This window comes from Mesorhizobium sp. M0189, from assembly GCF_040322135.1.
In the GTDB taxonomy this organism is placed as follows: domain Bacteria; phylum Pseudomonadota; class Alphaproteobacteria; order Rhizobiales; family Rhizobiaceae; genus Mesorhizobium.
The window spans coordinates 511,409-566,241 of the sequence record NZ_JAMYSW010000001.1 but is presented as its reverse complement, the minus strand read 5'-3'; the positions used below and the strand labels follow the sequence as shown (position 1 = coordinate 566,241).

General features: G+C 62.9%; 55 protein-coding genes and 2 pseudogenes (2 of these 57 running past the window's edge). 26 read left to right on the top strand and 31 right to left on the bottom strand.

Features of this window, described 5'->3' with window-relative positions; genetic code table 11:
- A protein-coding gene (locus tag NKJ09_RS02705) for a L,D-transpeptidase family protein (RefSeq protein WP_352494646.1) crosses the window boundary here: on the bottom strand, positions 1-188 show its beginning. It extends 1,714 nt beyond the left edge of the window; only the first 188 of its 1,902 coding nucleotides appear in the window; its start codon is at positions 186-188; the stop codon falls past the left edge of the window.
- Positions 189-409: 221 nt separating this feature from the next.
- Positions 410-1,156 carry a 3-oxoacyl-ACP reductase family protein gene (locus NKJ09_RS02700; RefSeq protein WP_352494645.1) on the bottom strand — a complete coding sequence of 249 codons (747 nt, stop codon included), beginning with the start codon at positions 1,154-1,156 and terminating at the stop codon, positions 410-412.
- 98 nt (positions 1,157-1,254) lie between these two features.
- On the opposite strand from NKJ09_RS02700, the gene NKJ09_RS02695 reads away from it, so the two are divergent.
- Positions 1,255-1,869: a TetR/AcrR family transcriptional regulator gene (locus tag NKJ09_RS02695; protein ID WP_352494644.1), complete on the top strand. Its 615-nt coding sequence runs from the start codon at positions 1,255-1,257 to the stop codon at positions 1,867-1,869.
- A 35-nt stretch (positions 1,870-1,904) separates the two neighbouring features.
- On the opposite strand, the gene NKJ09_RS02690 is transcribed toward NKJ09_RS02695, so the two are convergent.
- Positions 1,905-2,813, bottom strand: coding sequence for an alpha/beta hydrolase (locus NKJ09_RS02690; protein WP_352494643.1), 909 nt, complete (start codon positions 2,811-2,813; stop codon positions 1,905-1,907).
- A 47-nt stretch (positions 2,814-2,860) separates the two neighbouring features.
- On the opposite strand from NKJ09_RS02690, the gene NKJ09_RS02685 reads away from it, so the two are divergent.
- A complete protein-coding gene (locus tag NKJ09_RS02685; RefSeq protein ID WP_352494642.1) occupies positions 2,861-3,313 on the top strand; it encodes a MarR family winged helix-turn-helix transcriptional regulator in 453 nt (150 codons plus the stop codon).
- A gap of 44 nt (positions 3,314-3,357) precedes the next feature.
- Here NKJ09_RS02685 and NKJ09_RS02680 read toward each other — a convergent pair whose 3' ends face one another.
- On the bottom strand, positions 3,358-3,969 hold the full coding sequence (locus tag NKJ09_RS02680) for a pyridoxamine 5'-phosphate oxidase family protein (protein ID WP_352494641.1): 612 nt from the start codon (positions 3,967-3,969) through the stop codon (positions 3,358-3,360).
- Positions 3,970-4,118: 149 nt separating this feature from the next.
- Here NKJ09_RS02680 and NKJ09_RS02675 point away from each other — a divergent pair, with 149 nt between their 5' ends.
- Entirely contained in the window at positions 4,119-4,547 is a 429-nt protein-coding gene (locus NKJ09_RS02675; RefSeq protein WP_352494640.1) for a nuclear transport factor 2 family protein, read from the top strand.
- Positions 4,548-4,569: 22 nt separating this feature from the next.
- On the opposite strand, the gene NKJ09_RS02670 is transcribed toward NKJ09_RS02675, so the two are convergent.
- Positions 4,570-4,923, bottom strand: coding sequence for a gamma-butyrobetaine hydroxylase family protein (locus NKJ09_RS02670; protein ID WP_023717628.1), 354 nt, complete (start codon positions 4,921-4,923; stop codon positions 4,570-4,572).
- Positions 4,924-5,121: 198 nt separating this feature from the next.
- Between NKJ09_RS02670 and moaA the strand changes: the two genes are divergently transcribed.
- Positions 5,122-6,117, top strand: a complete 996-nt coding sequence (gene moaA / locus NKJ09_RS02665; protein ID WP_352494639.1) for a GTP 3',8-cyclase MoaA — start codon at positions 5,122-5,124, stop codon at positions 6,115-6,117.
- 58 nt (positions 6,118-6,175) lie between these two features.
- Positions 6,176-6,649 (top strand): hypothetical protein, encoded by a 474-nt coding sequence (locus NKJ09_RS02660; protein WP_352494638.1) that lies wholly within the window; start codon positions 6,176-6,178, stop codon positions 6,647-6,649.
- A gap of 51 nt (positions 6,650-6,700) precedes the next feature.
- On the opposite strand, the gene NKJ09_RS02655 is transcribed toward NKJ09_RS02660, so the two are convergent.
- Positions 6,701-7,363 (bottom strand): DUF1579 family protein, encoded by a 663-nt coding sequence (locus NKJ09_RS02655; RefSeq protein ID WP_352494637.1) that lies wholly within the window; start codon positions 7,361-7,363, stop codon positions 6,701-6,703.
- A gap of 260 nt (positions 7,364-7,623) precedes the next feature.
- Between NKJ09_RS02655 and NKJ09_RS02650 the strand changes: the two genes are divergently transcribed.
- The 11 genes from NKJ09_RS02650 (at position 7,624) to NKJ09_RS02600 (ending at position 15,697) form a co-directional block, all read left to right on the top strand.
- Positions 7,624-7,980: a hypothetical protein gene (locus NKJ09_RS02650; RefSeq protein WP_352494636.1), complete on the top strand. Its 357-nt coding sequence runs from the start codon at positions 7,624-7,626 to the stop codon at positions 7,978-7,980.
- 121 nt (positions 7,981-8,101) lie between these two features.
- Positions 8,102-9,022 (top strand): DMT family transporter, encoded by a 921-nt coding sequence (locus NKJ09_RS02645; RefSeq protein ID WP_023717634.1) that lies wholly within the window; start codon positions 8,102-8,104, stop codon positions 9,020-9,022.
- A 65-nt stretch (positions 9,023-9,087) separates the two neighbouring features.
- Positions 9,088-9,717 (top strand): molybdenum cofactor guanylyltransferase MobA, encoded by a 630-nt coding sequence (gene mobA, locus NKJ09_RS02640; RefSeq protein WP_352482600.1) that lies wholly within the window; start codon positions 9,088-9,090, stop codon positions 9,715-9,717.
- Positions 9,714-10,223: a molybdopterin-guanine dinucleotide biosynthesis protein B gene (gene mobB, locus NKJ09_RS02635; protein ID WP_023717636.1), complete on the top strand. Its 510-nt coding sequence runs from the start codon at positions 9,714-9,716 to the stop codon at positions 10,221-10,223. The genes mobA and mobB overlap by 4 nt, the downstream gene beginning before the upstream one ends.
- A gap of 212 nt (positions 10,224-10,435) precedes the next feature.
- A complete protein-coding gene (locus NKJ09_RS02630; protein WP_023717637.1) occupies positions 10,436-11,218 on the top strand; it encodes an ABC transporter substrate-binding protein in 783 nt (260 codons plus the stop codon).
- 118 nt (positions 11,219-11,336) lie between these two features.
- A complete protein-coding gene (locus tag NKJ09_RS02625) occupies positions 11,337-12,050 on the top strand; it encodes an ABC transporter permease (RefSeq protein WP_023717638.1) in 714 nt (237 codons plus the stop codon).
- Positions 12,047-12,874, top strand: coding sequence for an ABC transporter permease (locus NKJ09_RS02620; RefSeq protein ID WP_023717639.1), 828 nt, complete (start codon positions 12,047-12,049; stop codon positions 12,872-12,874). Before NKJ09_RS02625 ends, NKJ09_RS02620 begins: the two co-directional genes overlap by 4 nt.
- Before the next feature lie 64 nt (positions 12,875-12,938).
- Positions 12,939-13,808, top strand: a complete 870-nt coding sequence (locus tag NKJ09_RS02615; protein ID WP_023717640.1) for an NAD(P)-dependent oxidoreductase — start codon at positions 12,939-12,941, stop codon at positions 13,806-13,808.
- A 9-nt stretch (positions 13,809-13,817) separates the two neighbouring features.
- Complete coding sequence (locus NKJ09_RS02610; RefSeq protein ID WP_352494635.1) at positions 13,818-14,522, top strand: DNA alkylation repair protein; 705 nt, start codon at positions 13,818-13,820, stop codon at positions 14,520-14,522.
- Complete coding sequence (locus tag NKJ09_RS02605) at positions 14,482-15,063, top strand: GNAT family N-acetyltransferase (protein WP_352494634.1); 582 nt, start codon at positions 14,482-14,484, stop codon at positions 15,061-15,063. Before NKJ09_RS02610 ends, NKJ09_RS02605 begins: the two co-directional genes overlap by 41 nt.
- Before the next feature lie 61 nt (positions 15,064-15,124).
- Positions 15,125-15,697: a DUF3299 domain-containing protein gene (locus tag NKJ09_RS02600; RefSeq protein ID WP_023717643.1), complete on the top strand. Its 573-nt coding sequence runs from the start codon at positions 15,125-15,127 to the stop codon at positions 15,695-15,697.
- A gap of 11 nt (positions 15,698-15,708) precedes the next feature.
- Here the strand turns inward: NKJ09_RS02600 and NKJ09_RS02595 are convergent, their stop codons facing one another.
- The 4 genes and pseudogenes from NKJ09_RS02595 to NKJ09_RS02580 form a co-directional block, all read right to left on the bottom strand.
- On the bottom strand, positions 15,709-16,200 hold the full coding sequence (locus NKJ09_RS02595) for an Lrp/AsnC family transcriptional regulator (RefSeq protein ID WP_006333679.1): 492 nt from the start codon (positions 16,198-16,200) through the stop codon (positions 15,709-15,711).
- Between the two features lie 203 nt (positions 16,201-16,403).
- Positions 16,404-17,095, bottom strand: a pseudogene (locus tag NKJ09_RS02590) (uracil-DNA glycosylase family protein).
- A complete protein-coding gene (locus NKJ09_RS02585) occupies positions 17,035-17,646 on the bottom strand; it encodes a glutathione S-transferase (protein ID WP_352494633.1) in 612 nt (203 codons plus the stop codon). Before NKJ09_RS02585 ends, NKJ09_RS02590 begins: the two are co-directional and overlap by 61 nt.
- Before the next feature lie 40 nt (positions 17,647-17,686).
- Positions 17,687-18,310: a thermonuclease family protein gene (locus tag NKJ09_RS02580; protein WP_352494632.1), complete on the bottom strand. Its 624-nt coding sequence runs from the start codon at positions 18,308-18,310 to the stop codon at positions 17,687-17,689.
- 75 nt (positions 18,311-18,385) lie between these two features.
- Between NKJ09_RS02580 and NKJ09_RS02575 the strand changes: the two genes are divergently transcribed.
- Positions 18,386-19,900 carry a sensor histidine kinase gene (locus NKJ09_RS02575; protein WP_023717647.1) on the top strand — a complete coding sequence of 505 codons (1,515 nt, stop codon included), beginning with the start codon at positions 18,386-18,388 and terminating at the stop codon, positions 19,898-19,900.
- Positions 19,901-19,904: 4 nt separating this feature from the next.
- Here NKJ09_RS02575 and NKJ09_RS02570 read toward each other — a convergent pair whose 3' ends face one another.
- Positions 19,905-20,903 carry a nicotinate-nucleotide--dimethylbenzimidazole phosphoribosyltransferase gene (locus tag NKJ09_RS02570; protein ID WP_352494671.1) on the bottom strand — a complete coding sequence of 333 codons (999 nt, stop codon included), beginning with the start codon at positions 20,901-20,903 and terminating at the stop codon, positions 19,905-19,907.
- Positions 20,904-21,077: 174 nt separating this feature from the next.
- Between NKJ09_RS02570 and NKJ09_RS02565 the strand changes: the two genes are divergently transcribed.
- Both NKJ09_RS02565 and NKJ09_RS02560 read left to right on the top strand, forming a co-directional pair.
- Complete coding sequence (locus tag NKJ09_RS02565) at positions 21,078-21,311, top strand: DUF1289 domain-containing protein (protein WP_031193575.1); 234 nt, start codon at positions 21,078-21,080, stop codon at positions 21,309-21,311.
- A 13-nt stretch (positions 21,312-21,324) separates the two neighbouring features.
- Complete coding sequence (locus tag NKJ09_RS02560) at positions 21,325-22,029, top strand: TIGR02281 family clan AA aspartic protease (protein ID WP_352482604.1); 705 nt, start codon at positions 21,325-21,327, stop codon at positions 22,027-22,029.
- A gap of 9 nt (positions 22,030-22,038) precedes the next feature.
- Here the strand turns inward: NKJ09_RS02560 and dusA are convergent, their stop codons facing one another.
- From dusA to NKJ09_RS02525, 7 genes are all read right to left on the bottom strand, one after another.
- Positions 22,039-23,025, bottom strand: coding sequence for a tRNA dihydrouridine(20/20a) synthase DusA (dusA, locus tag NKJ09_RS02555; protein ID WP_352494631.1), 987 nt, complete (start codon positions 23,023-23,025; stop codon positions 22,039-22,041).
- Between the two features lie 378 nt (positions 23,026-23,403).
- Positions 23,404-23,994, bottom strand: coding sequence for an FMN reductase (gene msuE / locus NKJ09_RS02550; RefSeq protein WP_031193577.1), 591 nt, complete (start codon positions 23,992-23,994; stop codon positions 23,404-23,406).
- A gap of 72 nt (positions 23,995-24,066) precedes the next feature.
- Entirely contained in the window at positions 24,067-25,122 is a 1,056-nt protein-coding gene (locus NKJ09_RS02545; RefSeq protein WP_023717652.1) for an aldo/keto reductase, read from the bottom strand.
- Between the two features lie 20 nt (positions 25,123-25,142).
- Positions 25,143-26,090, bottom strand: a complete 948-nt coding sequence (locus NKJ09_RS02540; RefSeq protein ID WP_352482606.1) for an ABC transporter ATP-binding protein — start codon at positions 26,088-26,090, stop codon at positions 25,143-25,145.
- Entirely contained in the window at positions 26,068-27,066 is a 999-nt protein-coding gene (locus tag NKJ09_RS02535) for an ABC transporter ATP-binding protein (RefSeq protein WP_352482607.1), read from the bottom strand. Before NKJ09_RS02535 ends, NKJ09_RS02540 begins: the two co-directional genes overlap by 23 nt.
- Positions 27,067-27,068: 2 nt before the next feature.
- Positions 27,069-28,067: an ABC transporter permease gene (locus NKJ09_RS02530; RefSeq protein ID WP_352482608.1), complete on the bottom strand. Its 999-nt coding sequence runs from the start codon at positions 28,065-28,067 to the stop codon at positions 27,069-27,071.
- Entirely contained in the window at positions 28,067-29,053 is a 987-nt protein-coding gene (locus NKJ09_RS02525) for an ABC transporter permease (protein WP_023717656.1), read from the bottom strand. Before NKJ09_RS02525 ends, NKJ09_RS02530 begins: the two co-directional genes overlap by 1 nt.
- Before the next feature lie 314 nt (positions 29,054-29,367).
- Between NKJ09_RS02525 and NKJ09_RS02520 the strand changes: the two genes are divergently transcribed.
- The 5 genes from NKJ09_RS02520 (at position 29,368) to NKJ09_RS02500 (ending at position 35,781) form a co-directional block, all read left to right on the top strand.
- Positions 29,368-30,978 (top strand): ABC transporter substrate-binding protein, encoded by a 1,611-nt coding sequence (locus NKJ09_RS02520; protein ID WP_352494629.1) that lies wholly within the window; start codon positions 29,368-29,370, stop codon positions 30,976-30,978.
- A 65-nt stretch (positions 30,979-31,043) separates the two neighbouring features.
- Entirely contained in the window at positions 31,044-32,228 is a 1,185-nt protein-coding gene (locus NKJ09_RS02515; protein ID WP_023717658.1) for an LLM class flavin-dependent oxidoreductase, read from the top strand.
- A gap of 9 nt (positions 32,229-32,237) precedes the next feature.
- Entirely contained in the window at positions 32,238-33,275 is a 1,038-nt protein-coding gene (locus NKJ09_RS02510) for an ABC transporter substrate-binding protein (protein WP_352482609.1), read from the top strand.
- A gap of 14 nt (positions 33,276-33,289) precedes the next feature.
- On the top strand, positions 33,290-34,510 hold the full coding sequence (locus tag NKJ09_RS02505; RefSeq protein ID WP_352482611.1) for an acyl-CoA dehydrogenase family protein: 1,221 nt from the start codon (positions 33,290-33,292) through the stop codon (positions 34,508-34,510).
- Positions 34,511-34,518: 8 nt separating this feature from the next.
- On the top strand, positions 34,519-35,781 hold the full coding sequence (locus tag NKJ09_RS02500; RefSeq protein WP_352482681.1) for an FAD-dependent oxidoreductase: 1,263 nt from the start codon (positions 34,519-34,521) through the stop codon (positions 35,779-35,781).
- Positions 35,782-35,813: 32 nt separating this feature from the next.
- Here NKJ09_RS02500 and NKJ09_RS02495 read toward each other — a convergent pair.
- Positions 35,814-36,904, bottom strand: a pseudogene (locus NKJ09_RS02495) (rhodanese-like domain-containing protein).
- The gene (locus tag NKJ09_RS02490; protein WP_023717662.1) at positions 36,901-38,259 is read right to left on the bottom strand and encodes an LLM class flavin-dependent oxidoreductase; all 1,359 of its coding nucleotides are present in this window, start codon (positions 38,257-38,259) and stop codon (positions 36,901-36,903) included. The pseudogene NKJ09_RS02495 and the gene NKJ09_RS02490 overlap by 4 nt, the downstream one beginning before the upstream one ends.
- A gap of 198 nt (positions 38,260-38,457) precedes the next feature.
- Here NKJ09_RS02490 and NKJ09_RS02485 point away from each other — a divergent pair, with 198 nt between their 5' ends.
- Entirely contained in the window at positions 38,458-39,894 is a 1,437-nt protein-coding gene (locus NKJ09_RS02485; protein ID WP_051409613.1) for an FAD/NAD(P)-binding protein, read from the top strand.
- Positions 39,895-39,973: 79 nt separating this feature from the next.
- On the opposite strand, the gene NKJ09_RS02480 is transcribed toward NKJ09_RS02485, so the two are convergent.
- Entirely contained in the window at positions 39,974-41,569 is a 1,596-nt protein-coding gene (locus tag NKJ09_RS02480; RefSeq protein WP_352494628.1) for an ABC transporter substrate-binding protein, read from the bottom strand.
- Positions 41,570-41,664: 95 nt separating this feature from the next.
- Entirely contained in the window at positions 41,665-43,260 is a 1,596-nt protein-coding gene (locus NKJ09_RS02475) for an ABC transporter substrate-binding protein (RefSeq protein WP_352494627.1), read from the bottom strand.
- Between the two features lie 348 nt (positions 43,261-43,608).
- On the opposite strand from NKJ09_RS02475, the gene gcvA reads away from it, so the two are divergent.
- Complete coding sequence (gene gcvA / locus NKJ09_RS02470; protein ID WP_352494626.1) at positions 43,609-44,619, top strand: transcriptional regulator GcvA; 1,011 nt, start codon at positions 43,609-43,611, stop codon at positions 44,617-44,619.
- A 33-nt stretch (positions 44,620-44,652) separates the two neighbouring features.
- On the opposite strand, the gene NKJ09_RS02465 is transcribed toward gcvA, so the two are convergent.
- The 9 genes from NKJ09_RS02465 to NKJ09_RS02425 all read right to left on the bottom strand — a co-directional run.
- Entirely contained in the window at positions 44,653-45,513 is an 861-nt protein-coding gene (locus NKJ09_RS02465; RefSeq protein ID WP_352494625.1) for an NADPH-dependent oxidoreductase, read from the bottom strand.
- An 8-nt stretch (positions 45,514-45,521) separates the two neighbouring features.
- A complete protein-coding gene (locus tag NKJ09_RS02460) occupies positions 45,522-46,616 on the bottom strand; it encodes an LLM class flavin-dependent oxidoreductase (RefSeq protein WP_352494670.1) in 1,095 nt (364 codons plus the stop codon).
- Positions 46,617-46,690: 74 nt separating this feature from the next.
- Positions 46,691-48,046 (bottom strand): LLM class flavin-dependent oxidoreductase, encoded by a 1,356-nt coding sequence (locus NKJ09_RS02455; protein ID WP_023717669.1) that lies wholly within the window; start codon positions 48,044-48,046, stop codon positions 46,691-46,693.
- Entirely contained in the window at positions 48,043-49,224 is a 1,182-nt protein-coding gene (locus tag NKJ09_RS02450) for an acyl-CoA dehydrogenase family protein (RefSeq protein WP_352494624.1), read from the bottom strand. The genes NKJ09_RS02455 and NKJ09_RS02450 overlap by 4 nt, the downstream gene beginning before the upstream one ends.
- A gap of 4 nt (positions 49,225-49,228) precedes the next feature.
- Positions 49,229-49,570, bottom strand: coding sequence for a DUF3088 domain-containing protein (locus NKJ09_RS02445; protein ID WP_023717671.1), 342 nt, complete (start codon positions 49,568-49,570; stop codon positions 49,229-49,231).
- Between the two features lie 7 nt (positions 49,571-49,577).
- Entirely contained in the window at positions 49,578-50,933 is a 1,356-nt protein-coding gene (locus NKJ09_RS02440; protein WP_352762254.1) for an LLM class flavin-dependent oxidoreductase, read from the bottom strand.
- 13 nt (positions 50,934-50,946) lie between these two features.
- Positions 50,947-52,122, bottom strand: coding sequence for an acyl-CoA dehydrogenase family protein (locus tag NKJ09_RS02435; protein WP_023717672.1), 1,176 nt, complete (start codon positions 52,120-52,122; stop codon positions 50,947-50,949).
- A 24-nt stretch (positions 52,123-52,146) separates the two neighbouring features.
- The gene (locus tag NKJ09_RS02430; protein WP_023717673.1) at positions 52,147-53,586 is read right to left on the bottom strand and encodes an NAD(P)-binding domain-containing protein; all 1,440 of its coding nucleotides are present in this window, start codon (positions 53,584-53,586) and stop codon (positions 52,147-52,149) included.
- A gap of 755 nt (positions 53,587-54,341) precedes the next feature.
- Positions 54,342-54,833 carry the end of a LacI family DNA-binding transcriptional regulator gene (locus NKJ09_RS02425; protein WP_031193584.1) on the bottom strand. The gene runs 510 nt beyond the window's last position, so the window shows 492 of its 1,002 coding nt (coding positions 511-1,002); its start codon lies beyond the right edge, outside the window; its stop codon occupies positions 54,342-54,344.

The following is a 54,833-nucleotide window of genomic DNA, read 5'->3' as shown; positions in this document are numbered from 1 at the left end:
GCCTTGGGCCTCGGCTTGTATTTTGACGGTGGCGGGGGAAAGTTACCTTTCGGCGGTGCGTGTTTGACGCCGCCGCCGAAAAGCATGTCGAAGAACCCTTGTGCTTCAGCCTGCGGCGCGCCGAAGGCCAGCATTGCCGCGGCCACCGCAAACGGCAGCACGGTGGCTTTGTTTTCAAGGAGTTTCATGGATCACCCGCTCCGGTTGAACCCGGATCCCGTTCCGCACCGCTTTCACGGTCTCGCCCACCGCATGGCGGATGTAAGGCGTGACTATACTGATTCATACTGATTTCGTTAAGCTTCGATAAATTTCGGAACGTCTGTTGCAGAACGGTTTCACAACATCGTGACGGGTCAAGCCAATCCGCCTTCGCCCCCGACCAATGGTAGTGCCCGCGAGCCAAGCCTCAAGCGTTGGCGCCGCCGTCGATGGTCAATGCCGCGCCTGTCACGAAGCGCCCTTCGGGGCCGGCAAGCCAGGCGACCATGCCGGCGATCTCGTCGGCCGTGCCGAAGCGAGGCGTCGCCATCTTCTGGCGCTGATGCTCGGCGTGCGGGCCGCCTGCTGGATTCATGTCGGTATCCGTCGACCCCGGATGGACGACATTGGCGGTGATGCCGCGCGGACCGAGATCGCGTGCAAAGGCCTTGGTCAGGCCAACCAAGGCAGCCTTGCTGGCCGAATAGGCGCTCAGGCCGGCATCGGTGGCACGCTCGGCCAGGTTGCTGCCGATCGAGATGATCCGGCCACCCTCGCCCATATGCGCTGCTGCCGCCTTGGCGGCGACGAACGGGGCTCTGAGGTTGACCTCCATTGTCTCATCGAAGTCGGCAAGCGACAGGGCATGGATCGGCGCAGCGCGCCAGATGCCGGCACTGTTGACGAGGATGTCGAGCCGTCCGAAGGCTTCTACCGCCTCATCGACTGCCGCCTCGATCGCGGCAGCATCGCGATTGTCGGCCTTGATGGCGAAGGCCCGACCGCCGGCCGCCTCGATTGCCCCGACCACCGAACGCGCCCGTTCCTCGCCATTCACATAGGTGATCGCCACGCCCGCGCCGTCGGCCGCGAGCCTTCGTGCGATCGCCGCACCGATGCCGCGGCTGCCGCCGGTGACGAGGGCGGCCTTGCCGTGCAAGCTCCTGGATGACATTTGCTTCTCCATTTTGTAGTGATTGATACATAAATATCTGCCAGCCTTGCTGAACCGCGTCAACTGAATTATGTATCGATCAACACAGAAAGCGCACCATGCCGGAACGAGGCCGCCCCCGCACCTTCGATCGAACCGCCGCCTTGCGGCGGGCAATGGAGGTGTTTTGGGCCAAGGGTTATGAGGGCGCGTCGATAAGCGACCTGACCGCTGCAATGGGGATCAACTCACCCAGCCTCTACGCAGCCTTTGGCAGCAAGGAAGCGCTGTTCCTCGAGGCGACCGAGCTTTACACGCAGGTGGAAGGCACCGAGATCTGGTCTGCGCTGGAAAAGGCGCCGACCGCTCGCCAGGCGGTCGAGCGGTTCCTGCGGCAGACGGCCAGGGCCTATTCGCAGACCGGCCGTCCACAAGGCTGCCTTATCGCGCTCGGCGCATTGCACCAGGACTCGAGCCGCGGCGCCATCTGCGATGATCTGCGCCGTCGCCGTGCCGAAAACCGCGAAGCCTTGCTGAGACGCCTCGAGCGTGGCGTGGCCGAGGGGGAGTTGCCGGCCGATTTCGACTGCGGTACGGCCGCGACCTTCTATGCGACCGTACAGCACGGCATGTCGATCCAGGCGCGCGACGGCGCGTCGCGCTCGGCTCTTCTGGAGACGGTGGCCGGAGCAATGGCGGCTTGGATAGCGATGGCCAGCACCGGGGCGGCGTGACGGTCGAACCCGGCAGACAAGAACAGACATTCAGGTCACTGCAGAGACGGCTCCAGCCTGCCGGCAACAAAACCAACGGCACGCTCCACCACACCCTTGTCCGCGAGAATGCGGCGGTGGCCGAGCCCGTCGGCCCAGTACAGCCGCACATGGTCGCCGGCACGCGCGTAGAGCCTTGCATGATCGGCGGACACTTCGCGGTCGTCCGGCGCGTGGATCACCAGCGTCGGCAGCGGCGTGCTTGCCAGTTGGCGGTCACCGGTGAATTCGTGCAGCGGCCGGCCGGCGATGCGCTCGACCCGGTCGGCCATGGCGACCTGCGAGCGCGAGCCGACATTCAGCATGCGGCTGAAGTCGGCAAAGATCGCAGGAAGCGAGCTCGGCGCAGCGATTAGCACCAGCCGCCCGGCCGTCAACGGCGGGATATTTCTGATTGAACCGGCGACGGCATTGGCGGCGACGGCACCACCAAAGGAATGGCCGGCGATGGCGGCAAATGGGCCGAACCATTCGCCGGCAACCCGTGCTGCATCGACCGCACTGACAAGGGTCAGCCGGCGGCCCTGCGACTGGCCGTGGCCCGGCAAATCGAGCGAGACCACCTTGTAGCCGGCATCGCGATAGGCTTCGATCAATGTGCGCATGTATTCGGTACGCGAACGCCAGCCATGGATGACGAGCACGGTGCCTGCAGCCGCCCTGCCCGGCTCGGGCCGGAATTCATGCACCATGACGCAGCCGGTTCTGGTCTTTAGCCGGTGATGGCGCGCTTCGGTCATGAAATCGGCGGCGCGATCGATTGCGCGGCGCTCACCATGGCTCAAGCTCTTTTCGTGCGGCGTGCGGCAGAACAGCTCGAATGCAGCGCGCCCGGTGAGTCGCGGCGCCACATGCTCGGCCACGCCGAACGTGCCGCGGATGACCTTCAGTCCAAATGATGCCATAGTGGCGATCCATCCATTGGTTCAAGCATGAACATAATAGTTCAAACATGAACATTAAGCAAGACCTGCCCTGGGACAACCCGCGTTTTCGCAACTGGGTTGCGGTGGCGCGCGCCTGCCACGTGGTGGAACGCACCTTGGCGGTGAAGCTGGCGCCGCTCGACCTGAAGCCGGCGCAGCTGGACGTGCTGATGAACCTCTACCGCCATCCCGGCATGTCGCAGCACGACCTCGCTCGCCGCCTGCTGGTCGGCCGCTCCAACATCACCATGCTTTTGCCGCAGTTGGAGACCCGCGGCCTACTGCGCCGCGAGAGCGACGAGAAGGACAAGCGCGTGCTGCGGCTGACGTTGACTGAGGCAGGCGAAGCACTGCTGATGCAGGCCCTGAAGGTCCACATGACGCTGATCGAAAAGGCGATGAGCCAGTCGACGCCGGAACAATGCGACATGATCGGCGAACAGATGCGCAAGATTGCCGAGGTGTTGAAGACCGCCTGACGGCCCAGTGCTTCACCACCAAATTCCCTCACCACCAAATTTCTTCACCACATCGATTTTTTCGCGCGCTCCGGCCATTCCCTGTCGTAGACCTCGCCGTCGATGTTCTTGCGGCTGGTGATTTCCAGGATTTGGCCGGCGGTCGGCAACGATCTTGGGTCGACATGCCTTGCCGGATTCCACAGTTCCGATCGGTGAATGGCGCGGGCGCACTGGAAATAGACCGCATCGACCTCGACGACCGTCACCGAGCGCGCCGGCTTGCCCTCGACTGCGAACGAGGCGCAGAGCGCGGGATCGGTGGTGATGCGGGCGCGGCCATTGACGCGCAGCGTCGTGCCGGAGCCCGGCACCAGAAACAGAAGCGCGACGCGCGGATCGCGAAGGATGTTCCTCAGCGAATCGGCACGGTTGTTGCCGCGCCGGTCCGGCATCATCAGCGTTTTCGGATCGTGGATGCGGACGAAGCCGGCGAGATCGCCGCGCGGCGAGCAGTCCAGCCCTTCAGGCCCGCAGGTTGCGAGCGCAGCAAACGGCGAAGGTTCGATGAAGGCTTCGTATTCGGGAATCAGCTGGTCGAGCTCCTTGACCACCGACGCCTCGCGAGGCAGGCCATAGAGCGCTTCGAGTTGTTCGATGCTGGTGATCACGGACATGTTTTCGTCTCCAAACCTTTGCCGGCGCTACTCCAGACGCATGACATTTTCACGACACGATGCCCGTTTGTCGGTTATCAGGAAACGGGTGTCGAGGGACCGCGAACAAGCGCAAACCGCTTTCGTGCCGACATAAACGGAGGTCAAAAATGGAGAAACCGCTCGGCCGGCGACGCACCGCCATGGAACTTATTGAAAACATGTTCAATGTTGAAATGCGTTTCCTGCAATCAGGGTCGGAGAGCCTCGATATGCTTGCAAGCGCATTTCATGTCGAGATTGTCGTGCATGAGCCTCGCTCCCTGCCCTATGCCGGTGACTGGAACGGCCTCGACGGCGTTGGCGCCCTTTTCCGCAAGATGCGGGAAATCTGGAGCGACGTGGCGGTGGAGGACCTCCAGGTCGCCCAAAACGATGACATGGTGTTCATGAGCTGCACGCTTTCGCTGACATCGCGGGCCAATGGTGCAACCATCAAGCAGCCGTTTGCCGAAGTCTTGCGCTTCAAGGATGACCGGCTGATCGAAGGCACGCCGTTTTATCACGACACCAGCGAGATACTGGCGATGCTGCGTTGACCGGAGCGTCCCGCGAAATCAGTCAGCGGTCGCGGCTCAGCCCCTTCTCTTCCAGCTCGGCGAGATAGGCGGCCCAGCGTGCATCCTTCTCATGACCCAGCGTATGCAGGTAATTCCAGGTGAAGATGCCGGTGTCGTGGAAATCGTCGAAGGTGATGCGCACGGCATAGTTGCCGACCGGCTCGATCTTAAGGATCGCTACATTGCGCTTGCCGGGAACGGTGACGCGCTGTTCGGGCGAATGGCCCTGCACCTCGGCCGACGGCGAGGCAACACGCAGCAGCTCGGCTGGCAATTCGAACGGCTGATGGCCCGGAAAGGTGACGGAAAGCAGCTTGCGGTCCTTCGAGACCCTGAGTTCCTTTGGCGCTGTCATGCTGGTGGATCCTGCGGAAGACAGCCTTCCCTACGCCGCTTCGCGTTGAGGGAAAAGGCCGCATGGAAAGTTCCGACATGATCTGTCGGCGTCGGGGTGTTACCGCAGATCGCGAGCTTCTATCTTGAATGGCAAGTTGGCTCGCATCACATAGCCATATATAACGAAGCCGTTCACGGCCACGGGAAGCGCATAAGCATGGATATGATCGATCCTTTCGGTCGCACGATCACCTACCTGCGCGTGTCGGTCACCGACCGCTGCGATTTCCGCTGCACCTATTGCATGGCCGAGGACATGACGTTCCTGCCCAAGAAGGACCTGCTGTCGCTGGAAGAGCTCGACCGGCTTTGCACGGTCTTCATCGAAAAGGGCGTGCGCAAGCTCCGCCTCACCGGCGGTGAGCCGCTGGTGCGCAAGAACATCATGCATCTGGTGCGCCAGCTTTCGCGGCATCTCGAGAGCGGTGCGCTGGAAGAGCTGACGCTGACCACCAACGGATCGCAGCTTTCACGCTTTGCCGCCGAGCTCGCCGACTGCGGCGTCAAACGCATCAACGTCTCGCTCGACACCCTCGATGCCGACAAATTCCGCCAGATCACCCGCTGGGGCAATCTGGATAAGGTCATGGACGGCATCGACGCGGCGCAGGCGGCGGGGCTGAAGGTAAAACTCAATGCGGTGGCCTTGAAGGACTTCAATGACGCCGAATTGCCGGAAATGCTGCGCTGGGCGCATGGCCGCGGCATGGATCTGACGGTCATCGAAACAATGCCGATGGGCGAGATCGACGCCGACCGCACCGACCAGTATTTGCCGCTGTCGCTGCTGCGCGCAGCACTCGAGCGCCAGTTCTCGCTGAGCGATATTCCCTATAAGACCGGTGGCCCGGCCCGCTATGTCCACGTCGCCGAGACCGGCGGGCGGCTCGGCTTCATCACGCCGATGACGCATAATTTCTGCGAAAGCTGCAACCGGGTCCGGCTGACCTGCACCGGCACGCTTTACATGTGCCTCGGCCAGGAAGATGCAGCCGACCTGCGCGTACCACTGCGTGCGTCCGAAGGCAACGAGCTGGTCGCCGACGCCATCGACGAAGCAATCGGCCGCAAGCCGAAAGGCCACGACTTCATCATTGATCGCCGCACCAACCGCCCATCGGTGTCGCGGCATATGAGCGTCACCGGCGGCTGATTTGTCACCGATTTCGTGCAAGAATAATCGCCTTGGCATCGGCTTCGAGGCAAGGCTCATGCAGCGGCTTTTTGCAATCCCGACGTTTTTCGGAGTGATGGCGGGGACCATGGCAGTTGCCGCGCCACTCACCTATACGAGCGAGCGCTTCGGTACCGTCTGCACCTTTCCGGATGAGATCTTCACTCTTCGCCAGCCTGAGCCGGACAATGGCGATGGACAACAATGGCTCACGGCTGATGGCGCCAGCCTGATCTGTTCAGGCATCCTCAATATCGATGATGAAACTCCGACAGCCTTCGTCTCCGCCCAGAGGGGCAGCAAGGAACCTGGCTACAAGATTACCTACAGCAAGACCGGCAAGGACTGGGCGGTGCTGTCGGGCATCAAAGGCGAGAACATCTTCTACGAACGCCGCCTGTTCGGAAAAGACGGTGTCATCCGTACGGTCTGGATCGACTATCCGCCAGCCTTGAAATCGAAATACGACCCGCTTATCGGAGCGATCGCCGGCAGCCTCAGGGGACCGTGAGCATCCGGCGACCTCGGAACATATTCGCAACCCGTTGTTTTTGCTAACGAGTCACGGTTGACGCGTGTAGTCGTATCGTACGGCAAGCCATTTCTTGCCGCTGCCATTGGCCTGAAGGAAATGCTGCTCGGCCACTTCGTGATTGTCGCCGTCCCTGGAAATGACGAAATCGGAGGCAGCGAACCGCCCTTCGACCTCGGGCCCGAAGCCGACGAAACCAAGCGGCTCGAAAAGCAGCGAAATCTTGCCGTCCTCCTCGCCACCAAAACTCCAGGCGGGCATGATCCCTGCCGGGAAACGGGTATCCATCGAGACATACTTCCAGCGGCCCTCCACCCGGTCATAGCTCAAATAGGCTATCCGCTGGAAGTCTGGGATTTTCGACCCGGGCGCCGGTCGCATCACCTCCTGCATGAAGGGGCCGATCATCGTACGCTCGGCCACCAGCCCGGTCATCACAATCGGCTGGGCGCCGGGCGTTGGCCAGATCGTGTTGACGACGGACCATTTCCCGACGCGGCGAGCGAGTTCATCCGCTTCGTGACCCGGCGTGGACATCCGTTCGACTGCCGACGCCGAAGCGCCGTTCTCGGCGAAGGCAGGCGCCATCGCCATGAGGATAACCGCCAGTGCAGAAGAGAACCGGGGAGCCGACGAAACGTGCCGCCTGCTGCCTGTGCCAAGCATGTCCGCATTGCCTCGTGCATTCATCATGGACCACCTCCCCAGACAAGATCAGAAGCCTACAATGACCAATTTGGTGAATCTTGCCGAGCAAATTTGATCTCGTCGAAAAATTTTCCTCGAGCCGCAGTGTGATCGATTTGCCCTCCGAACCCATCCTTTGGAACGGCACATTTCGGGATCACACCCAGAAAAGGTCTTGTCCGCAAACGGTTACCGGATTTACCGCAAGCCCGTTCGGGCCTAGCCTCTGCTCTGGAGCGGTTCTTCGCCCAGTGGGGGAATACGATATGCACAAACTCATTCTTTCTGTTGCATTGCTCAGCTTCGCGGCCCTGCCCGCGGCGGCCCAGTCGATCGGCGGCACCTATGCCGTGGCCGGCACCAACTTCGATGGATCGTCCTATGGTGGCGACGCGACGATCACGCTGACCAGCGAGACTACCTGCACGATCCATTGGGAGACAGGCGGCTCGTCCTCGGACGGCATCTGCATGCGCAACGACGATGCCTTCTCCGCCGGCTATGTCATGGGCAAGGCGGTTGGCCTTGTCGTCTACAAGGTGCAGGACGACGGCTCGCTGCATGGCCTGTGGACGATTGCCGGCAAGGAAGGCAACGGCACCGAGGTGCTGACGCGCAAATAAGCCTGCCGCTCTTGCGAGGTAGATGTCACGGGCCACAGAAAGGCTGTGGCCCAGCCCTTTGACGTTGCTGTTTTGCGGGTGCCTGCTAGACGCTTGCTGCAGGACTCACCCGGTAATCGCCTTGCCTCTTTCGCCAAATCTGCGCGGCGCGTTGTTCATGATGGTGGCCATGATTGGCTTCACCCTCAACGATGCAATCACCAAATTCTCGTCGGAATCGATGAACATGGCGCAGGTCATGCTGATCCGCGGCGCCTTCGCTTCGCTTTTCGTTGCCCTGCTTGCGTGGCAACGCGGCGCGCTTGCCCGGCCTGGCTCGATGCTGCAGCCGACAGTTGCGCTGCGCGTCGCCAGCGAGGCCGGCGCCACGGTGTCGTTCCTGGTTGCTCTGGCACATCTTCCGATCGCCAATGTGTCCGCCGTGCTGCAGGCGCTGCCGCTGGCTGTGACGATGGGCGCCGCGCTTGTGTTCAACGAGGGCGTCGGCTGGCGGCGCTGGCTGGCCATTGCCGTCGGTTTTGCCGGCGTGCTGATCATTGTGCGGCCGGGCTTCGAAGGGTTCAGCATGTTTTCTCTGCTGGCACTGGCTAGCGTGGCATGCTGCGCGGTGCGCGACCTCGCCACCAAGCGGATTCCGCAGGCAATTCCGACATTGCTGGTGTCGACCGCCACCGCTCTTGCCATGACCGTTCTGGGCGCAGCATTGCTTTCGCCGATGGGCGGTTGGACGCCGATGACGGGAAAAAGCACGGCATTCCTGGCGCTGGCGGCGGTGCTCGTGCTCATTGGCTACCAGTTCATCATCATGGCGATGCGGGTGGGCGATATCTCCTTCATCGCGCCGTTCCGCTACACCGCCCTGCTCTGGTCGATCCTGCTTGGCTTCACGATCTTCGGCGATGTCCCCGATCTGCCGATGATCGTCGGTGCCACGATCATCATCGCCTCAGGCCTCTATGCGCTCTACCGCGAACGGATCGTCGGCCGGCGAAAGACAGCTGCCGAAAGCGCTGGACCGGACATGGCGCCGGACGGCATATAGGCGCGACCGTTGACGACCGTCTGATTTGAAAACTTGATTTTGGTCATAGGGTCTAGCAGCAAACGATGGGCCGAGATATCGCAGGGATCATTCTGGCCGGCGGCCGGTCGAGCCGGATGGGCGGCGGCGACAAGACGCTGCTTGCGCTTGGCGATGGGACCCTGCTCGACCGTGTCGTTTCGCGCCTTGGCCCGCAGGTCGGCCCGCTGGCGCTCAACGCCAATGGCGATCCGGCACGGTTTGCCGCGACGGGGCTTCCCGTGCTTGCCGACACCGTCAAGGGTTATGCCGGGCCGCTTGCCGGGATCCTGACCGGCCTCGAATGGGCTTCCGACACCACTTGCCAGGCGCTGGTCACGGCTGCAGGCGATACGCCTTTCCTGCCCAAGGATATGGTCGAGCGGCTGCTCGCGGCAGCCTATGCACGCCCGGGCTCGATCGCCGTTGCCTGTTCCGGCGGCAAACGGCATCCGACGTTTGCGCTCTGGCCGCTGGGGCTCGACCAGGCCTTGCGCCAATTTCTCGTCGAGGAAGACAACCGGCGCGTTTCGGCGTTCATCGACCGGCACGGTTTTGTCGAAGTGGATTTTCCCATCCTGAAATCCAGAGGGGCCGAGATCGATCCCTTCTTCAACATCAACACTCCCGACGACCTTGCCCGGGCCGCGCATCTGTTGCAGAGCATCGAGCCATGAACAGACGTATCTTCGGCATCACTGGCTGGAAGAACTCCGGCAAGACGACATTGACCGAAAAGCTGGTAGCCGAACTCGTCCGGCGCAGCTGGAAAGTGTCGACTGTAAAACACGCCCATCATGATTTCGACATCGACAAACCTGGAGCGGATAGCTTTCGCCACCGCCAGGCGGGAGCGATGGAGGTGGCGATCGTGTCGGGCAGGCGCTGGGCGCTGATGCACGAATTGCGTGGCGAGGACGAGCCGACGCTGGAGGCGATCCTGTCACGGCTGGCACCCTCCGACATCGTGCTGGTCGAGGGCTACAAGCGCGAGGCGCACAAGAAAATCGAGACGCGACGGCTCGAGGCCAAGGACCGGACACCGCTCTCGGCAGGCGATCCACACATTATCGCCGTCGCCTCCGACTTTCCCATTGTCGGCGAAGACTTGCCGGTCTTCGATCTCGACGACACGAATTCGATAGCCGACTTCATCGAACGCGCCACCGGCCTGACGCGCTGAGACTGCGGCCGCGGGGAGCTTCCCGCCACTTTCTCTCCATTTAGGCGTTTGACCCAGCGTCACCGTTTTCTGAACATGACCTTCCCTCAAGCGGCGGTTTTGCAGTTGCTTTTTCTTGGGAAAGAATGGGAGTATCGCGCCAGCGGGCGGTCAAAAGCACCGCCCACAGAGCCGTTCGGGAACGACGGCCGGGACCAACAGAGAGGACCATTATGCGTATTGCACTGCGTATCGCGCTCGCCGCATCGGCTGCGCTGCTGACGCTTGGCGTTGCCCAGGCCCAGGAAAAAACCTTGAGGATCGGCACCGAAGGAGCGTATCCGCCATTCAACAACCTCACCGCCGACGGCCAGCTCGTGGGCTTCGATATCGATATCGCCAAGGCACTGTGCGACGAGATGAAGGTGAAGTGCACTTTTGTCGCGCAGGACTGGGACGGCATCATTCCAGCCCTTCAGGCAGGCAAGTTCGACGCCATTGTCGCGTCTATGTCGATCACCCCGGAACGCGCCGAGAAGGTCGACTTCACCCACAAATATTACAATACGCCGCCGGCAATCGCCGCGCCTAAGGACACTGATATCAAGGGTGTCACCAAGGAAGATTTGGCCGGCAAGACGATCGGCGTGCAGGCATCCACCACGCATTTCAACTATTCGACCAAGACTTACACCGACAGCACCGTCAAGCCGTATCCGACCGCGCAGGAATACCAGCTCGATCTGGCCAATGGCCGGCTCGATGCCGCCAATGACGACATCGTCGTGCTGCAGCAATGGCTGGATTCGCCGGACGGCGCCTGCTGCAAGCTGGTCGGCACAATCAAGCCCGTCATCGAAATCCACGGTCCGGGCGCCGGCATTGCCGTGCGCAAAGGCGAGACCGACCTGGTCAACCAGTTCAATGCGGCGATCGACGCGATCCGCGCAAACGGAAAGTACAAGGAAATCAACGACAAATACTTCAAATATGACGTTTACGGCGGCGAGTCCTGATCGACCGACATAGGACAACGTGAACGGCGGGAGATTCCCGCCGTTCTTATAAGGATGCCGCGCACGAGGGGTGATGCGGTACGGGTCTCAACGAGCCTTAAGGAGAACAGGCAGGCGGATGCAGAGCGCACTGACGCTTCTCAGTTGGGGACCCGAAGGCTGGCTCGACGACATCGCCGCGGGTGTGTTTGTCACAGTATGTCTTGCGCTGGCCACGCTGCCCTTCGGGCTGACGCTCGGCTTTTTCGTGGCGCTGGCCAAACAGTCGGAAGAGCCGTCGCTGAGACTGGCCGGGAACATCTACACCACGATCTTTCGCGGAATACCCGAGCTGCTCACGCTGTTTCTGATCTTCTTCGGCATCCCATTAATCCTGCAATACATTGTCCGGCTGGTGAGCCCCGGGACATCGGCCGACGTCAACAGCTTCGTCGCCGGGATGATCGCGCTGTGCTTCATCTTCTCCTCTTATTCCAGCGAGGTGTTTTTATCCGCCTTCCGCGCGATTCCAAAAGGGCAATATGAGGGAGGCTATTCGATTGGCCTGTCCAGCGGCCAGACGATGCGGCTGATCGTACTGCCGCAGTTAATCCGCATCGCATTGCCCGGACTTGCCAATCTTTGGCTGATCCTGCTCAAGGACACCGCGCTCGTCTCGGCCGTCGGCCTCAACGAGATCCTCCGGCAGAGCGGGGTTGCCGCTCGCGTCACCAAGCACGCCTTCCTGTTTTACGGTTTTGCCGGCCTGATCTATCTCCTGCTAGCGATCGTCTCCTCCTTCGGCATCAATGCGATCGAACGAGCGGTTGGCGGCAGCGAGGTCAAGAGATGAGCCTGGCCACCGACACGCTGAAGGTTGACCGGCCGCCGCCGCCCGCACGCGGCTGGTCGCGCCAACGCATCCTCGGCCATGTCCTGGTCGGCCTGTGGATCGCTCTCGGCATTGGCGTGGTCGTCTACCTAGTCACTGCGTGGAACCCGGAGTTCTTCCAGAAATATGCACCCGGCTACATATCCGGCCTTGGCATCACCCTGCTGCTGGTTGCCATCTCGATTGTGCTTGGTGCGATCCTGTCGGTGCCGATCGCCTATGCACGTATGTCGAACAATCCGATCCTTTCGGGGTTCGCCTATGCCTATGTCTATTTCTTTCGCGGCACGCCGCTGTTGGCGCAGACCTTCCTGGTCTACTACGGGGTCGGCTCCTTCCGACCGGAGCTCGAGATGGTCGGCCTGTGGGGCTTCTTCCGCGAAGCGTTCAACTGCGCGATCTTCGCCTTTTCGCTGAATACGGCCGCCTACCAGGCCGAGATTTTGCGTGGCGCGATCGAGAGCGTGCCAAGGGGCCAATGGGAAGGTGCCGCCTCGCTCGGCCTGCACAAACTGCAGACGATGTGGAAAATCATCCTGCCGCAGGCGCTGATTGTGGCGCTGCGCCCTTATGGCAACGAGATCATCCTGATGATCAAGGGCTCGGCAATCGTCGCCATCATCACGGTCTACGATTTGATGGGCATCACCCGGCTCACTTATGCGCGCACCTTCGACTTTCAGTCGTATATCTGGGCGGCGATCATCTATCTGGTCATCGTCGAAACATTGCGCCACGGCGTCGAGTGGATCGAACGGCGTATCACCATCCATCTGCACCGCTGACTCCCATCCCCTTGCCTGATCCGATAAGAAGGCCGCAAAGCAGGTTTCTAAGGGATTCGAAAACATGGCTTCGGTGGCATTTCTCGGTCTTGGCGTCATGGGTTATCCGATGGCCGGGCATCTCAAGAACAAGGGCGGTCACGACGTCACTGTCTACAACCGCACCAGGGCCAAGGCCGAGCAGTGGGTTGCCCAGCATGGCGGCAGCTTCGCCGTGACGCCGGCAGAGGCGGCCGAGGGCAAGGACTTCGTTTTTTCCTGCGTCGGCAATGACGACGATCTGCGCTCGGTGACGACCGGCGCCGGAGGCGCCTTCAATTCAGTGAAGAAGGGCGCCATCTTCGTCGACAACACCACGGCATCGGCCGAGGTCGCGCGCGAACTGGCGCAGCAGGCGCAAGCGCTCGGGTTTTCGTCCCTCGACGCTCCGGTCTCCGGCGGTCAGGCAGGCGCTGAGAACGGCGTGCTGACCGTGATGGTCGGCGGCGAGCCAGACGCCTTCGACAGGGCCAAGCCGGTCATAGATGCTTATGCCCGCATGGTCGGGTTGATGGGACCGGCTGGGGCTGGCCAGCTCACCAAGATGATCAACCAGATCTGCATCGCCGGCCTCGTTCAGGGACTGGCCGAAGGTATCCATTTCGGCAAGCAGGCCGGGCTCGACATCGAAAAGGTGATCGAGGTGATTTCCAAGGGCGCGGCCGGTTCCTGGCAGATGGAGAACCGCCACAAGACGATGAATGCCGGCAAATATGATTTCGGCTTCGCCGTCGACTGGATGCGCAAGGATCTTGGCATCTGCCTCGCCGAGGCCGACCGCAACGGCGCCAAACTGCCGGTGACGGCACTTGTCGACCAGTTTTACAAGGACGTGCAGGCGATGGGCGGCAAGCGCTGGGACACGTCCTCGCTGCTGGCGCGGCTGGAGAAATAGGATTTCACCGTGGCCGAGCTTTCGCCTCAATCCAGCGCCGACGAAATCGTCGCTCATCTGCGCTCGATCGCCTCGGAGGAAAATCGACTTGGCATGCTGCGCTACGGCATCAAGATCGAACGTGCGCTCGGTATCTCGCATGGCGTGCAGCGGCAGATTGCCAAGAAAATCAAGCGCAACCATGAGCGTGCCTTCGAGCTTTGGCAGACAGGCATCATGGAGGCGCAGTTCATCGCTTCCGTGACAGCTGATCCGGAGCGGTTCTCCGCCGCGGATGCAAGACGATGGGCGGCGACTTTCGACTCGTGGGATATCGTCGACGGGGTCTCCGATCTCTTTGTCGATACGGATTGCTGGAGGGAATTGATCGCCGAATTCGCGGTCGACGAACGGGAATTCGTTCGGCGCACGGCGTTTGCGATGATGGCTTGGTCGGTGGTCCACCGGAAGAAGGAACCCGAGGCGACCTTCCTCGAATTCCTGTCGATCATCGAAGCGCATGCGACCGACGGCCGCAATTTTGTGAAGAAGGCGGTGAACTGGGCGCTTCGTTCGATCGGCAAACGATCGATGAATTTGCACGGCCCTGCCCTTGCCCTGGCGCAAAAACTAGCGGCCTCGACAGACAGGACTGCGCGCTGGATCGGCAAGGACGCCGTGAAGGAACTTTCCGATGCCAAGACGCTCGAACGGCTCGCCGCCAGAAAAGCTTGACCTGAGCAAAGTGCGCTTCACGGAGGTGACGCAATCGCCGCGCGCTGATTTCGAAAACCTGTTCGAGCAACCCGGCGGGCCGAAATATTGCTGGTGCATGGCCTGGCGCAACCTCGACCGCCGCGAGCATGTCGAGAACGACGAGAAGAAACGCGCGATGATGGCGCTGATCGAGGCTGGCACGCCGGTCGGCATTGTCGCCCAGATCGATGGCCGGACCGTCGGCTGGTGCTCGGTCGCGCCGCGCGAGACCTACCGCAGGCTGTCGCGGCAGCAGGACGATAGCGAGATGGGCATCTGGTCGATCGTCTGCTTCTATGTACCGAGAGCGCTGCGCGGTGGCGGGCTGGCAAGCGCATTGCTCGACGCGGCCATCGATCACGCCGTTGCCAAAGGCGCCAGGATGATCGAAGCCTATCCGGTCGACGATGCTTCGCCGAGCTACAGCTTCATGGGGTTTCGCGGCATGTTCGTCGCCCGTGGCTTTCGCGAGATTGGCATAGCCGGCTCGCGCCGGCATGTGATGCGGCTTGAGCGTTGACCAGTGGACAGCGGCAGCTTTACTTGATGTCCGCAGATCAAGGCTCAACAGCGGAGCAGCGATGAGCAACCGTTTTAAATCAGGCGCGGTCTTGGCGACTGCCTTGTTGGCGTCCGCCATCGCGGCAAGCGCTTCCGCTGGGACCATGCACATTTTCTGGAAGGATCTGCGCCCGGCGACCCAGGCAGCCGCCGAAAGCGTCGGACTGCCAATGATCGCGGCCAAAATGCCGGATCATGGCGAAACGCTCTCTCACGATTTGCAGGACCAGACCGTGCAGCTCGCGGGCTACGCACTGCCGGTCGATCGCGACGGTGATCTCGTCTATCAATTCCTGCTGGTGCCCTGGACAGGGGCCTGCAGCCATATGCCGACGCCGCCGCCCAACCAGATCGTCCTCGTTACGCCTGCGCAACCCTACCGGATGTCCGAGGCCTACCAGCCGGTTTCGATAACTGGCGCACTAGAGCCAGGCATGGAGAAGAGCCAGCTTTTCATCCTTGACGGCGTCAGTGTCATCCAGTCGGGCTACACTGTGCGCAAGGCCGAGGTGGTCAACGTCGACACCGTGCCGGACACGATCACGCTGCCGGTCAACTCGCCCTGGACTTTCCTCAACAAAAAGAAGAACTAAGCAGAAGAATCTCAAGCGGCGTTGGCGCCGGACTCCTTGTCGAGCACCATGTAATCCAGCGGCATCTCGGTGGTATATTTGATCTGCTCCATGGCGAAGGAAGACGACACGTCGCGGATCTCGATCTTGGCGATCAGCCGCTTGTAGAAGGCGTCGTAGGCGGCGATGTCGGGCACCACGACGCGCAAGAGATAGTCGACATCGCCGCTCATGCGGTAGAATTCGACCACTTCGGGAAATTCCTGGATGACCTCCGAAAAGCGCCGCAGCCATTCATGGCTGTGCGAATTGGTGCGGATCGACACAAACACCGTGACCCGCACATTGACCTTTTCATGGTCGAGGATGGCGACGCGCCGCTTGATGACGCCCTCTTCCTCGAGCTTCTGGATGCGCCGCCAGCACGGCGTCGTCGACAGGCCGACCTTCTTGGCGACGTCGGCGACCGCAAGCGTCGCATCCTCCTGCAGGAGGCGGAGGATTTTTCTATCGAGGCGGTCCATTGGGTGCTCCCCCTGATGCAAGTCGTCCAAAGTGCGCAGCGGCTTTGGCACAACGATATGCATAAAAACAAGAATTTAAAGCGCGTCCCCTCATGCGCTACGCGCTTCGAGGAATAGATTACCATATTCCCTCTTGTCATGGCCTTTTACAAGAAAGAAATTCTGTCGGATAGCGCGAAAGCGAGTGATTTCTTGCTGAATGCCTAGCCGATGCGATAGCGGATTTCCGATCTTAGAAATGGCAGCAAATCCATTTCAAACCATGGATTGCGCTTCAGCCAGCCGGTGTTGCGCCAGGACGGGTGCGGCAGCGGCAGGACTTTCGGGTCAGTCGATGCCGCCCAGATGGCGCGCCAGTCCAAGACTGTTTCTGTCAGCGAGGGACGGCGCGCCGCGCCCATATGCCAGCTTTGCGCGTAGATGCCGATCGTCAGCACCAGATCGACTTGCGGCATCAGCGCCATCAGCGATACGCGCCAGGCCGGCGCACATTCGCGGCGCGGCGGCAGGTCGGCGCCCTTGGCGTCCTGACCCGGAAAGCAAAAGCCCATCGGCACAATGGCAAACTTGTCCGTGTCATAGAATTCCTCGCTGCCGACGCCGAGCCAGCTTCGCAGCCGGTCGCCGGAGGCGTCGGTGAACGGCATGCCTGACAGGTGGACCTTGGTGCCTGGCGCCTGGCTGGCGATCAGGATGCGGGCGCTCGAAGATGGCCTGAGCACCGGACGCGGCTGGTGCGGCAATGGCCTGCCGGCCGGCTTATCGACGCAGATGCGGCAGGCGCGTACCCTCGCTGCCAAGGCTTCCAACTCTTCGCTCATTCGGAACTCATTGTCAGGCGGCGGCACTCGGCCGGCTCGAGATTGCCCGATACCAGCGCAGCACGTTGGTGCACTCTTCGGGTACCTTGATGCGAGCCGGCTTCATAAAATCGATGGCGACGAGCCCGGTGATGTCGGCGATCGAATACGCATCGCTGGCGACGAATTCCCTGCCGGCGAGCTCAGTGTCCAGAAATCTCAGGAATTCGATCGCCTTCGGCTTGTTGGCCTCGCCCCATTCGGGGATTTGCGGGATCTCCCATTCCCTCATTGCGGGGTGGATATGCCGGAACGCCGCGGCGACGCAGCCGAACAGATTGAACTCCACACGTCTTTGCCACATCTCGACGATTGCCTTGCCGAGCGCGCCACGCCCGAACAAAGCCGGCTCGGGGTGCAGTTCCTCGAAGTAACGACAGATTGCGACGGATTCGGTGATGATGGTGCCATCGTCGAGTTCGAGCACCGGCAGACGCTTCAGCGGGTTACGCGAGCTGACCGGCTGCTCTTTGTGCTCCAGCGCGCCCATGTCGACCGGCACCAGCGGAACTTCAACTCCCTTTTCGGCCAGGAAAACCCGAACCCGCCGTGGATTGGGCGCGCGGCCGCCGTCGAACAGCTTCATCTTTATCCTCTCGTCCATCTCGACGAATTATAGGCACAGCTCACCAGAAGCGAAAAATCTCCCGCAGGGCGTCGCCGATCGACGCCAAGGTCCCGTGTTTTCTTTCGACCAGCTCGTGCCCGTGGCTCTCGCGCCAGTTCTTCGGCTCGTCGAAAGTTCCGGCCCAGATGCCGGCCTTGCCTGCGCGCGCAGCGGCTTCCTCGGTCTCGAAGTCGCCAAAGGCGACCGCCCAGCCGGCCTCGACCTGAGCGCGGTTGAGATCCTTGCCGCCGACCTTGCAATCGCCGAGCAGCCTGCCGTAGCGGTCGCGCTGCCAGCCGCTGCAGGAAACCGCTTTGCCGGCAATCAACCGCACCAGGGACTGCCGCGCGAGCTTGCCGCAGGGATAGTCGGCACCGTCCTTGCGGCAGATCTGCGAATATTCCGGCGCATCGATGCCACGCATGCGGACACGCTCGCTGCCGAGGGTGATGCTATCGCCGTCATTGACAATCGCCGCGCCCTCCGTCTTGCGCGTCTCCACCCGGTCGAGGCGCGCCGCCAGGAGGATCAGCAGGCCAAGCACGATGAGCGTCAGCCCATAGTCCATCAGCCTGCGCCACCGGCTTCGCGGGCGCGGCGCATAGTATCGCTGGCGCGGCCATCGCGACCACGAACGGCTCATATGGCAAACCGTTGGTTAATCATTCGAACGTAGCTTAACGATTTGAAATTGCTGCCCGCGTAAATTGAAGACTTCATGCCCCTGCAACGCTCGACCACGGCGGACAAGTTTATTGTGGACCGCAGGAAACGCCATCGCAACAGCGATGTCGCGCGCGCGGTCCGCAAGACGCGCGACCGTCTTTCGCAGCAAGCCGGAAATCCCGACTTCGACCGCGAGCTGTTGAAGCTCCACGCGCTGTCGATGACCGGCGGCGTGATCGTCGTCCCGCTGCTCGTTCTGGCAACTGCCGCCGCAGGCTTGCTCGCGGGCGTCGGCAAGGAGATCGGCGTCTGGGCGCTGTTCACATTCATCTGCTACACCATCGTTGCATTCATGGCGAGACGCGTCACTCAGGCGTCCGAGCTCAACCCGCTGGAAACGCATAGGGATTTCCTGATCGGCCATTTTCTTTGCGGGCTTGGCTGGGCCTGGTTCGCATGGCTCGGCTGCGAAACTTGCCAAATCGATCAGTTCCAGGTCGCCAAGGCGGTGGTGCTGCTGCTCGCCATGTCGGCAACCGCGATCCTGGCATCGTCCCTGCGCGGTGCGCTGTTGGCGACCTTCGCCCTCCCGGTCGCCATCTATGCCTATGCCAGTGCGAAACTATGGCTGCCCGTCGAAGTGATCATGGCAGGTTTGCTGATCGCTTCGCTGCCTTTCTTCGCCTATGTGGCGCGCCAGCTCAACCGTTCCTCGCTGATGCTGCTGTCGTTCCGCTCCGAAAAGGATGCGCTGATCGCCGAACTGGAGACGGCGAAATCGATGTCGGACGAGGCACGGCGGCGGGCGGAAGACGCAAATCTGGCGAAATCACGTTTCCTGGCCTCGATGAGTCACGAACTGCGCACGCCGCTCAACGCCATTCTCGGCTTTTCCGAAGTGATGGCCAACGAGGTGCTCGGCCCGATGAGCAACCCGACCTATCGCGACTATGCCCGCGACGTGCATGACTCCGGACAGCATCTGCTCGACCTGATCAACGAAATCCTCGACTTGTCGCGCATCGAAGCGGGTCGCTACCAGCTCAATGAGGAGCCGATGATGCTGCTCTCCGTCGTCGAGGATTGCTGCCACATGATGGAGCTGAAGGCGCGCAACAAGGACATCCGCATCGTCCAGGATTTCGAAAACGCCTTGCCGCGCCTGTTCGCCGACGAACGCGCGGTGCGGCAGATTGCGCTCAACCTCTTGTCCAATGCCATCAAGTTCACCGCCACCGGCGGCGAAATCCGCGTGCGCGTCGGCTGGACGGCGGGCGGCGGGCAATATCTCTCCGTCAAGGACAATGGGCCGGGCATACCGGAAGACGAGATCCCGATCGTACTCTCGGCCTTCGGCCAGGGCTCGATCGCCATCAAGAGCGCCGAACAGGGCACCGGGCTTGGCCTGCCGATCGTGCAGGGCCTGCTGGCCATGCATGGCGGCGAATTCCAGCTCCATTCCAGGCTACGCGAAGGCACCGAGGCGATCGCCATCTTCCCGCTGAGCCGGGTGATGGAGGAACTGCCGGCGCTGCCGACCAAGGCGGTTGCTTCGCGCCGGCGCTGAATGCTTAACCGCGGACCGCGGCTGCCATGCCGGAGCTGGTCAGCGCGGCCGCCTTGACCAGTCCAGCGGCAAGAGCCGCCCCTACCCCCTCGCCCTGGCTGACGCCCAGATCGAGCAGCGCGCGAAGGCCGAGGCGCTCGGCGGCCTTGGCATGGCCCGGCTCCGGCGATAGGCTTGCGAGGAGACAATGATCGAGCGCGGCGGGGTTGGCGGCATATAGGGCGGCAGCGGCCGCGGTCACCGCAAACCCATCGAGCAGCACCGGGATCTTCTGCATCCGCGCCGCCAGAATGGCGCCGCAGATCGCTGCGAATTCCCGTCCACCGACCCGGCGAAGCGCTTCCAGCGGATCCTTGAGGCTCGCGCCGTGAAACGCCATCGCGGCATCGACCACCTCCGCCTTGCGCCTCTGCATCGCTGCGTTGGCCCCCGATCCAGGGCCGACCCAGTCGGCGCCGGTGCCGCCGAACAGGGCCGCGCAAAGAGCCGCGGCGACAGTCGAATTGCCGACGCCGAGGTCGCCAAGGCAAAGCAGGTCGGTGCCGCCGGCAATCGCTTCCATGCCGAAGGCCATGGTGGCGGCGCAACCGCGCTCGTCCAGTGCCGCGTCCTCGGTGATGTCGGCTGTTGGAATGTGCAGAGCCAGATCGAACACCTTCAAGCCGAGATCGTTGGCGATGCAGATCTGGTTGATCGCTGCACCGCCGGCGGCGCAGAGTTCGACCGCATTTGCCGTGGCGGCGGCGGGGCGCGGCGAAATGCCGTGGCGGGTGACGCCATGATTGCCGGCAAAGATCGCCACCAATGGCCGCGTCACCGCCGGTGGCGCGCGGCCGCTCCAGCCGGCGAGCCAGGCGGCGACGTCCTCGATGCGGCCGAGCGAGCCTTTGGGCTTGTCTGCCTTGGCAAACAACTGGCGCACGCGGGCGTTGGCCGCCATATCTGCCGGCGGCAGGCTCACCAGAAGGTCGCGAAAATCGTCGAAAGGCAGCGCGCTGGTCATGTCGATGGCGATCGTCCCTGTGAATTGGTGAGCGGCATAGCCGCCTTGGCCAGCCGGCACAACCTCGGCGTAACTTGGCGGTATTGACGCGAAAGCACTTGTTGGCGGCGCACCCCGGAGGGCTTGCATTGACTTTGTCGTTGCACCATGTGGAGGCTAGCCAAGGAAATCCTCATGACGGCCATTGAATCCCCGTGCATCCTGGTCTGCTCGATCGACATGAAAACCGGTTTCTGTTTCGGTTGCGGGCGCACGCGCGAGGAAATCGCCGCCTGGATCGACATGACCCCGCAAACCCGCCGCAGCGTCATGGCCGAGTTGCCGGCAAGGCTGGAAACGGTCGAGCGACGCCCCCGCCGGGAAACCCGTCGCAGCCGCATGGCACGCGAACGCGACGCCCTCTCGTGAACCGGCCGCAGAGATGAACCGACTGTTGTGGATTCTGATCGTCGCGATCGGGGCGGGTGTGCTCCTGCTCATGCTCAACGATTCCGCCGGCAGCACGTTCGGCATTGAGAATTACGATTTCAGCCAGCTGATCTGGCTTGGCGCTTTAGCGGCGCTCGTCGGCGCCGGCCTGCTCAGATCGGGCAGGCCGTTAGGCACCATGGCCCGCAGCCTCGGCGCCTGGGGTGCCATCGTGCTGGCGCTGATCGCCGGCTATCAGTACCGCTATGAGTTGCAGGATTTCGCCAGCCGCGTCACCGCCGGCTTTGTTCCCGGCAGTCCGCTGGCACTGGGCGTGGACGAAGGCCATGCCACCGTCACCCTGGACAAGGCCGGCAACGGCCATTTCGAAGCGCGTGTCACGATCAACGGGACGCCGATCCTGACGGTTGTCGATACCGGCGCGACCAGCACCGTGCTGACCGCCGAGGACGCACTGGCGGTCGGGTTCAATTCGGCGGCTCTCCGCTTCACCATACCGATCTCTACCGCCAACGGCATGACACGCGCCGCCGCCGTAAAAACCGATGAGCTGTCGATCGGCGGCATCGTGCGCAAGGACATGCCCATCATGATCGCCGCACCCGGCACGCTCGGCCAGAGCCTGCTCGGCATGAATTTCATCGGCTCGCTATCGGGCTTCGACGTCCGTGGCGATCGCATGATTTTGCGGGATTAACTTCTTTCCTCAGGCCGCCTCTGCGGTCCTGCCGAAATCGACTTCTGCGAAAGCCGCCTTGAGCACCTGCGGTCCGGCACCCGGCTTTGTCGCCTCGGTGGAAAGGATCTGCCGATAGCGGCGTGCACCGGGCAGGCCGTGAAACAGCCCGACCATGTGCCGGGTGACATGCCCGAGGCGTCCACCCTGCTCGATATGGCGTGCCGCGTAATCCGCCATGGCATCGATCAGCGCGGCAAAATCGAACGGCTCAGCCGTGCCGCCGTAAAACGCGGCATCGATGCCGGTCAGTATCCCGGGCGTGTGATAGGCGGCGCGGCCGAGCATAACGCCATCGACATGGTCGAGATGCCTCAGCGCCTCTGCAAGAGATTGAATGCCGCCATTGATGCCGATGAATTTGTTTTGTTTTCTGGCTTTCAGCCGATAGACGCGGCCATAGTCGAGCGGTGGGACGTCGCGATTTTCTTTTGGGCTCAGACCTTCCAGCCAGGCCTTGCGGGCGTGCACCCACAGCGCGTCGGCGCCGGCCGCGAAAACACCGTCGGCCAAGGCATCGAGTGCCGGTTCCGGATCCTGCCCGTCGACGCCGATGCGGCACTTGACGGTAACCGGTATTTTCACCGCCGCCTTCATCGCAGCGACGCAATCCGCGACGAGCACCGGCGTCTTCATCAGGCAGGCGCCGAACGTGCCCGACTGGACGCGGTCGGACGGACAGCCGACATTGAGGTTGATTTCATCATAGCCGAAGGCTTCGCCGATGCGCGCCGCCTCGGCCAGCTTTCCCGGATCGGCGCCGCCGAGCTGCAGCGCCACCGGATGTTCGCTGTCGTCGAAGCCGAGCAGCCGCTCGCGTGCGCCGTGGATGACCGCATCTGCCACCACCATCTCGGTGTAGAGCAGCGCCTCGCGCGTCAATTGGCGATGGAAGAACCGGCAGTGCCGGTCCGTCCAGTCCATCATAGGTGCAACGGCAACTTTGTGTCCTAACATACTAATTTTATTATCTTTTTTATGCGTCAGTCCGTCCAATACCCTGTTGGAACGACTGAGCAATTTGGAAAGAAGCGCGTAGCCAAACGTAACCGAATTTACGACTATGCTGGCGCAAACTGAAGGCCATTTAGCACATCACGCCGCTCACTGCACACGTGGTGCACACGAAATCTTCCGTCATCCCACCGGCCCGACCATCGATCAGATGACCATCAATAGCTTCGCTTGGCTGAACAAGGCCTTGACACGCAACTGGCATGCACACTGCCTCAACCACTTTAGTGACAGCATCGGGCTGTATCGACTTCAAAGGCGTTGCCTGCGGCTTATCGGCGAACTGAATTTGCTCTCCGCTAGTCTGAGCAATGTTATGCGTCAGCCCGAGGCCAGCCTGACCGGTTGGCTGTTCGGCTGCCGCGCGGAAAGCAGGGCCGCGAACTGGTCCACAGCCTGTCCGGCCCGCGCCAGGACTAGCGGATCCACGAGCTTGCCATCGGCAAAGTCGCTGTCGCTGCCGTAGACGGCGCTCGGCACGGTCAGTGCGGAGTAAAAGCCGAACAACGGGCGAAGCTGATGCTCGACCACCAGAGCGTGGCGCTGGCCGCCGCCTGTCGCGCCGATCAGCACCGGCCGGTCGACAAGCGCCAGCGGATCGATGAGGTCGAACAGATGCTTGAAGAGGCCGGCATAGGAGCCGTTGTAGACCGGCGTCGTCACGATCAGCGCGTCGGCCTGTTCGACAGCCTCCACCACATTCAGCGCCTCCGGCGTCAATTCCTTTCGCGTGAACGCAGCACCCAGACCACGGCCGGCATCGACAAGATCGAGGAAATTCACCGTGGCGGATAATCTTTCGCGCAGTGCCTCACCCAGATGATGCGCCAGCGTCCGTGATTTCGATGGCCTATGGGTGTTGCCTGACAAAACGACGATGCTCTGGCGCAGCCGTTCGACATGGAAATTCATGGGCTCTCTCATCTGTCCGAAACGATTGGAGACTCTGGCGGGCCGCCGGCCCCGCCAGTCCACAGCTGACCGTCAGGCGGCGCGCAGAGGCCGCGTCAGCGGGATCGGTGCGGCCGGCTCGGAACGCGGCACGCGGCCTTCGACCGGATGGCTCGGATCGTTGAATCGGTGCGTCGAGGCATGGCCGGCTGTGACGAGGCGGTCGACAAAGGCCTCGTCTTCAGCGGTCAGCCTGAAGTCCAGCGCCTTAGCGTAGCTGTCCCACTGTTCCTCGGTGCGCGGGCCGGCGATCGCCGCCGTGACCAGCCGGTTGTTCAGAACCCAGGCCAGCGCAAAATCGGCGGCGGAGACGCCGCGTGATTTTGCGTGCGCCGCGATCTGCCTGGCGATCTCAATCGATTCCGGGCGCCACTCGGTCTCGGCGATACGCTTGTCGCCACGGCCGGCCCGCGTGTCGGCAGCTGGCGCCTGGTTCGGCTCGTATTTGCCGGTCAGCACGCCGCGCGCCAGCGGGCTGTAGGAGACGACGCCAAGACCAAAATAGGCGGCGGCCGGCAGTTGCTCAGCTTCGGCGGTGCGGTTGACGATGTTGTAGAGCGGCTGGCTGGCCACCGGCCGGTCGATGCCGAGTTCATCGGCGAGATGCGCGACTTCGGCAATGCGCCAGCCACGGAAGTTCGACACGCCGAAATAGCGCAGCTTGCCTTGGCGGATGAGGTCTGCAATCGCCCGTACCGGCTCCTCCAGCGGCGCATCGAAGACGGCACGGTGGAAGTAGAACAGGTCGATGTAATCCGTCCCGAGGCGGCGCAGGCTGTTCTCGACGGTCTGGATTACCCATTTGCGCGAATGGCCGCCAAGATTGGGACCCTTGTCATGCGAGTTGACGAATTTGGTCGCTACAACCCAATGATCGCGCGTCGCCTTGATGCCGCGGCCAACGATTTCTTCGGACTTGCCGTTGTGGTAGACGTCGGCGGTATCGATGAAATTGATGCCTTGCTCGCGCGCCTTGTCGATGATGCGGTGTGCGACATTTTCCTCGGTCGGCCCGCCAAACATCATCGTGCCGAGGCTGAGCGGCGAAACCTTCAAGGCGCTGCGGCCAAGATAGCGGTAATCGGACATTTTTCTGCTCCGTTGAACTTTCAGTTGAGGGTTGGTTCGGCGTAGTGGCAGGCGACGTGGTGTCCCGCCGCGATCGCCCGGAATGCCGGCTCCTGCGAACGGCAAAGATCGGTCGCCAGCGGGCAGCGCGTGTGAAAGCGGCAGCCGCTCGGGATGTTCTGCGGGCTCGGCAGGTCGCCATGGATCGGCGCGGCCTGACGCCGGCGCGACGGGTCCGGCACGGCGTCCATCAGCGCGCGCGTGTAGGGGTGCTTGGGCGAGGTCCACAGCGTCGCATTGTCGGCGCTTTCGACGATGCGGCCGAGATACATGACCAGCACCCGGTCGGCAAAATAGCGGACCACCGACAGATCGTGCGAGATGAAGAGGTAGGACAGGCCGAGCTGCCGCTTCATGTCGACTAGCAGGTTGAGGATCTGCGCCTGGATCGAGAGGTCGAGTGCCGACACCGGCTCGTCGCAGACGACCAGTTCCGGATTGAGGATCAGCGCCCGTGCTATGCCTATGCGCTGACGCTGACCGCCGGAAAATTCATGCGGGTAGCGACCGAGCGAATCCTTCGGCAGACCGACACGCTCGATAATGTCCTCGACGATGCCGCGCCGCTCGGCCTTGTTGCCGATGCCATGGACTTTCAGCGGCGCGGTCAGGATGTCGCCGATCGTGTGGCGTGGGTTGAGCGATGCGAACGGATCCTGAAAAATCATCTGGATATTGCGGCGCGCCGCCTTCAGCCGGCTGGCGTCGAGAACGGTGATGTCGGTGCCGTTGAACTCGATCTTGCCGCCGGTCGGATCGACCAGCCGCATGATCGTCTTGCCGAGTGTCGATTTTCCGCAGCCGCTTTCGCCGACGAGACCAACCGTTTCGCCGCGCCCGACCTCGAGGGAAACGCCGTCGACAGCGCGCAGCGCACCGCCCTGGGCGTGGAAATGCGTCGAGAGGTCAGAGACCGAGAGCAACGCCATGCGCAACCTCCGGAATGAAGCTGTAGGGACAGGCAACGAGGCGATCCTCGCTCACCTCGACGAGGTCGGGTACGAAATGGGCACAGCTGTCGCGCGCCACCGCGCAACGCGGCCGGAACGGACACCCTCTCTCGCCGGCAGCCGAGACGATGCTGCCGGGAATCTCCGTCAGTCTGGCGTCGCGGTAGTGGAGATTGGTCTTCAGCCGCGGCGACGCAGCCAGCAGGCCGCGCGTGTAGGGATGAAGCGGTGTTCTGAACAGCGCGCCCGGCAACGCCTGCTCGACCTTGCGGCCGGCATACATGACGACGACCTTGTCGGCCCATTGCGCGACGACACCGAGATCGTGGGTGATCAGCACGACCGCCATCGACAGTTCGCGGCGCAGCGTATCGAGCAGGTCGAGCACCTGCGCCTGGATGGTGACATCCAGCGCCGTCGTCGGCTCGTCGGCAATCAGCAGGCGCGGCCGGCAGGCAACGGCGATGGCAATCATGACGCGCTGGCGCATGCCGCCGGAAAGCTGGTGCGGATAGTCGTCGATGCGGCGCTGCGGATCGGGAATGCGCACAAGCGAGAGCAATTCGATCGCCCGCGCCCGCGCTGCCTTGCCGCGTATGCCCTCGTGCAGCGTCAGCACCTCGGTGATCTGCCGGCCGATGGTCAGCACCGGGTTGAGCGAGGTCATCGGCTCCTGGAAGATCATCGCGATCTCGCGCCCGCGCAAGTTCCGCATCGCCTTCTGGTCGAGACCGAGCAGATCCCTGCCGGCGAACTCGATCCTGCCATTGGGGATCTTCGCCGAGCGCGGCAGAAGCTGCATCAGGGCAAGTGCTGTCAGCGATTTGCCGGAGCCCGATTCGCCGACGATCGCCAGCGTCTCGCCTTCGCCAACCTCGAAACTCAGCCGGCTGACCGGCTCGGTGGTCGGGAAGCGAACCGTCAGATTGTCGACCCTGAGCAAGGGAGTGGCCATCTCTAGCGCTCCTGCGAGAAGCGCGGATTGAGCGCGTCGTTGAGGCCGTCGCCGATCAGGTTCAGCGCCAGCACGGTAAAGACGATCGCTAATCCCGGCAGTGCCGTCAGATACCAGGCGGTTCGGATCAGCTCTCGACCGGCTCCGATCATCGAGCCCCAGCTGACGACATTGGGATCGCCGAGGCCCATGAAGGACAGCGCCGATTCCATCAGGATCGCGGTTGCCACCATCACCGACGAGGTCACGATCAAAGGTGGCAGCGCGTTGGGCAATATCTCGCGGAAGATGATGCGGGCATGGCCGTAGCCGAGGCTGCGGGCAGCCATGACGAAATCCTTCTCGCGGATGGCCCGGAATTCGGCACGCGTCAACCGCGCCACCGTTGGCCAGGTGATGACGGCGATCGCCACCGTCACCACAGGCGCCGTCGGCTGCGCGATCGCCACCATGACCACCAGAAGCACGAAGCTCGGTATGGTCTGAAAGATTTCGACCAGGCGTACCAGCAGGTCGTCGATCCAGCCGCCGAAATAGCCGGCGGTAGCGCCGACGAGGATGCCGAAGCTGAGACCGAGCGCGGTCGCCATCAGCCCGACGAACAGCGAAATCCGCGCGCCATGCAGAATGCCGGAAAGCACGTCGCGGCCCATCGAATCCGTGCCCAGCGGGAAGGCCGGATTCTGCCCCGGCCACAGGAAGGGCCGTGCTACCATCGACAGAGGATCGGCCGGATAGAGGACGGGCGCCAGCAAGGCTGCCAGCACGACAAGCGACAGGAACACCACGCCGAACATGGCGTTGGGATTGCGCAGGAAAACCTTCAGCGCCCGGCCACCGGCCGCAATCGGTACCGACGCCGCAGAGGCGGAGCGCGCGTCGGGCGCGTGAAGATTGCTCCAGCTCTTCGCCTCGGGTTCAGCCGGCACCGCAGGCTCGCGGGTATCGGCATAGAGGCGGCGGGAGCGGGCATCGCCGGCGGCGAATTCGGTGGAAGCCATCAGCGTACTCCGATGCGGGGATCGAGCCAGGCGTGCAGCAGATCGACGGTCGCATTGGCGACAATGACCAGCAGCGACGACAGCAGCAAGATGCCGAGCAGCACCGTGAAATCACGGCCCATGACCGCCTCGAAGGCGAGACGCCCGAGGCCAGGCCAGGAATAGACGGTCTCGACGACCACGGCGCCGCCGAGCATGCCGCCAACATGCATGCCGGCCATGGTGGTGATGGGGATCAGTGCGTTGCGCAGGACATGCCGGATGGTGATGACGGTCGGCGACAGGCCCTTGGCGGCGGCGGTGCGCACATAGTCCTGCGACTGGACTTCCAGCATCGCCGCCCGGGTCAGCCGCGCATAGATCGCCACGTAGAACAGTGCCAGCGACAGCGCCGGCAAGATCATGTAGCGCACCTTGTCCCAGAGGCCGGCAAGGCCGGTCAGGTTGCTGCCGATGGTTCCCGAACCGCCGCTCGGCAGCCAGCCGAGCTTGACCGAGAACAGGACGATCAGCATCAACCCGATCCAGAAGCCCGGGATCGAATAGAACAGCAGCGAAACGACCGAAAGCAGACGATCCGGCAGGCGTCCCGAAAACACCGCCATCAACGATCCGAGGACGAGACCGAGTGCGATGGCGATGGTCAGCGCCACCGCCATCAGCAACAGCGTTCCCGGCAGCCGCTGGCCGATCAGGTCGGCGACCGGCATGCCGTAGCGCGGCGAAAAGCCAAGACTGAAATGCGCCAGATTGTAGAGATAGTTGAACAGCTGGACGAGCAGTGGATTGTCGAGTCCGAAGCGCTGGCGCAACGCCGCCATGGTTTCCACCGTGGCCGAACCGGCCTCGCCGGCCATGACGTCGGCGGCATCGCCCGGCGCAAGCTGGAGCAGGAAGAAGTTCAGGATCACGATGCCCAGAACCGTTGGCACCGCCTGGATGGCCGTGCGCCGAAAGGTTCTGCCAATGCGCGTCAGGGTCGACATCGTTTTCGCTATCCCGGCTGTGGCTGACGATGCGGGTTTGCTGTTTCCCGGAAAGTTCCGTGCTTTTTAGTTGACAAGATTTATAGACATTGTCAAACCTGATTTAAGAAATTTTGTTCTGAAAATGGCAATGTTTCAGAATAGAATTTTATTTCATGCTACAAAAATAGCCGTTTGAAGTATGAAATCTTAAGTGCGGGAGCGAAGCGGCCAAATCTTTTCACAAACGGGCCGGCTCTTGGAACGATGGATTTTTCACCCGGCTGCCGACGACCGGCCGATTGATGCCGGCAGCAAAAAAGGACCAAGGCGCCATGTCTCATTTCCTCACCCCGAACCGCCGTAGGTTTCTCGGCCTTTCGGCAACAGCGCTCGGAGCCACCCTATTGCCCGCATCGCGCGGCGCCTACGCAGCCGAGCCGAAACAAGGTGGAACGGCGACGCTGCTGCTCTCGGCCGAGCCGCCGGTGCTGACGACGATCGCCCACACGGCGTTCAATTCCGTCTACGTCTCGGCAAAGACCACCGAGGGCCTGCTGACCTACGATTTCGATCTCACGCCGCGCCCGTCACTGGCCAGGCAATGGTCGCTCAGCGACGATGGCCTGCAATACACTTTCAAGCTGCGCGAAGGCGTGAAGTGGCATGATGGCCAGCCATTCACCGCCGCCGACGTCGCCTATTCGATCGCCACGATCAAGGATGTTCACCCTCGTGGCCGCAACACCTTCCTCAATCTTATCGACATCCAGACACCGGATCCGCTGACCGTCACGCTGGTGCTGTCAAAGCCGGCGCCTTACCTGATCACGGCGCTGGCCGCGGCCGAAACGCCGATCGTGCCCAAGCATCTCTATGACGGCGGCAAGGCAGCCGAAAATCCGGTCAACGTCGCGCCGGTCGGCACCGGCCCGTTCGTCTTCAAGGAATGGGTCCGCGGCAGCCACATCGTCTATGAACGCAACCCTGATTATTGGGACGCGCCGCGCCCCTATCTCGACCGGCTGATCGTGCGTTTCATCCCGGACGCTTCGGCGCGTGCCTTGGCGCTGGAAACCGGCGAGATCGACCTGGCGCCGGCAACGCCGATCCCGTACAGCGACTTGCAGCGCTTCGAGACGCTGCCGCATATCGGCTTCGAGAAACAGGGCTATCAGTATTCCAACGGTGTCAGCCGGGTCGAGTTCAACCTGGAGAAACCCTATTTCCAGGATGTTCGGGTCCGCCGCGCCTTCGCCCATGTCATCGACCGCAACGTCATCCGCGACACCATCAACTATGGCTATGGCGAGACCATGCCCGGTCCGATCAACCCCAATCTGAAAAAATGGTTCGTCGCCGACCTGAAGACCTATCCGGTCGACACTGCCGCCGCCGAGAAACTGCTCGACGAAGCAGGCTTGCAACGCGGTGCCGACGGCACCCGCCTCAAGCTTGTCCACGACTATGTGCCGAGCGGCGAGACCTACAAGCGCGGCGCCGACTACATCAAGCAGGCACTGGCCGCGGTCGGGATCGAGGTCACCGTGCGCAGCCAGGATTTCGCCACCTACACCAAGCGCATCTACACCGACCGCGATTTCGACTTCACCTTCAACGGCATGAGCAATCTGTTCGATCCGACGGTCGGCGTGCAGCGGCTCTACTGGTCGAAGAATTTCAAACCGGGCGTGCCGTTCTCCAACGGGTCGAAATACAGCAATCCCAAGGTCGATGAACTTCTTGAAGCTGCCGCCGTCGAGGTCGATCACGAAAAGCGCTTCGAGCAATGGGCCGCGATCCAGCAGATCCTTGTCGAGGACCTGCCCGACATCGGCATCGTCAGCCAGCCGGAAATCACCCTCTACAACAAGCGCATCGCCGATCACACAGTGGGCGCCGAGGGCAATGCCGGCAGCCTCGCATCAACCCATATCGTCGCCTGATCCGCCGCCCCATGCGCGGTCTTTCGCGCATGGCATCTCTTTCTCCTTCCCCGAGAGATTCCCCCATGACGCTCGCCCACAAGCCTGGTTCCATCGTCGGCACGCCCTTCTTCAAGGCGCCGACCGACTATCCGGACAGCCCGCTATCGAAAGCGCTTCAGCAGCCGGTGCTGCTCGGACTGTTCCTGCCGATCCAGGCCGGCGGCTGGACCAACTCGACCCTGCCGCGCTCGACCGACTGGCGCTTCGATTACAATCGCGACCTGACGCTCAAGGCCGAGGAGCTTGGCTTCGACCTCGTCTTTGCGCTCAGCCAGTGGCTGCCCAAGGGCGGCTATGGCGGGGTCTTCAACGGCCAGGCGCTGGACAGTTTCGTCTCCATTGCAGCCATGGCCGCGATCACCAAGAAGATCATGCTGATCTCGACCATGCATGTTCTCTACGGCCCGTGGCATCCGCTGCATCTGGCCAAATTCGGCGCCACGCTCGATCACATTTCTGGCGGCCGCTGGGGCATCAACGTGGTCACCGGTCATCGCGCCGTCGAACACGAGATGTTCGGCTGGAACCGCATCGAGCACGACCGTCGCTACGAACTCGCGGCCGAGTTCGTCGAAGTGCTGCAGCGGCTGTGGCAGGACGACGAGAATTTCTCCTTCTCTGGAGAATCGAGCTGGAAGCTTAATGGCGGCTTCGTCACGCCGAAGCCGAATTACGGTCGGCCGATCCTGGTCAATGCCACCGGCTCCGATGCCGGCATTTCCTTTGCCGGCCGTTATTCCGACATCGTCTTCGTCACCAGCCCGGCCGGCTCCGACATCGCCAGCGCGCTGGAGGCGCTGCCGGCGCATACGAAGAAGGTGAAGGACGCCGCCCTCGGTGTCGGCCGCACCGTGCGCACGCTGCTCAATCCGCTGGTCATCAGCCGTCCCACTGAGAAGGAAGCCTGGGCCGTCGCCGACCAGATCGTCGCCCGTGCCGACAGCCGTACGCCGAAAGGGTTCCAGACCTTCAACAGCGACGCCCAGGCCTGGAAGGGCCGCGAAGGCCGCGACGATCCCTACGCCAAGGTCGGCGGCAACATTTATCTCATCGGCACGCCCGAGCAGATCGTCGACCAGTTCGTCAAGCTCAAGGACGCCGGCATCGATGGCCTGCAATTGTCCTTCTTCGACTTCAAGCCGGACCTCGAATTCTTCGGCGAGAACATCCTGCCGCTGATGAAGCAGGCCGGCCTGCGCAACGCCTGAGGAGCACTCATGACCACGACTGCGATCTCCGAAATCTGGTACACACGCTGCCCGGTGCCGACGCCTGTCGGGCTTGCGGCGCAGCTCGGACTTCTCGACGAAACCTTTCGCAAGGAGGGGATCGAATTGAAGTCGATCATCGATTCACCCAACCGCGACATCCGCCAGAGCCATTTCAACCACACACTCGACTGGTCGTTCCGCCACGGCGGCAACGTGCCGCCGATCCGTGCGCGGTCCGAAGGGCGCAAGACGCGTCTCGTCGGCATCACCTGGACCGACGAATTCCAGGCGATCATCACCTTGCCCGGCACCGGCATCAGAACAACCCAGGACCTGAAAGGCCGCCGCTTCGGCATCGCCCGGCGTCCGGAAGGCATCGTCGACTTCATGCGGGCGACGGCGCTGAAAGGGCTGGTCTCGGCGCTCTCGCTTGAAGGCCTCAGCCATGCCGACGTCGAGATCGTCGACATCGCGCTGACCGACAGCGTGCTCGACAGCCAGGAAGGGCCGTCGCTGTTCGGCCTCAAGCGCAAACAGGCCTATGGCGAGGAGGCAGCCGCGCTGATCCGTGGCGAGGTCGACGCCATCTATGTCAAAGGCACGGCCGGCATCAATGTCGCCAATCTGATCGGCGCCATCCAGGTCGCCGAATTCGGCTTTCATCCCGACCCGAACATCCGCATCAACTCCGGTTCGCCGCGTGTGCTGACCGTCGACGATTTGCTGGCCGAAGAGCGCCCTGATCTGGTCACGCGCCTGATCGAGACGATCCTGCGCGCCAGCGCCTGGGCTAAGGCGCATCCGGAAGAGACGCGGCGCTTCGTCGCCCGCGAATCCGGCGCCACCGAAGAACAGGTGCTGGCCGCCAACGGTCCGGATGTCCACAACCATCTCGGCCTCGGACTGCAGCCTGAGCTCGTCGCGGCGATTTCCCACTACAAGGATTTCCTGCGCGACTGGGGTTTCCTTGCCAGCGATTTCGACGTCGAGGCCTGGGTCGATCGCCGGCCGCTCGATCAGGTGACCATCCGCGCCGCCGCCTGAGAGGAAGCCAGCATATGACCTCGACGATCCCCGAGTTCCCACAACTCCTCGACACGGTAGCGAGCCTGGCCGACGACTTCGCGCTGACCGCCGCACATCACGACGCGACCGGAGAATTTCCGTTTGCCAATTTCGGCCGGGTTCACCAGGCCGGTCTGCTTGGCCTGGTCACAGCGCGCGAGCATGGCGGCCTCGGCGGCGGGCTGACGGAAGCCCAGGCGGTGATCGCCGAGATCGGCCGCGGCGAGCCGTCGACGGCGCTTGTGCTGGCCATGCATTACAACAGCCAGTATGCGCTGCGGAAATCCGGAAAATGGCCGCGCCATCTGGTGCAGCGGATTGTCGAGGCCGGCCGTCTTGGCCCTGCCTTGATCAATGCCGCCCAGGCCGAGCCGGGGATCGGCTCGCCCGCCCATGGCAAGCCGCCCGAAACCATTGCCCGGCGCGACGGCAATGTCTGGCGGATATCCGGCCACAAGAACTACGTCACCGGCATTCCCATCCTGAAATGGGTGAACTTGCTGGCATTGACCGACGAGCCGCAACCGCGCCTCGCCTCGTTCCTGGTGCCGACCAATGCGCCGGGATTGCGCGTCGAAAAGACATGGAACGCCGCCGGCATGCGGGCCACCGCCAGCGACGACGTCATTCTGGATAATGTCGCCGTGCCTGCCGAGGACATCACCGAGGCGCAGCCGGCGTCCGAGCCGCTGCGGCGGGAGGAAGGTGCGACGGCGTTCTTCTTTTCGCTGATCGGCGCTGTCTACCACGGTGCCGCCCGCGCTGCCCGTGACCGGCTGGTCTCCTTCGTCACCACGCATGCGCCGGCGAGCCTCGGCGCGCCGCTGTCGACCGTGCCGCACATCCAGGCAGGGCTGGGCGAGATCGAGGTCAGGCTCGCAACCAGCACGCGGCTGCTGCGCTCGCTCGCTGATGACGTCGACGCCGGCCGACCGGTCGGCACCGACGGCATGACCGTCAGGCATGTCGTCATCGATAATGCCGTGGCAGTTACCTCGCTGGCGCTGGAGCTTGCCGGCAATCCCGGTCTTAACAGAGACTTCCAGCTCGAGCGTCACCACCGCGATACGCTGACTGCCCGCTCGCACGCACCGCAGAACCATATGATCCGCACGATCGCCGCCAAGGCGGCGCTCAGCCGCCACGCTGCCAGCCAAGTGGCCGAGCCGCCGGCTGTTGCCGCTGTCAAACCCAGGCTCAAGGCGGTCGGGTGAGCGACGCCATGATCTCCGAACATGTCGAAGTCGCTATCATCGGCGGAGGCCCCGGTGGCCTGACATTGGCGCAAGGCCTGAAGAAGAACGGCATCAGCGTCGCGGTCTTCGAGAAGGATCGCGCCCGCAATGACTACGTCCAGGGTTTTCGGCTGCGCATCCGCCAGCGTGGCATCGATTCGCTGATCGCCAACTTGCCGCCGGAACTCTACGAGGCCTTTGTCGCCACGCTCGGCCGAGCGCCGGACCGCAACATCCTGCTCGACGAAAATTTCGAGACCTTGGGCGAGGACGCCTGGGGTGGCGGCAACGCACTCGGCGAGGCCGACGACACGCATATCGAAAAGTCGGTGAGCCGCATCACGTTGCGCCAGGTGCTGCTTTCCGGCCTCGACGGCGTCGTGCGCTACGGCAAGGTCTATTCCCGCTACGAAGAGCAGCCGGACGGTTCGGTGATCGCGCATTTCGAGGACGGCTCGACAATCCATGCCGATGTGTTGGTCGGTGCCGACGGCGCCCGCTCGCGCGTGCGCCAGCAGCTGGTGCCGCATGCGCGAAGCTTCGACACCGGCGTCAGGCGCCTGGCCGGCAAGATGACGCTGCATGCGGCTGCCCTTCACCAGATCTCGCCGCTGCTGCTCGACTACAATGTCGGCGTCAGGCCGACGGAAGGTCACGGGCTGATGGTCACCAGCCATCGGGTCAATGTCGAGGCATTTCGGAAGCATGGGCTGATCGGGCTGGACGACGACACCCACAAGGACATTGCCGGTTTCCATTTCAACAACACCACCAGCTATGTCTGGTGGAACACCGCCTATGAAAATGACGAACTCGCTACGGACGAAGCGCTGGCAAAGTTCTCCGGCTCGGAGTTGCTCGGCCTCTTGATCTCGAAGATCGGCCACTGGCACCCGGAGATCCTCAACCTCATTCGCTACACCGACCCGTCGACGGTGGCGCTGCTGCATGTCCACAGCTCAGAGCCTGTCGATCCGTGGCCGACGAAACAGGTGACACTGCTCGGCGATGCCATCCATGCCATGACCTATTTTCGCGCGCTCGGCGGCAACACCGCGATCTATGACGCCGGGCTGCTGGTGCCTGAACTGGTGGCCGCTAAACGCGGCGACAAGCCGCTGCTTGAAGCCCTGTCAGACTATGAGGCGAAGATGCTGAAGCACAGCGCCAATGCGGTGCGGTCTTCGCTGACGGCGATGCAGAAGAATGTCCTTTCAGGCCGCCGCCGTCAAAAGGAAGCCGCCGAATAGCTGCCTCCAAAAATCGCCCGACAGCTCCTGCCCTACGCCGCTTCCACCAGGCTGGCCGACTGGAAGTCATGCTGGAGGATGGCGATCTCGTAGCCACGGCGCTGCAGCCAGTGCGCCGTCGTCGCCGCGCGGACACCGAGCAGATCGTCGATCAGCACGACACGGGCGCCACGCACGGCAATGGTTCGATAGGCGACGCCGAGCAACTGCCCGCCCTCCGACGCGATCGAGCCCGGAATGTGGCTTGCCGCGAATTCCTCCGGCGTGCGCACATCGAGCTGGTAGGTCGTGCGCCTCTCGTCCTTCGCCCAGGCTGCGGCCGTCGCCGCATCGATGCGCGGGAAGCTGTCGCCTTCGGCAAGTTTTGCGATGCGCTCCTCGGCGAATCGCTTCGCGTCCTCGCTCGCCGAACCATAGGCAGCAGTCCTGCCGGTTTCGAGCGCAAGGCCGGCCTCGCGCCACGCCTTGGTGCCATCGTGCAGATAAGCAACTTTGTTGGGCACGCCGGCATCGATCAGCGTCTGCGCGCCGATGTGGCGCGCGGCAGGCCGGCGCAGGAGACGATCACCTGCGTGTCCGGCGACGGCACCAGGTCGGCGAAGCGCAGCACCAGCTCAGCACCCGGAACGCTGATGGCGCCCGGTACATGGTCCTTGTCGAATTCCGCCACCGTCCGGCTGTCGAGCACGACCACGTCGGCTTTCTTGGCCTTGAGCGCCGCAAGCTTTGCAACGGTAATGACCGGCGTCCCCTTCTCGTCGCGGATCGCCAGCGAAAAATCGACGCCCGGCGTGTCGAAGGTCGGCAAGCCTTCCACATCGTCCTTCGTCCATTCCGGAATTCCGCCGGCCAGTGCGAACACCTGGCTGCGGCCGCGCTCGGCAAATCGCTCAGCAAGCCGCTTGGCGACGCCGCTGCCGTCATCCGCCAGCACGGTGCGCACCGCCTTGCGCGGGATGAAGCGGTCGATCTCCGCCTCGACCTGTGCTGCGGGCAGATTGGTGGCGAACAGCGGCGAGGCATATCCGACAATCGCGCTGTCTCGGATATCCAGCACCGCAAGTTCCTCGCCATCGGCCAGCCATTGGCAAAACGTCTCCGAATCGATCGTGCTCGCGCTCATGATGCTTTCCTTTCCTGGTGTTCGGTGGCGCCGCGGACCGGACGCGCAAGGCCGAGATTCTCGCGCAACGTCCCGCCCTCGTAAGCGGTCCGGAACAGGCCGCGCCGCTGCAGTTCCGGAATGACGAGATCGACGAAATCGGTGAGGCCCGTCGGCAGGATCGGCGGCATGACGTTGAATCCGTCCGCCGCGCCGCCGACGAACCATTCCTCCATCATGTCGGCCACGTCTTTTGGCGTGCCGACGATCTGGAAATGGCCGCGCGCGCCGGCAACGGCGAGATACAATTGCCGGATGGTCAGGTTCCGGCTCGAGGCCAATTCGGAGACGACTTTCAGGCGGCTCTTCACCGCATCGGAACTGCCCAGTTCCGGCAACGGTCCGTCGAGCGGATGGCCGGAAAGATCGACGCCGCCGAGCAATCCGGAAACCAGGGCGACGCCGACCACGGGATCGACCAGGCGTTGGATGGCGTCGAACCTGTCCTCGGCTTGCGCGCGCGTCGGCGCGACGACCGGGAAGACACCGGGCATGATTTTCAGGGAATCGGCAGAGCGGCCAAACGACGCCAGCCGGCCTTTCAGCTCGGCATAAAAACCGCGCGCCGATTGGATGGTCGGATGGGCGGTGAAGACCACTTCCGCCGTCCGCGCCGCCAGATGCTGGCCGGCATCGGAAGAACCCGCCTGGACGATGACGGGATGGCCTTGCGGCGGGCGGGCGACGTTGAGCGGCCCTTTGACCCGGAAATGCCGGCCGGCATGGTCAGGGGCATGGATGCCATGCCGGTCGATGGCGATGCCCGAAGCCTTGTCGGCGACGAAAGCATCGTCGTCCCAGCTGTCCCACAGCTTCTGCGCCACGGCGACGAACTCCTCGGCGCGGTCATAGCGGTCGGCATGAACGGGATGCTGGTCGCGGCTGAAATTCGCCGCCGCCGGCGCATCGGCCGAGGTGACGACATTCCAGCCTGTCCTGCCGCCGCTCAGGTGGTCGATCGAGGCAAACAGCCGCGCCAGGTGGAAAGGTTCCCAATAGGTGGTCGAAGCGGTGGCCACCAGCCCGATCCGTTGCGTGATGGTCGAGAGCGCCGACAGCAGCGTCAGCGGCTCGAAATGCACGACATGGCCGGTGCGCTCGAAAGTCTCGATCGGCTGCTCGCCATTGCGCGCACTGAGGCTGTCGGCAAGGAAGACCATGTCGAAGAGACCGCGCTCGGCGGTGCGCGCGGCCTCTGCGTAGTGCTGAAAGCTCAGGCCCGGATTGGCGGGGACATCAGGATGGCGCCAGGCAGCGACATGATGTCCAGGGCCGCGGATGAAGGCTCCAAGCTTTATCTTTCGATCTTCAGTCATTGGGGCTCTTCGGGGGCGTTTCTCGGGCTGGTCGCAAAGGCCTTTCATCTCTAACGCCTGCCAGACCCGCTGAGCGAAAGAATGCCTTTCGCCAGCTGGCAATTATTGTTTTTTGACATCGGGTTATGGGACAGCACGATGGTCGCTGCCGGGGTGATGGGCTAGAGCCACGGACCGCCGGCGTCGTAAGGGTCCTTGATGCTTCATACTTCTTCCTCCCCGCGTTCGATCCCTCGTTCAATCATCATTGTAGGCGGCGGCTTTGCCGGCGCGGTTACCGCGATCAAGCTGCTTGACCGTTCGACCGAACCACTGGCGATCACCATCATCGAGCGCCGGGCGGAGCTCGGTCGCGGCGTTGCCTACAGCACCGTCGATCCACAACATCTGGTCAACGGCGCCGCGCGCATCTTCTCGCTGCATCCGGACGATTCCGATCACCTCGTTCGCTGGCTCGTGGCGAATGGGCCTGAGCATGGCTGGACGCCGCCCGAAGATGTCCCGGACTCCAGCCCGCCGCGTTGGCTATTCGGCAGCTATGTCCAGTCCGAACTGACGAGAGCCGTCAGAGAAGCGGACGGGCGTTCCTCGCTGCGCCACGTCAAGGCGTCCGCCATCGACATGCTGACCGGTCCATCGGGTGTCTGCGTCGGCACCAGCGATGGCCAGCAATTGCCGGCCGACGAGGCGGTGCTGGCAACCGGAGTGTTCCAGAGCGAGCCATCCGCCACGGAAGCAGCCATCGTCAGCGATCCCCGCTATGTCGCCAATCCCTGGGATCCGGCGGCACTCGACCGGCTAGCCGGCAGCAAGGAACTGCTGCTGATCGGGTCCAGCCTGAGCATGGTCGACGTCGTCGCCAGCATGGAAGCGCGCGGCTTCGAGGGCAGCTACCGTGTCGTGTCGCGGCGGGGACAGATTGTCGAGCCACGGCGCAACACCGAGGCATGGCGCGACTTTCTCGCCGAGCGTCCGTTGCCGAAAACCACCAGGGCGCTTCTCGTACTGGTCAAGGCCGAACGCCGGGCAATCGAAGCCACCGGCCTGGACTGGCAAGGACTGCCGCTGACGATCCGGCCATGGATCCTGGCTCTGTGGCAAGGCGCTACCGACAGGGAGCGTCTAAAGTTCACACGCCATCTGCGCGCCTTCTGGGACGTCACCGCGCACCGGGCGGCGCCGCCGAGCTTTGAGCGCGTTGCGCTGGCGCGAAGCCAAGGCCGATGGGTGGGTGGAGCTGGACGGGTGCTGGCACTCCATCCGCAGGCCGACGGCATTGCCGCTGAGATCCGCTGGCGCGATAGCGGCGCGGTCGAACGGCTGCGTTTCGATGGTGTCGTCAACTGCCGCGGCCATCAGGAGCATGACTGGCGGCGGGTCGCCGATCCATTCGTCCAAAGCCTGCTGGATAACGGCATCGTCAGGCCGCATGCGACCGGCTTCGGCATCGACGCGACGCATGGCGGCCAAGTGATTGCCGGTAACGGCAAGACCCACGGCAATCTGTTTGCCGTCGGCCATCCGCTGCGCGGCGTTGCCTGGGAATCGAGTTCCATCAGTGAACAGCTGGCGCAGGCCATCGCCCTGGCTGGCCTTCTGGTCGGCGCCAGCCCAAGGCTGCGTGCTCTGGCCTGAGATTGCAGCCCCACAAATGACAGAAACGAAAAAGGGCCGCATCGACATGCGGCCCTTTTCTTTTCGGTCATCCGCTGGTTCAGGCGTTCGGATCGATATAGGCGTCGGCGAAACTGGCCGACAGGCCTTCCGCACCCGGCGCGTAGTTCTTGACGGTTTTGCGGGCGATGATGATGGTCGGCGGTGCGATCAAATTGATGATCGGCAACTCGTCGGCGATGATCTCCTGGAACCTGAAAAACAGCTGCTTGCGTTTGGCTTCGTCGAGCTCGACGGAAGCGGCTTCCAGCAGTCGGTCGACCTCAGGGTTCTCGTAGTGCGCGCCGTTCGAGAACGGCAGCCCGATCTTGATGTTCTTCGACCAGTAGAGCCGCTGTGCGCCGGCGCTCGGGTCAAAGATGTTGCCGCAGGATTCCGTCGACAGGTCCCAGGTCCGGTCGGTGTAGATGGTTTTGACATAGGTGCCGAAGTCGAATTTCTGGATCTCGGCGTCGATGCCGATCTTCGCCAACGCCTGTTTGAGGAAGTCGGCATAGCCCCACGGGTTATACGGGTTGTTGGTGAGCCTGAGCTTGAAGCGGATGCCGTCCGCTCCCCGCTTGAAGCCCGCCTCGTCGAGCAGTTTTTCCGACAGCGCCGTATCGACGGTCGCGGCCTTCACATCGGGATCGAAATACTTCTTGTTGACGACACTGATCGGCGTCGGCGACACCTGCCCATAGCCGTAGAACACGATGGCATTCACCGCGTCGAGGTCGATCGCGTGCGCGATTGCCTGACGGACTTTCTTCTCCTTCAGGATCGGGTTTTCGAGGTTGATGATCAGCTGGTGCAGCGGGCCGCTATAGGCGAAGACCGTGCTGTCGACGACGAATTGCGGCAGCGCCTTGAAACGCTCCAGATCGGCGAACGCCACCGGGTTCGGCCCGATGTCGACCTCGCCCGTCTCCAGCGCTGCGGCACGCGCGCCGGGATCGGTGATGAAGCGGAAGATGATCCGGTCGAGATAGGGTTTGGGCGCATCCCAATAGGTCGGATTCTTTTCGACGATGATGTGGCTGCCCTTCACCCATTCCTTCAGCACGAACGGTCCGCTGCCGATGATCTGCTCGAAAGACGGATCGTCGGCCGGCTTCAGCTTCTCGTAGATGTGCTTGGGCACGACAGGCGATTCCGTCGCGGCCAGGCCAGAGATCAGCGCGGCGGACGGTTTCGACAATTTGATCTTCACGACATGCGGGTCCGACGTGTCGATGTCGGTGACATTCTGGAAGGTGATGCGCCCGCGCGGATGGGCTTCGCGCAGCCGCGAGATCGAAAAGGCCACGTCCTGCGATGTCAGGTCGTGGCCATCGCTGAATTTCACCCCCTCGCGCAGCTTGAAGACATATTCGAGCCCGTCGTCGCTGATCGACCATTCGGTGGCCAGTTGCGGCCTTGGATTGAGGTCGTAGTCGTAAGCGAGTAGGCCGTCGAAAATCTTCGGGCCGATGGTGGCCGGCCCGCCGGCGCTGGTGTTGATGGAAACGATCTGGTTGGGCTCGGGATAGTAGACGAAGTTGAGCGTGCCGCCGGCCACCGGCTTTGCGTCTTGCGCGAAGGCCCCGGCGGGAAGCGCGGTACTCGCGCCGGCCAGCAGCAGGAACTGATTGAATAGGCGTCGGTTGATGGTCATGGTCGGTACTCCGCGTTTGCGCGATTTGTCTTTCATGGAGAAAAGTCGGATCGGCGGCTTCACGCGCCAATCCCAGAAAAAGGAGATCCAAATGCTTATGCGTTTGGCGCGAGCCAGATCTGCGCGAAGCTGTTGTTGATGCCCTGGGCGCCGGGCGCGAAATCCCGGACCTTCTTGTTGGCGACGATCTGGGCGCCGGCGGCGACGAGATCGACCGACACCACGTCGTCATGGATGATGTGCTGGAATTTGTACCAGAGCTCGCGCCGCTTGGTCTCGTCAGGCTCGATCGCGGCGGCTTCAAGGATCTGGTCGACCTCGGGGTTTGCATAGTGGCTGGCGTTGGAGAAAACGAGGCCGATCTTGAAGTTCTTCGACCAGTAGGCGCGCTGCACGCCGAGCGTCGGATCGAAGGTGTTCGACAGCGATTCGATGACCAAATCCCAGGCGCGGTCGGTGTAAACCGTCTTCAGGAACGTCGACAGATCGAGCTTCAGTATCTCGGCATCGATACCGACCGCTGCCAGCGACTGCTTGATGAAGTCGGCATAGGACGCCGGCAGGAACGCGTTGTAGGCGAGCCGGAGCTTGAAGCGCTTGCCGTCTGCGCCGCGCTTATAGCCGGCATCGTCGAGCAGTTTCTCCGCTAGTTTGGGGTCGGGCTCACGCGCCCTGATGCTCGGGTCGTACCATTTGGGCAGTGCGGTGCTGATTGGGCTTGGCGATACCTGGGCGTAGCCGTAGAGCGCGATGTCGACCAGCTTCTGCAGGTCGATCGCATGGGCAATGGCCAGGCGCACCTCGCGCTTGGTCAGGATTTCATTTTCATAGTTGAAGAACAATTGCTGCTGCGGGCCAGAATAGGCGTAGGTGTTGGTGTCGACGACCAGAGCGGGGTTTGCCTTCAGCCGCTCGATATCGGCCAGCGGCACGGGATTGGCGCCGATGTCGATCTCACCGGTTTCAAGAGCCGCCGAGCGCGCAGCCGGATCGAGGATGACATGCAGGACGACACGGTCGAGATAGGGCCTCGGCGCGTCCCAATAGTCTGGGTTGCGATCGAAGATCAGATGGCTGCCGGGCACCCATTCCTTGAGCACGAAGGGACCGGTGCCGATCGTCTGCTCCAGCTTGGGCTGTTCCGCCGGCTTGAACGTTTCGTAGACATGCTTCGGCACGATCGGCGATTCCGAACTGCTCAGCGCCGTGATCAGATAGGGCGCCGGTTTCGACAGCACGATGATGGCGGTGTGCGGATCGGGCGTCTCAACCGCCGTGACATTCTGGTAGGTGATGCGGCCGCGCGGATGCGCCTCCTTCAGCCGCAAGATGGTGAAGGCAACATCTTGTGAGGTGAAGTCCTTGCCGTCATGCCATCTGACGCCCTGGCGCAGCTTGAAGGTGTAGCGCAGGCCGTCATCGCTGATCGACCACTCGGTCGCCAGCAGCGGTTTCGGGCTGAGGTCATAGGCGAAATCAAGCAGGCCTTCATTGACCTTGGGACCGATGGCCTGGCCGGTGCCTGAAGAGGTGTTGATGGCAATCAGCGACGTGGGGTCGGGATAGTAGGCCCAGTTGAGCGTGCCGCCCTGGACCGGCGTGCCTTCGGCGGCAAAGGAAAGACCGGGCAATGCGAAGCTCGCACCGCCAAGCAGCAACAGCTGGTTGAAATGACGACGATTGACAGACATGGTCTTGGGCTCCGGAAAACGGATTGCATCCGGCGGCCGAACGCATTTCGGCGCCTCGACGCAATGATCCCCGTGGCGCCGCAAAACCGGAAGAATGATTTTCTATCGTCTGCCGAAAGCGCCGCTTCGCACGACGGTTTCATTCCAGGACCCGGCTTTGGATCCGGCGAGGCTCGTCGCCGCCCAAATCAGCATCCCGACCTTATTCTACAAGAATAGTAGACATTGCGATTTCTTAGATTTCCGTTCCTGCTGGCGCGACGCTGCGGCAAACGAAATTTTCCCCTGCGTGCTTTGGCGCAAAGCCCGCCCTCGTCGCGCCGGGCCTGAACGTGTTGAATGCGCCTCATGGTTGATTTCATTCGTGCGAAAACAAGGAAGCTGCGACCGACGCTGGCGAGACTTCCGCCGCTGACCTCGCTTCGCGCTTTTGTCGCAACCGCCCGCCATCTGAGCTTTACGCGGGCGGCCGAAGAACTCCACGTCACGCCCGCCGCTATCGGCCAGCAGATCCGCCTGCTCGAGGATCACCTCGGCCAACCATTGTTCCAGCGGAACCGCGGCGAGCTTCTGCTGACCTCGGCCGGCCAGGCGCTGATGCCCGGTCTCACCGAGGCTTTCGACGTGGTTGTTGAATCGGTCGCACGCATTTCCGGCGACGAGGAAGATGCACCGATCAAGGTGTCGGTGGCGCCCTCTTTTGCCAGCAAATGGCTGATCCCGCGGCTTGATGCGCTGCGCGATGCGGTGCCCGGCCTCGAAGTGTTGGTCGATGCATCGACCAGGCTTGCCGATTTTGCCAGCGAAGACATCGACTGCGTCATCCGCTACGGCTCGGGCGCCTATAGCGGCCTCGTCACAGAACGGCTGTTTTCGGAAGCGGTGCTGCCTGTCTGCAGCCCGGAATTTGCCCGTATGCACGGCCTCTATCGCGGGCCGGAGGGCCTGCGCGAAGCGCCGATCCTGCATGAGGACGGTCCGGAACGCGATCCAAGCTGCCCGGACTGGAAGGGCTGGCTGCGATCCAACGGCCTGTCCGGCCGCCTTGTCGAAGGTGGCATACGGCTTAGCCAGTCCTCGCTGGTGCTTGACGCGGCTGTTGCCGGCAAGGGCATCGGCCTCGGCAAATTCCGGCTGGCCGAACCTGACCTTGCCACGGGGCGGCTGGTCAGCCCGTTCGGCTCGCCGCAGCCGGTCGAATTTTCCTATTATTTCGCGACGACGCCGCACAAGGCGAAGCTGGCGACGGTCGAGCGCTTCCATGGTTGGCTGAAGGCCGAGGCGCGGCGGCTTGGGGCTCTCGACTTCACGCCGCCAGTGCCGCTGCCGGCCCGCATCGCCATCGTCGCTGCGGAATAGTCTCACCTCGGTCTCGCGAGCAGGCGCGCGCGCCTATTTTAGCTTGAAGCCCAGCGCTTTGAGCACTTCGCCCAGGCGATCACGGCCTTTCAGCGCCGCCGTGCTGCCGATGCGGTTCGACATCAGCTCGGTCCAGTCGACCTCAGGCATCGACTGCTCCTGCTGGAAGGTGCGAAGCGTCTGGTTGTAGGCTGCGAGATCGTCCGGATGCGGAGCTGACTGGTAGCGCTCACGGTGCAGAACCACTGTCTGTGGCAGTCTGGGCTTGATGTCAGTCGCGGCCAGGAGATCGGGACAGCCGACGGTCAAGCCGAACATCGCGACGGTTTCCGGCGGCAGGCCGAGTTCGCGCGCCACCTCCTGCGGATGATTGCGCATGGCGCCGATGTAGCAGGAGCCGAGCCCGAGCGCATCGATCGCCACCACGGCATTTTGTGCTGCAAGTGCGGCGTCTATCACGGCCAGCAGAAAACTCTCCTGATAGTCGAGCCCCTCGCCCGCCTGGCCATTTGCCTTGGCAATGGTACGCAGCCGCGACAGATCGGCCAGCCAGACCAGCAGCAGCGGCGCCTGCTCGATATGGCGATTGATCGCCGCCAGTCCGGCAAGCCGCGCCTTGCGCGCCGGATCCTCGACGGCGACGACACTCCACGCCTGGAGATTGGAAGAAGTTGGCGCCGACTGGGCGGCAGCGACGATCAGTTCCAGCGTGCCTTCAGGCAGCGGCCTGGCCAGATAGTTGCGGACCGAGCGATGCGAAAGGATCGCCTCGAGGGCTTCGTTCCAGTTTCCGGTATGCGCGCTTTGCGGCGCTCGATAACGCCGCCGTAGCGCCGCTTCACCGCGTAGGTCAGCGTCGGAAGGGCGGATGCTGAAGGCGGCCGGCTGTGACATCGTGTTTCCTATTCAGAAGCGCGGCTTGGGCCCCATTGCGCAAAAAGCGGAAGCAACTGATCGCCCTGCCGCTTGATCTCGGAAAGATACGGTGTGTCCGAGAGCACGAAGTGCGTGATGCCCAGATCCCGGTACCTGCCGAGCGCGCGGGCGACGTCGGCGGCCGAGCCGACCAGCCAGGTGGTGCCGGCGCCGCCGCCGCCGTATTTGCCCGGCGCAGTGTAGAGGTTGTCGTCCAGGACCTCGCCGCGCGCGTGCAGATCGAGCAGACGCCGCTGGCCCACCGCTACCGCCCGACCGTGATCGTTCCAGCCGGCGCCCTTGCCCTTGGCCATCTCGTCAACCTTCGCCTCGGCGTCCGCCCAGGCCTGCTCAGTGGTGTCGCGGACCAGCGTGGTAACCCGCAACCCGAATTCCAGAGGCGGGAGGTCTCGGTCGAGTTCCCTGCTCAAGGCTTTGAGCCGCTCGATCCGCTCCCGGACGCCGTCGAGCGGCTCTCCCCAGAAGAGCTGCACATCCGCCTCCCTGGCCGACACCCGCTCGGCCGCCTCCGACGCACCGCCGAAGTAGAGCTTGGGATGGCGACGATCGCAACGGACAGGGATGCGGGGCATGACGGTAGACCCTGTGACCTGGAAGTGCTCGCCGGCAAAGGTCACGTTCTCTCCGGACCAAAGTTTGCGAACCAGCCACATGAACTCTCTGGTGCGGGCATAGCGATGTATCTGGTCGCCTTCGCTGTCGCCATACGCAGCGAGGTTGTCCTTGCCCGACACTATGTTGATACGCACGCGACCGGCAGTCAGCTGATCGAGCGTGGCTACGGCTGATGCGAAGTGCGCCGGCCGCCAGTAACCCGGGCGGATCGCGATGAGCGGCTCGAAGGAGGTGGTTCGGGCGGCGAGTGCGGCCGCGACGGTAAACGTGTCGGGCCGACCCCAGCCGGTACCGATCAGCGCGCCCTTCCAGCCGTGGTCCTCAAGCGCCTTCGCGTGGCTGGTCAGTGTGTCCAGGCTGTTGTGGTCCACGGCGGCCGGCTCGCCACGGTGACCGGGATCGACCTGGTTCGGTATGTACCAGAGAAATTCGGGATCAGCGCTCATTGTCAGGCCTGTATTTTTGTCGGGCATGGAGGTCGATGACAGGACTTTCAGCTCCGTTGTCGTTTGATGATCGTTCAATGGGTGGCCCCGAGCAACCCTGGCGCCTTGTGCGGCTGCGGCGCAAAACGACTTTCGGGCCGGACAAGGCCGAGATGGTCTCGCAGCGTGCGCCCTTCATAGTCCGTGCGGAACAGGCCTCGCCGGCGCAGGATCGGCACCACCGTATCGACAAAGACCTCCAGTCCGGTCGGCAGCACGTCCGGCATCAGGTTGAAGCCGTCGACGGCGCCGGCGACAAACCATCTTTCGATATCGTCGGCGATCTGCTCCGGCGTGCCGACGATGGTGCGGTGGCCGGTGCTGCCGTTCAGCGCCCGGATCAGCTGGCGAACCGTGAAATCGTTGCTGCGCGCGAGCGCGAGTGTGGCCTTGAAGAAGGTGTGGCCGCCATTGGGGGGCAGTTGAATCCCTTCTGGCAGCTTCTCGTCGAGCTTCAGCCGCTCGCGATCGATGCCGAGCACGCCGGACAGCCGCCCAAGGCTGTAGTCGAGCGGGATGCGATCCCACAGCTCTTCTTGCCGCCGCTCCGCTTCCCCCTCGGTGCTGCCGATGATGGTGGCCAGGCCGGCAAGGTTGAGCGGCACGCCGCCGGTGCGGCCGTAAATCTGGGCGCGTGTCTTCAGCTCTTGTGCATAGGAAAGCGCTTCTTCGAGGGATTGAGAGGCCGAGAAGACGGCTTCGGCGTGGCGTGCGGCGAGCTCCTTGCCGTCATCGGAACCGCCGGCCTGGATGACCACCGGATGCCCTTGCGGCGAACGCGGCACATTGTGCGGCCCATGCACCGAAAAATGCGCGCCCTTGTGCTCGATGGCATGAACCTTGGCGGCATCGACGAAGCGCCCGCCGGCCACGTCGCCGATGAAGGTATCGTCCTCCCAGCTGTCCCACAATGCCTTGACGATCTCGGCGCATTCGGCCGCCCGCTCGTAGCGCCGGCCGTGATCGATCGCACCGGTGAGGCCGAAATTGCGACCCGAGGCGGGATCGGCCGTGGTCACGATGTTCCAGCCGATGCGCCCGCCGCTGACATGGTCGAGCGTCGCGAAGCGTCTGGCGATGTTGTACGGCTCGTTGAAACTGGTTGAAGCGGTGGCGATCAGGCCGATGCGCTCTGTTGCGGCGGCCATCGTCGCCAGCACGATGGTCGGCTCCAGCGACGTGATCGGACGATAGTCGATGCGATCCGAGATCGCCGCCTGGTCGGCAAGGAATACGGCGTCGAGCTTGGCGCGTTCGGCGATCTTCGCCACCTGCACATAGTGGTCGACGGTGAAGGCGGCATAGGGGTCGACGCCGTCCATCCGCCATGCCGCCGGCGAAAAGCCGGCGTGCAGGATGTTGACGTTGAGATGGAGCTGCCGGCTGCTCATCGAAACACGCCGGGCTCGGGGTAAGCGCCGGTCAGATACCAGGTGCCGACGGTGCGGGTCTTGTATTCGGCGGGGTTGTGCAAGGTGTGGATGCGCGCGTTGCGCCAAAAACGGTCGAAGCCGTATTTGCGCACCGCCGAGCGCGCGCCCATCACCTCGAAAATCTCGGTCGTGACCTCCAGCGCGACATCCCCCGCCAGCACATTGGCCGCAGCGACGGCAACGGCCGCTTCGCCGCGCTCTTCCTCGGTCAGCGCCTTGCCGCGGGCGATCGCATGATCGATCGCCGCAGCCGCGCGATCGGCCAGCACCGTCGCCGCCTGCGTCTTGACCCAGAGTTCGCCATACTGGCCCTTGATCCAAGGATCGTCGATATGGCGCTCGACTCCGGAATACATCCATGGGCGCGAACTGTTGATCGTGTAGTCGCGTGCCGCCAGCAGAGCGCCCTGGGCTGTGCCGATGAAAACATTTAGCAAAACGCTTTGCTGCTGCAGCGGCCCGATGGTGCGGATCGGCAACGACGCGTCGACCCAGCCGCGCACCAGCTCGCTGTCGTGGATCCTGACGTCCTTATAGGCGACCTTGCCGCTGCCGGTCTGCGTCTGGCCGATGCCATCCCAGTCGTCGAGAATGGTGATGCCGTCACGGTCCGCGGGGATTGCCGCGAATTTCCTCTCGCCGCTGATCTCGTCTTCCCACGAGGTCGAAAGATAATCGGCCACATGCGAGCCGGAGGCGAAGGGTTTGAAACCATTGACGATCGTCCACTCGCCATCCTTGCGACCGAACAGCGTTTTGGAAAAGCTGTTGCCGGTGTTGCCCCAGAACCAGTCGCCGGCAGCCGAACGCCGCAGCAGATCGGCCGAACGCGGCTCGTCCGAATTGAGCCTGGCGGCGATCAATGCGCTGAAATGGTAGCCGTAGATGTGGCCGATCGAGCCGTCGACCTTGGCGAACTCGCGGCCGATCTTCAGCGCCGTCGAATAGGGTTCGCCGGCGCCGCCGAATTCCTTGGGGATGACGATTGTGAGCAGGCCGCTTTCCTTGAGCAGGCGTATCTGTTCGCTCGGCCTGCCACCAAGCTGGTCGCGCTCGACCGCGTCGCGGGCAAAGATGTCGCGCAGCTCGACCGCCTTGGCGATCCATGGATTGGAGGTATCGGGATCGAAGGTCATGCTGTCACTCATGCAGATGCGGGAAGCCGTGGCGCTCGGCCAGAAGCGCAAGAATGCATTTGGTGTCGTCGGCGAAGGCCTGGCCCTTGGCCGTCGGCAGGTCGGTGGGCGGATCGCCGCCGATGACGAGCACCGGCAGGGACTGATGCCGCTCGCCGAGCGCGTCGATCACCTTGTCCCTCGGCCTCGCGAACGGCACGCGCTCGACGTCCAGTCTGGCGGCGAGATCGGGAAAGGCGGCGAGCATCCCTTCGACCTGGTTGCAATAGGGACAGACGAATGTCCGGCCTGGATGTTTCGGGTCGGAGAAACCCGGCTGAATGAGAAAGAGCTTGTCGCGCGCCATGGTCTGCCTATTCCGCGGCTGCCGCGGCGGACCGCGAAAACCGATTTGCCGGCCGCTTCAGGCCGAGATTGTCGCGCAAGGTCCTGCCCTCATACTCCTGACGGAACAGGCCGCGGCGGCGCAGTGCCGGCACCACCAGTTCGATGAAATCCTTCAAGCCGCCAGGCATGATCGGCGCCATGATGTTGAAGCCGTCGGCGCCGTAATTCTCGAACCGCTCTTCCATGGTGTCGGCGATCTGTTGCGGCGTGCCGACCACCTGCCAGTGGCCACGGGCGCCGGCGATGCGCAGATAGAGCTGCCGAATGGTCAGATTCTCGCGCCGTGCCAGGTCGATCACCAGAGCCTGCCGGCTCTTGCCGGCGTTGGTCTCGGGCAAATCCGGCACGGGCCCGTCGAGCGGGTATGAGCTGAGATCGAAGCCGCCAGCCAGCGCCGACACCAGGCCGAGGCCGACTTCCGGCTGGATCAGGTCCTGCAGCTGTTCGAACTTCTCCTGCGCCTCGGCTTCGGTCCGGCCGACGACCGGGAAGATGCCAGGCAGCACCTTCAGGTCATCTTCCGAGCGGCCATAGTTGCCGAGCCTGCCCTTGACGTCGGCATAGAATGCGGTGGCTTCGTCGAGCGTGATCTGCGCGGCGAAAATCGCTTCCGCGGTACGAGCCGCCAGCTCCTTGCCCGGACCGGACGCCCCGGCCTGGACCACAACCGGATGACCTTGCGGCGTTCGCGGCGTGTTCAGCGGACCGCGCACCTTGAAGTGCTGGCCCTTGTGGTTCAGCACGTGCAGCTTGTCCTTGTCGAAATAGCGCCCACTCGCTTTGTCGCGCGAGAAGGCATCGTCTTCCCAGCTGTCCCAGAGGCCGAGCACCACATCGACGAATTCTTCAGCCCGGTCGTAGCGGTCGCCGTGCTGGATATGCGCCTCGTGGCCGAAATTGAACGCCGCTTCCGGATCGGAAGAGGTGACCAGGTTCCAGCCGGCACGGCCGCCGCTCAAATGATCGAGCGAAGCGAACTGGCGGGCCAGATTGTAGGGATCGGAATAGCTGGTCGAAGCCGTGGCGATCAGGCCGATGTTCCTGGTCGCCGCCGAAAGCGCCGACAGCAGCGTGATCGGCTCGAACGGATAGACGCCGCTATGCGCCTTGCGGCTGGCGACCTCCAGATCCTTCAGCCGCGCCGCGACGCCGTCGGCGAAGAAGATCGTGTCGAACTTGGCCGCTTCCGCCAACCTGGCAAGTTCAATGTAGTCGCTGAGGCTGGTTCCCTCGCCCGCCGCCGGATGACGCCAAGCGGCGACATGGTGGCCGGTGAAGAGCAGAAACGCTCCAAGCTTGAGCTTGTCCTTGCGCCTGGCCATGTCTCCCGCCTCCTCAGCGATACAATCCGCCGACCGGGAATTCCCCGGTCAGCAACCAGGTGCCAATGGTGCGCTTCTTGTACTCGGCCGGATTGTGCAGCGTGTGCGTTCGCACGTTGCGCCAGAACCTGTCGAAGCCGTTGGCCTTGGTGGCCGAGCGGGCGCCCATCACCTCGAAAACCTCGCTCGAGGCATCGAGGCCGATTTGCCCGGCATAGACATTGGCGGTGGCGAGATCGATCGCCGTCTGCCCGCGCTGCTCCAGGGTCAAGGCCTCGCCTTGGCTATAGGCGGCATCGAGGCTTTTCGCCGCCACATCGGCGAGTTCGGCCGCGGCGAGCGTTCGGATATAGAGATCGCCATATTTGCGCTGCACGAACGGGTCGTCCGTGTGCTTCTCGTAGCCGGAATAGATCCAGGGGCGCGATTGCGAGACCGTATAGTCGCGCCCTTCGCTCAGTGCTCCCTGCGCACTGCCGACGAACAGGTTGAGCAGGACCGCCTGCTGGAAAAGTGACGTCAGCGTCTGGAACGGCGTTAGCGGCGCCGCGGGTGAGCCGATCAGTTCGTCGTCGCAGACATGCACATCCTTGAAGGTCACCTTGCCGGAACCCGTCTGGCGCTGGCCGACACCATCCCAGTCGTCCTCGATGACGATGCCTTCGCGATCGGCCGGGATCGCCGCTGCCAGCCGGTCCTGACCGTCCTCCCAGGCGACCTGGATATAGTCGGCGATATGCGAACCGGAAGAAAAAGGCCGAAAGCCGCTGAGGATCCAGCCCTTGCCGTTGCGCTTGGCCGTCGAGGTCTTTGACATGGCGTTGCCGGAATTGCCCCAGACCCAGTTTTCCCGGGCTGAGCGCGTTAGCAGCTGATCCTTTTGCGCCTGCGTGCCGCGAAACAACACGCCGTTAAGCGGCAGATGATGGTAGCCGTAGAGATGGGCGAGCGAACCATCGGTGCGGGCGAATTCGCGCACCACGCGAAGCACCGACAGCCAGGATGCGCCCTTGCCGCCATAGCGCTTGGGAATCTGCGCCGACGGCAAGCCGCTCTCCTTCAGCAGCCGGATCTGTTCGACCGGCCGTCCGCCGGCCTTGTCACGCGCCACCGCATCCCGATCGAAGATCTCGCGCAACTCAACCGCCGTGGCGACGAACGGGTCGGAAAGGTCAGGGCTGAAGGTCATCGGCACTTGTCCATTGAAATGCGTCTATTCCGCCGCGATGGTCTGCGCCGGCCGCCAAACGGCAGAGGCATAGGCCTCTTCGCCGAATTCGGCCGGATGGCTGCCGGTTATGCGGCTCTCATGGCTGTCGAGATCGGCGAGGAAGAGATCGCGGCTGATGCGGGCAACCACGGCGGGCACATCGCGCCTGATCGACGGGATATCGCCGATCGGCAGGCCGAAGCTGACGAAGCCGCCGGGATTGAAGACATGGACATCCTTCAGGAACGGCGCCTCGCCCGGCGCCTTCTCAAGGAATTCATGACCGAGACCGAGATAGGGATGGGCGCCGAAGAATTTATCGCGTTCTGCTTTGGGCGGCGCGTACTGGTCGCGCCACAGGCGGATAGAGGCGGCGAAATCGGCGAATTCGGGCTTGCGTGTCGGGTCGGCGAAATAGCCGGTACCGGCGATGACGAAGTCGAAGGCAAACGTCTCACCGGCGATCTCTGTGACGACCTTACCGCTGTCGACACCGGCCTTCGTCCATGGGGCGCCGAGGTGCAGGTGGAAATTCTGGTGCCGCACCACCCGCTCCACCGCATCGGGTGGCGGCGTCGAACCGGCATCGCGAAACCGCAGCGCCTGGCGCCAGCGCACCGCATCCGGCAGCAGCGGATAGTTGTCATAGGCACCGGGATAGCCGCGGACGCGATTGATCGGCACGCTGGCAATGCTGTTGCGGCGGGCAAAGAGACGCACCGATTTTGCCCCGGCCTCAAGGGCCGTCCCGGCTGCATCGAATGCCGAAGCCGCGGAACCGACGACAGCGATCGCCTTGCCCTTGAGCGAGGCAAAATCGATTGCCGCCGAACTGTGCGCGACGATACCCGGGGGAAGAGCTGCGAACACATCCGGTATCACCGCACCGCCGCTGCCGCCAAAGCCATTGGCCAGGATGATCTTGCGCGCTGTTTCGACCGATCGTTTGCCTTCCGCTTCGAGATCGAGGCGGAAATGCCCGGCAGCCGGCTCGATGCGCAGGAGACGCGTGCCGTAGCGGATGCCGATACCGAGGAACTCTCGATACCATTTCAGGTAACTCGCCCAATCCGTCCGCGCGATGCGGTCGAAACCGGCATACGCTTCCGCACCGTGGCGGGCTTCATACCATGACTGAAAGCTCAAGCCTGGCAGACCGAGTTCTGGTCCCGGCAGGCCTTTCGGCGTCCGCAGCCGGTTCATCCGCGCATGGGTAAGCCAGATGCCGGCCTTGCCTTCGTCCGATGCGGCGTCGATGACCGTGACCTTGCCGATGCCGGCGCGCCTCAGCGCGAAGGCGAAGGTCGCGCCCGTCTGCCCGCCACCGACGATGAAGACATTGTGGTCGATGCCCTCCCGATCCGGCACCCAGTTCTGCGGATCGGGACCGATCAGTCGAAGTGTTTCGCGGGCGTCGTGATCTGGATCGGACGGTAAGGCCATTTCGGTCCCGGCTGAAGTTCAAGCGTTGCGCCAAACTCCGCCTCGCTCGACAAACAGTCCAGAAATGTCTGCTTTGATTGCCCGGTAGTTTTTTTCACTTGCATTGCAACGACGCGCTTTCACCGCCGACCGAATGGGCGGTGGGTGTGGCCTCCCTGAAGCCGGAGCATCTTTTGATATTGCAGCGAGCGCAGGCACTGTTACGGCTCCCGCACAATACGCATGCGTAGCCGGGCATTGGTGTCGAGGACATCAGCAGCGCCGCGTGGGATCAGCTTTGTGTGACGTCCGCCATCTGGCAGACGGCAGATCGCGGATACACTGGCGACGGCCCTCGCGAGATAAGTCAGCGCAGCTATTCAAAAGGCGTCCTAAGAGTGCGGTCGGATACTCCGTCGCAAGAACGGATATGGACGAGAAGGAGAACTTTCGTGTGCAGTTGTTGCACACAAACCCTCATAAACATTTGATTTTATTTATCTATCTTCCCCATCCATCATTGGCGCCACCGCAAGTCTGTGGCGTAACATATTCATTTCATTATCTTCTTAATGTCTCTGTCAGACCAATTTGGCGAGGATGCCCGCCCAAACGTAACCGAATTTACGATTTTGCCGCCGCAACTGAAAGCCCCTCAGCTACATCAATCTTTCGCTGCACACGTAGGGCGCACGAAACCGGTGAGCAACGTCCGCTCCGCCACTGCGCATCGCGCTGCCACGCTGGTCGTGTCTGACGATCGAACGCGCCGTGCCTCAGGTGGATTGGCGGATCACCAGTTCCGGATCGATCAGCGTCACGATCGGCGTCGGTAACGGCTTGCCGATCATCGACAGGATCCGCTCAACCGCATGGCTGCTGACCTCGGCGGCGGCATAGTTGATCGATGTGATCGGCACCGAGCTGAAGTCCGCCGCTTCGGTGTTGTCATAGCCGACGATCGCCAGTTCGCCGGGCACGGAGACGCCCTGCTCGCGACACCAGCGCAACGCTCCAATGGCGAGCGAATCGGTCGTGGCAAACAGCGCCGTCGGCCGCTGCTTCGGCTTCATTGCCTCGCCGATCGCCTGAAAACCGTCGGTCGCCGAATGGCCGCCGGGCTTGACCACGACGAGCGCATCGGCGGGAAGCCCTGCCTCGGTCACGGCGCGAAACGCGCCGTCATGCTTTTCGCTGTTGCCGAGCAGCTGCGCCGCGTCGAGCATGGCGATGCGACGATGGCCGCGCTCGATCAGGTGCCGGACCGC

What these genes read in the sequence shown, in the direction of transcription:
- NKJ09_RS02490 (WP_023717662.1), bottom strand. Translation starts at nt 38,259, where the DNA reads ATGACTGAAGATCGAAAGATAAAGCTTGGAGCCTTCATCCGCGGCCCT.
- NKJ09_RS02515 (WP_023717658.1), top strand. Translation starts at nt 31,044, where the DNA reads ATGACGCTCGCCCACAAGCCTGGTTCCATCGTCGGCACGCCCTTCTTC.
- NKJ09_RS02685 (WP_352494642.1), top strand. Translation starts at nt 2,861, where the DNA reads ATGAACATTAAGCAAGACCTGCCCTGGGACAACCCGCGTTTTCGCAAC.
- NKJ09_RS02585 (WP_352494633.1), bottom strand. Translation starts at nt 17,646, where the DNA reads ATGAAGCTGTTCGACGGCGGCCGCGCGCCCAATCCACGGCGGGTTCGG.
- NKJ09_RS02445 (WP_023717671.1), bottom strand. Translation starts at nt 49,570, where the DNA reads ATGGCGCGCGACAAGCTCTTTCTCATTCAGCCGGGTTTCTCCGACCCG.
- moaA (WP_352494639.1), top strand. Translation starts at nt 5,122, where the DNA reads ATGGATATGATCGATCCTTTCGGTCGCACGATCACCTACCTGCGCGTG.
- NKJ09_RS02465 (WP_352494625.1), bottom strand. Translation starts at nt 45,513, where the DNA reads ATGTCACAGCCGGCCGCCTTCAGCATCCGCCCTTCCGACGCTGACCTA.
- NKJ09_RS02575 (WP_023717647.1), top strand. Translation starts at nt 18,386, where the DNA reads ATGCCCCTGCAACGCTCGACCACGGCGGACAAGTTTATTGTGGACCGC.
- NKJ09_RS02530 (WP_352482608.1), bottom strand. Translation starts at nt 28,067, where the DNA reads ATGGCTTCCACCGAATTCGCCGCCGGCGATGCCCGCTCCCGCCGCCTC.
- mobA (WP_352482600.1), top strand. Translation starts at nt 9,088, where the DNA reads ATGGGCCGAGATATCGCAGGGATCATTCTGGCCGGCGGCCGGTCGAGC.
- msuE (WP_031193577.1), bottom strand. Translation starts at nt 23,994, where the DNA reads ATGAATTTCCATGTCGAACGGCTGCGCCAGAGCATCGTCGTTTTGTCA.
- NKJ09_RS02450 (WP_352494624.1), bottom strand. Translation starts at nt 49,224, where the DNA reads ATGACCTTCGATCCCGATACCTCCAATCCATGGATCGCCAAGGCGGTC.
- NKJ09_RS02675 (WP_352494640.1), top strand. Translation starts at nt 4,119, where the DNA reads ATGGAGAAACCGCTCGGCCGGCGACGCACCGCCATGGAACTTATTGAA.
- NKJ09_RS02535 (WP_352482607.1), bottom strand. Translation starts at nt 27,066, where the DNA reads ATGGCCACTCCCTTGCTCAGGGTCGACAATCTGACGGTTCGCTTCCCG.
- NKJ09_RS02485 (WP_051409613.1), top strand. Translation starts at nt 38,458, where the DNA reads ATGCTTCATACTTCTTCCTCCCCGCGTTCGATCCCTCGTTCAATCATC.
- NKJ09_RS02540 (WP_352482606.1), bottom strand. Translation starts at nt 26,090, where the DNA reads ATGGCGTTGCTCTCGGTCTCTGACCTCTCGACGCATTTCCACGCCCAG.
- NKJ09_RS02500 (WP_352482681.1), top strand. Translation starts at nt 34,519, where the DNA reads ATGATCTCCGAACATGTCGAAGTCGCTATCATCGGCGGAGGCCCCGGT.
- NKJ09_RS02560 (WP_352482604.1), top strand. Translation starts at nt 21,325, where the DNA reads ATGAACCGACTGTTGTGGATTCTGATCGTCGCGATCGGGGCGGGTGTG.
- dusA (WP_352494631.1), bottom strand. Translation starts at nt 23,025, where the DNA reads ATGTTAGGACACAAAGTTGCCGTTGCACCTATGATGGACTGGACGGAC.
- NKJ09_RS02690 (WP_352494643.1), bottom strand. Translation starts at nt 2,813, where the DNA reads ATGGCATCATTTGGACTGAAGGTCATCCGCGGCACGTTCGGCGTGGCC.
- NKJ09_RS02440 (WP_352762254.1), bottom strand. Translation starts at nt 50,933, where the DNA reads ATGGCCAGGCGCAAGGACAAGCTCAAGCTTGGAGCGTTTCTGCTCTTC.
- NKJ09_RS02595 (WP_006333679.1), bottom strand. Translation starts at nt 16,200, where the DNA reads ATGGACCGCCTCGATAGAAAAATCCTCCGCCTCCTGCAGGAGGATGCG.
- NKJ09_RS02605 (WP_352494634.1), top strand. Translation starts at nt 14,482, where the DNA reads ATGCCAAGACGCTCGAACGGCTCGCCGCCAGAAAAGCTTGACCTGAGC.
- NKJ09_RS02680 (WP_352494641.1), bottom strand. Translation starts at nt 3,969, where the DNA reads ATGTCCGTGATCACCAGCATCGAACAACTCGAAGCGCTCTATGGCCTG.
- NKJ09_RS02435 (WP_023717672.1), bottom strand. Translation starts at nt 52,122, where the DNA reads ATGACCTTCAGCCCTGACCTTTCCGACCCGTTCGTCGCCACGGCGGTT.
- NKJ09_RS02505 (WP_352482611.1), top strand. Translation starts at nt 33,290, where the DNA reads ATGACCTCGACGATCCCCGAGTTCCCACAACTCCTCGACACGGTAGCG.
- NKJ09_RS02630 (WP_023717637.1), top strand. Translation starts at nt 10,436, where the DNA reads ATGCGTATTGCACTGCGTATCGCGCTCGCCGCATCGGCTGCGCTGCTG.
- NKJ09_RS02580 (WP_352494632.1), bottom strand. Translation starts at nt 18,310, where the DNA reads ATGAGCCGTTCGTGGTCGCGATGGCCGCGCCAGCGATACTATGCGCCG.
- NKJ09_RS02430 (WP_023717673.1), bottom strand. Translation starts at nt 53,586, where the DNA reads ATGGCCTTACCGTCCGATCCAGATCACGACGCCCGCGAAACACTTCGA.
- NKJ09_RS02695 (WP_352494644.1), top strand. Translation starts at nt 1,255, where the DNA reads ATGCCGGAACGAGGCCGCCCCCGCACCTTCGATCGAACCGCCGCCTTG.
- NKJ09_RS02520 (WP_352494629.1), top strand. Translation starts at nt 29,368, where the DNA reads ATGTCTCATTTCCTCACCCCGAACCGCCGTAGGTTTCTCGGCCTTTCG.
- NKJ09_RS02510 (WP_352482609.1), top strand. Translation starts at nt 32,238, where the DNA reads ATGACCACGACTGCGATCTCCGAAATCTGGTACACACGCTGCCCGGTG.
- NKJ09_RS02655 (WP_352494637.1), bottom strand. Translation starts at nt 7,363, where the DNA reads ATGATGAATGCACGAGGCAATGCGGACATGCTTGGCACAGGCAGCAGG.
- NKJ09_RS02475 (WP_352494627.1), bottom strand. Translation starts at nt 43,260, where the DNA reads ATGTCTGTCAATCGTCGTCATTTCAACCAGCTGTTGCTGCTTGGCGGT.
- mobB (WP_023717636.1), top strand. Translation starts at nt 9,714, where the DNA reads ATGAACAGACGTATCTTCGGCATCACTGGCTGGAAGAACTCCGGCAAG.
- NKJ09_RS02480 (WP_352494628.1), bottom strand. Translation starts at nt 41,569, where the DNA reads ATGACCATCAACCGACGCCTATTCAATCAGTTCCTGCTGCTGGCCGGC.
- NKJ09_RS02545 (WP_023717652.1), bottom strand. Translation starts at nt 25,122, where the DNA reads ATGTCCGATTACCGCTATCTTGGCCGCAGCGCCTTGAAGGTTTCGCCG.
- NKJ09_RS02600 (WP_023717643.1), top strand. Translation starts at nt 15,125, where the DNA reads ATGAGCAACCGTTTTAAATCAGGCGCGGTCTTGGCGACTGCCTTGTTG.
- NKJ09_RS02570 (WP_352494671.1), bottom strand. Translation starts at nt 20,903, where the DNA reads ATGACCAGCGCGCTGCCTTTCGACGATTTTCGCGACCTTCTGGTGAGC.
- NKJ09_RS02700 (WP_352494645.1), bottom strand. Translation starts at nt 1,156, where the DNA reads ATGTCATCCAGGAGCTTGCACGGCAAGGCCGCCCTCGTCACCGGCGGC.
- NKJ09_RS02455 (WP_023717669.1), bottom strand. Translation starts at nt 48,046, where the DNA reads ATGAGCAGCCGGCAGCTCCATCTCAACGTCAACATCCTGCACGCCGGC.
- NKJ09_RS02525 (WP_023717656.1), bottom strand. Translation starts at nt 29,053, where the DNA reads ATGTCGACCCTGACGCGCATTGGCAGAACCTTTCGGCGCACGGCCATC.
- NKJ09_RS02660 (WP_352494638.1), top strand. Translation starts at nt 6,176, where the DNA reads ATGCAGCGGCTTTTTGCAATCCCGACGTTTTTCGGAGTGATGGCGGGG.
- NKJ09_RS02460 (WP_352494670.1), bottom strand. Translation starts at nt 46,616, where the DNA reads ATGAGCGCTGATCCCGAATTTCTCTGGTACATACCGAACCAGGTCGAT.
- NKJ09_RS02625 (WP_023717638.1), top strand. Translation starts at nt 11,337, where the DNA reads ATGCAGAGCGCACTGACGCTTCTCAGTTGGGGACCCGAAGGCTGGCTC.
- NKJ09_RS02620 (WP_023717639.1), top strand. Translation starts at nt 12,047, where the DNA reads ATGAGCCTGGCCACCGACACGCTGAAGGTTGACCGGCCGCCGCCGCCC.
- NKJ09_RS02650 (WP_352494636.1), top strand. Translation starts at nt 7,624, where the DNA reads ATGCACAAACTCATTCTTTCTGTTGCATTGCTCAGCTTCGCGGCCCTG.
- NKJ09_RS02670 (WP_023717628.1), bottom strand. Translation starts at nt 4,923, where the DNA reads ATGACAGCGCCAAAGGAACTCAGGGTCTCGAAGGACCGCAAGCTGCTT.
- gcvA (WP_352494626.1), top strand. Translation starts at nt 43,609, where the DNA reads ATGGTTGATTTCATTCGTGCGAAAACAAGGAAGCTGCGACCGACGCTG.
- NKJ09_RS02615 (WP_023717640.1), top strand. Translation starts at nt 12,939, where the DNA reads ATGGCTTCGGTGGCATTTCTCGGTCTTGGCGTCATGGGTTATCCGATG.
- NKJ09_RS02565 (WP_031193575.1), top strand. Translation starts at nt 21,078, where the DNA reads ATGACGGCCATTGAATCCCCGTGCATCCTGGTCTGCTCGATCGACATG.